The sequence below is a fragment of the Streptacidiphilus cavernicola genome, assembly GCF_042510955.1.
In the GTDB taxonomy this organism is placed as follows: domain Bacteria; phylum Actinomycetota; class Actinomycetes; order Streptomycetales; family Streptomycetaceae; genus Streptacidiphilus; species Streptacidiphilus cavernicola.
In genome coordinates this window covers 1-48,209 of record NZ_JBHFAB010000040.1, presented here as the reverse complement: position 1 = coordinate 48,209, position 48,209 = coordinate 1, and the positions used below count along the sequence as shown (strand labels likewise).

Below are 48,209 nucleotides of genomic sequence, written 5' to 3'. Positions count from 1 at the left end.
GCCTCTCGTTCTGCGGAGGGTCCGCGGCCTACGGGGGTTGCCGGGTGCGGGGTGCGGGGTGCGGGGTGCGGGGGTCTGCGGGAGGGGATCGGGGCCGGTGCGGTGCGGTGCGGTGTGTGGGGGCGGGGCGGGAGCCGGTGCGGCTCGGGGGCGGGTGCTGGCTGGTGGGGGTGCGCCCGGTCGCTGGGACGGGTGCGGGGCTCAGGGGCGGGGGCTCGGGCGTGGGCTTTGCTGTGGGTTCGGTGGCGTGGGCTCGGGTGCGGTGCTTGGGGGTGTGGTTCGGGCGTGGGGCTCAGGGGGTGGGGTTCGGGTGTGGGGTTCGCAGGTCGGGTTCGGGCGTTGGGGTGGGTGGTGGGGTTTAGATGTGGGCGGCGGTGTAGCCGACCTTCATCAGTCCTGCTTTGACTTTGATGGCGCGGATGGAGACGTCGCGTAGTGCGGACAGGTTGGTGACGTGGGTTCCTGCGCAGTTTTGGGTGTCCAGGTCTTCGATGGTGACTTGGCGCAGGCCGTGGTGGGTCTGGGTGGTTACTTTCAGTGCGGCGGCGATGGTGTGGGTGAAGTGGGTGTGCAGTTGTTCGGTCAGTGCTGCGCGGTCCACGGTGTGGTCGCCGATGTTGTAGTCGACGCGGGCCTGGCCGGGGAAGTGGCTGTTGCCGGTGTGTTGGAAGCCGTGCCGGCCCAGGTAGGCGTCCAGGAGGTGGCCGGCGGTGTGCAGGGCGGCGTGCAGTTTGCGTGTCTCCAGGTCGATCCGGGCGATCATCGGTCCCTGGGTCGGGAACCCGGCCCACCGGCCGTTGCCGCTCTGCCGCGCGTCGCCGGTTTCCGGCCGCCCGCCGCTGCCCAGCGGGTCGTTGGTGTCCGACCACCCGGTGGCCAGCGGGTGGTCGGTGTCGTGCTGCCCGTTGGTGTTGCAGCGTGCGCTGGTGTCCGGCTGCCCGTCGGTGTGGGGTTGGTGGTGGGTGTCGTGGGGTTCGAGGAGGACGAGGTCTGCGTGGCGGCGGATGCGGACCGGGTGGCCGTTCAGGGTGCCGGTGTCGTTGGGTTGTCCGCCGCCTTGGGGGTGGAAGATGTTGTCGGTCAGCGCCACCCAGGGGCGGCCGTCTTCTGCCTGGCCTGTGGCGAGGGGGGTGGTGGTGGTCTCGTCGAGGTAGGTGTCGGACAGGTAGAGGTGGTGCTGCACGGCGGGGCCTGCTTTCGGGTGCGTCCCGGGCCCGGGGCCCGGGTCGGGACCGGGGGTTGGGGCCTGAGGTCGGGACCGGGGTCGGGGTGCGGGGCCGGGGTGTGTCCTGGGCCGGGCCCGGGTCGGGACTGGGGGTCGGGGCCGGGTTCGGGGGTGTGGGGGGTTAGGACCAGGCGAAGATGGGTCCGCGGGCGGTGACGGCGATGAAGAAGGACAGGGTGACGCGGCGGCCGCCGCCGTGGACGGGGCGGACCAGGTGGTAGTTGCGGGGGTCGAACAGGACGGCGTCGCCCAGTGCGGCTCGTACCGAGACGCGGGGTTCGTGGGCGACCAGGGCGGGGTCGTAGCCGTAGCCCTGGCGGTGGTCCTCGTCGTGGGGGCTCCAGCGTCTGCGGTAGGCCACGGCCTCGCCGCCGCCGGCGGGGGTGGACAGGTGGCAGTTGAAGGCGAGTTGGGCGATGGGCTGCTGGTCCAGGATGCCGGTGAACTCGCGGACGACTTCGTCGAAGTGCATCCGGGCGCCGTGGTTGATCTCGCGGATCATTCCGGCGAACATCTCCTTGCCGCCGGAGCTGGCGGGTAGGACGGCCTCGCCCCAGGCGTCGCGGATGGTGTCCAGGGCGGCGGTCAGCGGGTCGGCGCCGTGCAGCAGGGTGGAGCGGGTGCGGGCGGACTGGGCGGCGTGGTCCCAGTACTCCTCGCGCAGGCGGCCCTGGCCGTAGAAGTCGTAGGCGGCCGGCCCGAGTTTGGCGATGCGGGGCTGGACCAGCTGCTCGTCGTAGCTGCCCATCGGGCAGGTCTGCAGGGACCGCATGATCTCGGTGCACTGCTCGGCGCTGAAGAAGTTCCGGATCCGCAGCGAGCCCAGGGAGCCCTGGGCCAGGCGGGTCAGCTGGTCGGCCGTCAGCCGGTCGGCGGTCTCGCAGTCGAACAGGACCGGGACCGGTGGGGCGCTGATCGTGGGGGTCGTCACGTCTGTCTCTCCTGTCAGCTCATCGCGGCGATCAGGCTGAGCGGACGCAGGTCGGTCCAGTGCTGCTCGATGTAGGCCAGGCATTCCTGGCGCGCGGCGTGGGCGTGGGCCACGGTCCAGCCGGCGGGCACGTCCAGGAAGGAGGGCCACAGCGAGTGCTGGCCCTCGCCGTTGACCAGGACCTGGTACTGCGCAGAGTCGTCCTCGAAGGGGTTCGTCACGTTCGTCCTCCGGTTGCAGCCGTATGTGGGGTCCCGCGGGGCCGACGACCGGCCTCCGCAGCGTCCACAAGCTAACCGACGATGACAGAACTTGTCTACAGCCATGACACAACCAGGATCAGGCCTGACAGAGCCCTCCGGACCGAAAACTCCGCCCAGTAAGGGCATCTCTGCTGTTTGACATGCTTCCTGATGCCAGGTCATGACAGAGTTGTCATCGAAATTGAGGTTGTGATGACAAAACTATGGACGGTTGTGTGGGTGGGTCGCTACGGTGATGCCACCGCGAACCGTTAGCCGTCCACTCTATGGAGCGACCAGGATGCCCGAGCGTCAGGACCACCCGATGCACCGTTGGAACGACACCGCGGCGCCGATTCCCGACCAGGACCTCGCCCGGGCCTTCCAGGCCCGGGTGGCGCAGTGCCCGCACGCCCCGGCGGTGGTCGGCGACGGTTTCGCTTTGACGTACCGGGAGTTGAACGGGCGGGTGAACCGTCTGGCGCACCGGCTGATCGCGGCGGGTGTGGGACACGAGACTGCGGTGGCGATGCTGCTGGAGCGGTCGGTGGACGTGGTGGTTGCCACGTTGGCGGTGGTCAAGGCCGGCGGTGTGTACGTGCCGCTGCCGGCCGGGTATCCGGTGGAGCGGATGGGCCTGGTGATGCAGGGGACCGGCGCCGCGGTGCTGCTGGTGGACCCCACCCACGCCGACCACCCGGTCACCGCCGCCGCCCGCACCGCGGGAGCAGCCCTGCTGGTGGTCGACGGCGAGGCCGGCCTGGCCGACCAGCCCGCACACGACCCGGACCTGCCGTGGCATCCGGACCAGTTGGCCTACGTCATCTACACCTCCGGCTCGACCGGGGTGCCCAAGGGCGTGGCGATCGGCCACCGCGCGGTGGTCTCGTACGCCGCGGACCGCTGGTTCGCCGGCATGGCGAAGGACCGGTTGCTGCTGCACTCGACCCATGCGTTCGACGCCTCGACCTATGAGGTGTGGGTGCCGTTGCTGAACGGTGCCGCGATCGTGCTGGCGCCGCCGGGGAAGCTGGACACCCGGGACTACGCCAGGATCATCACCGAGCACCAGGTCAGCACCGGGTTCTTCACCACCGCCCTGTTCAACGTCCTGGCCGACGAGATCCCCCAGGTCCTGGCCGGCATGCGGCAGGTGTGGACCGGCGGCGAGGCCTGCTCACCCCGCGCCATGCGCGCCATGCTCACCGCAGCCGCCGCCGCCAGACCCGGCACCACCGCCACCACCGTCCCCGCCGGATCCGGCACCACCCCCGACACCGCTGCCGGTTCGGCCACCGCCGCCGCCACCCCCGCCGCCGCGGCCCTCGCCGCCCCGGTTGCCGGGTCGGGCTTCCAGTTGGTGCACCTGTACGGGCCCACCGAGTGCACCGTCTACGCCACGGCCCGCCGGGTGCGCGAGGTGGCCGCCGATGCTACCGGGGTGCCGATCGGCGCACCGATGGACAACACCCGCCTGTACGTCCTGGACGACCAGCTGCAGCCGGTCCCGGTCGGGGTGCCCGGCGAGCTCTACATCGCCGGGTCGGGCCTTGGCCGCGGCTATATCGGCCGCCCCCAGCTCAGCGCCGAGCGCTTCGTCGCCGACCCGTTCGCCACCGCCGAACAGCCCGGTGCGCGGATGTACCGCACCGGGGATGTGGTGCGGTGGACCGCGGACGGCGAGGTGGACTTCGTGGGCCGGGTGGACGGGCAGGTCAAGATCCGCGGCTTCCGGATCGAGGTCGGCGAGGTCGAGGCGGCCCTGGCCGCCGACCCCGAAGTCGCCCACGCCGTCGTCCTGGTGCGCGAGGACCGCCCCGGAGACAAGCGCCTGGTCGGCTACTACACCATCGAACCCGGCACCACCGGCACCCCCGACGATGTCCGCGCACGCCTGGCCCGGACCCTGCCCGACTACATGGTCCCGCACGCCCTGCTCGCCCTGGACGCCCTGCCGCTGACCCCCAACGGCAAGGTCAACCGCCAGGCCCTGCCCGCACCCCAGTACCGGACCGGGGCCGGGGGCGCGGCGCGGACCCCCGAGGAGCAGATCCTGTGCGACCTGGTCGGCGAGGTGTTGGGCCTGGCCGACGTCGGACCCCAGGACGACTTCTTCGCCCTGGGCGGGCACTCGCTGTCCGCGACCCGGCTGGCCAACCGGATCCGTGCCCGGCTCGGCGCCGACCTTGCGGTACGGGACCTGTTCGGGGCCCCGACCGCCGCGGCCATGGCCGAACTGGTCGCCCGCAGCCAGGGTGTGGCCCGTCCCCGCCTGGCACCGCAGACCCGCCCCCCGGTCCTGCCGCTGTCCCATGCCCAGAGCCGCCTGTGGTTCCTGCACCGGATGCAGGGCCCCCACGCCGCCTACAACGTCCCGCTGGTGCTGCAGGTGGCCGGGACCCTGGAGGAGGACGCCCTGTCGGCCGCGCTCGACGACCTCGCGCTGCGGCACGAGAGCCTGCGCACCCTCTACCGGGACGGCGATACCGGACCCCAGCAGATGGTCCTGCCCAGCGCCCGGATCCCGCTGACGGTCCGTGACGTGGCAGCGGGGGAGGCGGTGGAGGGGCTGGTGGACACCGCTGCCCGGTCCTGCTTCGACCTGGCGGCGGACCTGCCGCTGCGCGCCTGGCTGTTCCGCACCGGTGCGAGCACCAGCACGCTGCTGCTGGTGGTGCACCACATCGCCGCCGACGGCTGGTCGATGGGCCCGCTGGGCCGCGACCTGGGGACCGCGTACGCGGCCCGGCTGGCCGGGCAGGCCCCCCGGTGGGAGCCGCTGCCGGTGCAGTACGCCGACTACGCCCTGTGGCAGCGCACCCTGCTCGGCCAGGCCGAGGACCCGGGCAGCCTTGCCGCCGTGCAGAGCGGCTACTGGCAGCAGGCGCTGGCCGGGCTGCCGCAGGAGCTCGACATCCCGCGCGACCGCCCCCGCCCCGCCGAGGCGAGCTACGCCGGCGCCGTGGTGGAACTGGCCCTGGACCCCGACCTGCACACCCGCCTGCTGGCCCTGGCCCGCGAGCACCAGGTCACCTTGTTCATGGTCCTGCAAGCCGCCCTCGCCGCCCTCTACACCCGCCTGGGCGCCGGCACCGACATCCCACTGGGCTCGGTGGTGGCCGGGCGCACCGACGAAGCACTGGACGACCTGGTCGGGTTCTTCGTCAACACCCTGGTCCTGCGGACCGACACCTCCGGCGACCCCAGCTTCGCCGAGCTCCTGGACCGGGTCCGGGCCACCGACCTGGCCGCCTACGCGAACCAGGACCTCCCCTTCGACCGCATCGTCGAGGCCCTGAACCCCACCCGCAGCCGCGCCCGCCACCCCCTGTTCCAGACCGCGGTCATCCTGCAGAACAACGCCGCCGCCGACTTCACCCTCGGTCCGCGCGCCACGGTCGCCTCCGCCGAGGTGCCCAGCCTGGCGGCCCAGTTCGACCTGTGCTTCAACGTCCTGGAGCGCCGGCTGCCGGACGGCAGCCCCCAGGGCCTGCGGCTGCAACTCGAGTACGCCACCGAACTGTTCGACCGCTCCAGCGCCCAGACCCTGGCCCAGCGGCTGGTCCGGCTGCTGGACCAGTTCGCCGACCGGCCCGACCTGCCCATCGCCGCCGCCGCACTGCTCTGCCCCCAGGAGCGGGCGCAGGTCCTGGACGCCTGGAACGACACCGCCCGGATCCTGCCGGCCACCACCGTGCCCGCCCTGCTGGCCGAACAGGCCGCCCGCACCCCCCACGCCCTGGCCGTGGAATGCGGCCCGGTCCAGCTCACCTACCACGACCTGGACACCAGGGCCGACCGTCTCGCCGCCGTGCTGCGGACCAGGGGAGTGGCCCCCGGCGACATGGTGCTGCTGGCCATGCCCGCCTGCGCGGACCTGGTGGTCGCGGTCACCGCCGTCCTCAAGGCCGGCGCCGGGTTCCTGCCGGTGGACCCGAAACTGCCCCAGGCCCGACTGGCCGCGGTCCTGGCCGACGCCGCCCCGACCGCGGTGCTCACCCAGCAGACCGCCCTGGACGCCCACCCGCCCCTGGCCGCCGCCCTGACCACCACCCAGACCGGCGCCCAGACCGCCCAGACCACCACCCAGACCGACACCCAGACCGGCGGTGCCCTGACTGGCACTCAGGTTGCCGCCCAGACCAACACTCTGACCGCCACTCAGACCACCGCCCAGACCGGTGCCCTGACCACCACTCAGGTCGCCGACACCCAGGCCGCTGCCCTGACCGGCCGGGCCGGTCCCGTGGTGCTGTGCCTGGACCGGCCCTGGGGCCCCGGGGTGCCCGGGCCGCTGCCGGTGCTGAGTGCGCAGAGCCTGGCCTGCGCGTTCTACACCTCCGGGTCCACCGGGCGTCCCAAGGGTGTGATGTTCGCCCACGGGCCGCTGCTGAACTACACGCTCACCATGGTCCAGGCCTTCGGCCTGGGCCCGGCGGACCGGATCCTGCAGGTCGCCTCGGTCGGCTTCGACGTCCTGCTGGAGGAGCTGCTGCCGGCCCTGGCGGCCGGCGCGACCGTGGTCGTGCCGAGTGAACCGGTCCTGAGCAGCGGGGTGGACCTGGCCGACTACGTGGCCGAGCACCGGATCACCGGCCTGGAGCTGACCACCGCCTACTGGCACGAGTGGGCCCACGCCCTGCACACCACCGGCCGGACCCTGCCTGCCGGGTTCCGGTTCGTGGCCACCGGCGGCGAGCGGATCCTGCCCGAGCGGCTGGCGGTGTGGCAGGACCAGCCCACCCGCCTGATCCACGTCTACGGGCTGACCGAGGTCTCCTGCACCTCCACCACCGCGATCCTCGGCGCCGCGGGCGGACGCGCCCAGGCGCTGGCCGCGCCGATCGGCCGCCCGCTGTGGAACACCCGCGCCTACGTCCTGGACGGGCAGCTGGGCCCGGTCCCGCCGGGCGTGCCGGGAGAGCTCTACCTGGGCGGCGGGGGCCTTGCCCGCGGCTACGTCAACCGCCCGGACCTGACCGCCGAGCGCTTCGTCGCCGACCCCTACGCCCTCTACCCCGGGGCGCGGATGTACCGCACCGGCGACGTGGTCCGCTGGACGACCGAAGGCGAACTGGAGTTCGTGGGCCGGGCGGACGAGCAGGTCAAGATCCGCGGCTTCCGGATCGAACTGGGCGAGGTCGAGGGCGCACTGGCCCAGCAGGAGCAGGTCGCCCAGGTCAAGGTCCTGGTCCGCGAGGACCGGCCCGGCGACAAGCGCCTGGTCGGCTACCTGGTCCCGGCCCCCGGCCCGGCACCGGACCCGGCCCGGCTGCGGGCCCGGCTGCTGGCCCTCCTGCCGCCCTACATGGTCCCCGACGCCCTGGTGCTGCTGGACGCCTTCCCGCTCAGCCCCAACGGCAAGGTCGACCGCAGGGCCCTGCCGGTCCCCGACTACCCCGCCGCCAGCGGCTGCGGGCGCGCGCCGCGCACCCTGCGCGAGGAGATCCTGTGCACGCTGTTCGCCGACGTCCTGGGACTGCCCGCGGTCGGCGTCGACGACAACTTCTTCGACCTGGGCGGCCACTCCCTGCTGGCGACCCGGCTGGTCAACCGGATCCGGGCCGCCCTTGGCCTGGAGGTGGCCCTGAGCGCCCTGTTCGAGTCCCCGACCGTTGCCGGGCTGTCCACCCTGCTGGAGGACGGCGCCACCCGCCCGGCCCTGACCGCGGGCACCCGGCCCGCGGTCCTGCCGCTGTCCTCCGCCCAGCAGCGGCTGTGGTTCCTGACCTGCCTGGAGGGCCCCAGTGACACCTACAACATCCCGATGGTCCTCACCCTTCAGGGCCAGGTCGACACCACGGCACTGGCCGCGGCCCTGGGCGACCTGGCTGACCGGCACGAGACCCTGCGCACGGTGTTCCGGCCGGTGCACGGGGAGCCGCTACAGACCGTCCTGCCCGCCGGACACACCCACCCCACGCTGACGGTCCGCGACGTGGCGGCGGGGGAGGAGCTGGAGGGGCTGGTGGACACCGCCGCCCGGTCCTGCTTCGACCTGGCAGTGGACCTGCCGCTGCGCGCCTGGCTGTTCCGCACCGGTGCGCAGCAGAGCACGCTGCTGCTGGTGGTGCACCACATCGCCGCCGACGGCTGGTCGATGGGCCCGCTGGGCCGCGACCTGGCCACCGCCTACACCGCCCGACTCACCGGCCACACCCCCCGGTGGGAGCCGCTGCCGGTGCAGTACGCCGACTACGCCCTGTGGCAGCGCGCCCTGCTCGGCCAGGCCGAGGAGCCGGGCAGCCTGGCCGAACGCCAACTGGCCCACTGGCAGCAGGTGTTGGCCGACCTGCCGCAGGAGCTCGACGTCCCGCGCGACCGGCCCCGGCCCGCGGTGGCCACCCACACCGGCAGCGCGATCCACACCGCCTTCGACCCCGACCTGCACACCCGGCTGCTGGCGTTGGCCCGCGAGCACCAGGTCACCTTGTTCATGGTCCTGCAAGCAGGACTCGCCGCCCTGCTGACCCGGCTGGGCGCCGGCACCGACATCCCGCTGGGCTCGGTGGTGGCCGGGCGCACCGACGAGGCGCTGGAGGACCTGGTCGGGTTCTTCGTCAACACCCTGGTGCTGCGGACCGACACCTCCGGTGACCCCAGCTTCGCCGAGCTGCTGGACCGGGTCCGGGCCACCGACCTGGCCGCCTACGCGAACCAGGACCTCCCCTTCGACCGCATCGTCGAGGCCCTGAACCCCACCCGCAGCCGCGCCCGCCACCCCCTGTTCCAGATCGCGCTGACCTACGAGGACACCGCCGAGGCCAGCATCGAGATCCCGGGCCTGACGGCGCACACCGAACCGACCCGGTTCCGCTCGGCCAAGTTCGACCTGACGTTCTTCGTCAAGGAACGCCCCCCGGTCCAGGGCGCCCCCGACGGCATCGAACTCAAGGTCGAGTACGCCGGCGACCTCTACGACCACGCCACCGTCGAACACCTCGCCCAGCGCCTGATCCGGTTCCTGGACAGCCTGGCCGCCGACCCCGCCGCCCCCCTCAGCAGCGCCCAGGTCCTGGCCGCCCCGGAACGGGCCCTGCTGCTGGACGCCTGGAACGACACCGCCACCCCCTTCCCCGACCAGGACCTCGTCCGGGCCTTCCAGACCCAAGTAGCACAGACCCCGCACGCCCCGGCCGTGGTCGGCGACGGCTTCACCCTGACCTACCAGGAGCTGAACCAGCGGGTGAACCGTCTGGCGCACCGGCTGATCGCGGCGGGTGTGGGACACGAGACCGCGGTGGCGATGCTGTTGGAGCGGTCGGTGGACGTGGTGGTCGCCACGTTGGCGGTGGTCAAGGCCGGTGGTGTGTACGTGCCGTTGCCGGCCGGGTATCCGGTGGAGCGGATGGGCCTGGTGATGCAGGGGACCGGCGCCGCGGTGCTGCTGGTGGACCCCACCCACGCCGAGCACCCGGTCACCGCCGCCGCCCGCACCGCGGGAGCAGCCCTGCTGGTGGTCGACGGCGAGGCCGGCCTGGCCGACCAGCCCTCCTGCGACCCGGACCTGCCCGCGCACCCGGAGCAACTGGCCTACGTCATCTACACCTCCGGCTCCACCGGCACCCCCAAGGGCGTCGCCATCAGCCACCGCGCCGTGGTCTCCTTCGCCGCGGACCACTGGTTCGCCGGCACAGCCGATGACCGGCTGCTGCTGCACTCCACCCACGCCTTCGACGCCTCCACCTACGAGGTGTGGGTGCCGCTGCTGAACGGCGCCGCGATCGTGCTGGCGCCGCCGGGGAAGCTGGACACCCGGGACTACGCCAGGATCATCACCGAGCACCAGGTCAGCACCGGGTTCTTCACCACCGCCCTGTTCAACGTCCTGGCCGACGAGATCCCCCAGGTCCTGGCCGGCATGCGGCAGGTGTGGACCGGCGGCGAGGCCTGCTCACCCCGCGCCATGCGCGCCATGCTCACCGCAGCAGCCGCCGCCACCGGACCCGCCACCACCCCCACACCCACCACACCCACCGGACCCGACACCGGCACCACCCCCGCCTCCGCCTCCGGACCGGGCTGCCAGCTGGTGCACCTGTACGGGCCCACCGAGTGCACCACCTTCGCCACCGTGCGCCGGGTCCGCGAGGTCGCCGCCGACGCCACCGGGGTGCCGATCGGCGCACCGATGGACAACACCCGCCTGTACGTCCTTGACCCCCACCTGCAGCCGGTCCCGGTCGGGGTGCCCGGCGAGCTCTACATCGCCGGATCCGGCCTTGGCCGCGGCTATATCGGCCGCCCCGACCTGACCGCCGGCCGCTTCGTCGCCGACCCCTTCACCGACCGGCCCGGTGCGCGGATGTACCGCACCGGGGATGTGGTGCGGTGGACGGCGGACGGCGAGGTGGACTTCGTGGGCCGGGTGGACGGGCAGGTCAAGATCCGCGGCTTCCGGATCGAGGTCGGCGAGGTCGAGGCGGCGCTGGCCGCCGACCCCGAAGTCGCCCACGCCGTCGTCCTGGTGCGCGAGGACCGCCCCGGGGACAAGCGCCTGGTCGGCTACTACACCGTCGAACCGGGCACCACCGGCACCCCCGACGATGTCCGCGCACGCCTGGCCCGGACCCTGCCCGACTACATGGTCCCGCACGCCCTGCTCGCCCTGGAGGCCCTGCCGCTGACCCCCAACGGCAAGGTCAACCGCCAGGCCCTGCCCGCACCCCAGTACACGGCGGCCACCGAGCGGCGCGCCCCGCGCGATGACCGCGAGAAGACCCTGTGCGCCCTGTTCGCGGACCTGCTGGGGCTGGACCCGGACCAGCAGGTCGGCATCGACGACAACTTCTTCCACCTGGGCGGCCACTCCCTGCTGGCCACCCGCCTGGCCAACCGCATCCGCACCCAGCTCGGCACCGACCTTGCCGTCAGCGCCCTGTTCGAAGCCCCGACCGTGGCCGCACTGGCACAGCGGATCAGCACCGCCCCACCCACCACCGGTGCCCGACCGGTGCCCGCCCGCCCCGCCCTGCGCCCCCGCGTCCGGGCCTGAACCGCCCGACCCCGCCGAGGAGACCCGTTCCGATGACACTGCCCCTCTCGTACGCCCAGCAGCGGCTGTGGTTCCTGCACCAGATGGAGGGCCCCAGCCCCACCTACAACCTGCCGCTGGCGCTGCGCCTGACCGGGCCCTTCGACTGGCACGCGCTGGCCGACGCCCTGGCCGACGTCGCCGCCCGGCACGAGGTGCTGCGCACGGTCTACCGGCAGGACGAGGAGGGCGAGGAGCCGGTCCAGGTGATCCTGCCCGACGTGCGCCCCCGGCTGACCCTGGTCGGCAAGGTGCCCGAGGAGCGGCTGCTGGAGGACCTGACCCAGGCCGCCCGCTACGCCTTCGACCTGTCCACCGAGGCGCCGATCCGCTGCTGGGTCTTCCAGCTCTCCGCGCAGGAGCAGGTGCTGCTGCTGGTGGTGCACCACATCGCCGCCGACGGCTGGTCGCTGGGCCCGCTGGCCCGCGACCTGGCCACCGCCTACGGCGCCCGGCTGGGCGGTACGGCCCCGCAGTGGCAGGACCTGCCGATCCAGTACGCCGACTACGCGCTGTGGCAGCGCGACCTGCTGGGGGACCCCGGGGACCCCGGCAGCGTGGCCGAACGCCAGCTGGACCACTGGCGCACCGCCCTGGCCGGGCTGCCGCAGGAACTGGAGCTGCCCGCCGACAGACCCAGGCCCGCGGTGCCCAGCCACCAGGGCAGAATCGTCCGGCTCGCGGTCGACGCGGACACCCACGCCCGGCTGCTGACCACCGCTCAGGGCCTCGGCGCGACGCTCACCATGGCGGTTCAGGCCGCCGTCGCCACGCTCTACACCCGCCTGGGCGCAGGCACCGACATCCCGCTGGGCTCGGTGGTGGCCGGGCGCACCGACGAGGCGCTGGACGACATGGTCGGGTTCTTCGTCAACACCCTGGTGCTGCGCACCGACACCTCCGGGGACCCCAGCTTCGCCCAGCTGCTGGAGCGGGTCAAGGACACCGCCCTGGCCAGCTACGACCAGCAGGACCTGCCCTTTGACCGGATCGTGGAGGCGCTGAACCCCAGCCGCTCGCTGGCGCGCCACCCGCTGTTCCAGACCATGGTCGCGCTGCAGAACAACGCCGCCGAAGGCTTCGCCCTGGCCGGGCTGGAGGTCGCCGCCCAGGAGATCCGCGCCGGGATCTCCCAGTTCGACCTCGCCATCACCCTGAACGAGGACTACACCGCCGACGGCGCGCCCCAAGGGATCACCGGGTGGATCGAGTACAGCACCGACCTGTTCGACCAGGGCACCGCCCAGGGCTACGCCGACCGCCTGGCCGCGGTGCTGCGCTTCGCCGCCGCCACCCCCCACGCCCCGATCAGCGCCGCCGACCTGCTCGACCCGCAGGAGCAGCACCAGGTGCTGACCCTGTGGCAGGGACCGGACGCGGAACCGCCGCAGACCTCGGTCCCCGAACTGTTCCGGGCCCAGGCGCTGCGGGAGCCCGAGGCGGTCGCGGTCTCCTTCGCGGGCCGCACCCTGAGCTACCGCGACCTGGACGCGGCCTCGGACCGCCTGGCCGGCCGGCTGCGGGCGCTGGGGGTGGGCGCCGAGACCCGGGTCGCGGTGCTGCAGGAACGTTCCCTGGACCTGGTCGTCTCGCTGCTGGCGATCCTCAAGGCCGGCGGCACCTACCTCCCGATCGACCAGCGTGCCCCGGTCGCCCGGATGGCCGCCGTGCTCGCCGACACCGGTGCGGCCCTGCTGCTCACCGACGAGCCGATGGACCGGCACCCGGTCCTGGAGCAACTCCCGCAGCACACCGCCCACCTGACCCTGGATGCGGCCCAGGCGCACGGAGCCCCGGTCGCCCCGCTGCCCGCCACCGCCCCGCACCCGGACCAGCTCGCCTACCTGATGTACACCTCGGGTTCCACCGGGACCCCCAAGGGCATCGGCATCACCCACCGCGACCTGGCCGCGTTCGCCGCCGACCGCTGCTGGCAGCGCCCGCCCGAGCGGATCCTGCTGCACGCCCCGGTCGCCTTCGACGCCTCGGTCTACGAGCTGTGGGTGCCGCTGCTGACCGGCGGCACCGTGGTGGTCGCCCCGCCCGGCACCCTGGACGCCGCCGCGATCGCCGCCCTGATCCGGGCCGAACAGCTGACCAGCGTGCTGCTGACGGCCGGCCTGTTCCGGGTGGTCGCCGAGGAGGCCCCGGAAACCTTCGCGGACCTGCGCGAGGTCCTGACCGGCGGCGACGTCATCCCGCCCGGCGCGGTCCAACGGGTCCTGGACCACTGCCCGCACACTTGGGTGCGCCCCACCTACGGGCCCACCGAGACCACCCTGTTCGCCACCCAGCACCTGCTGCGGGCCCCGCACCGGGTCGGCGCCACCGTCCCGATGGGCCGCCCCATGGACGGCATGCGCGCCTACGTCCTCGATGCCCGGCTGCGCCCGGTCCCGCCCGGGGTCACCGGCGAGCTGTACCTGGCCGGCCTCGGCCTGGCCCGCGGCTACGAGAACCGGCCCGGCCTGACCGCCGCCCGCTTCACCGCCGACCCCTTCGACCCCGCCGCGGGCGGGCGGATGTACCGCACCGGCGACCTGGCCCGCTGGACCGCGGGCGGGCTGCTGGACTTCGTCGCCCGCGCGGACGGGCAGGTCAAGCTGCGCGGCTTCCGGATCGAGCCGGGCGAGATCGAGCTGGTCCTCTCGCGCGTCCCCGGTGTGGCCCAGGCCGCGGTCCTGGCCCGCGAGGACCGGCCCGGCGACAAGCGCCTGGTCGGCTACCTGGTCCCGGCCCCCGGCGCCGTGCTGGACCTGGCCGAGCTGCGGGCCCAGGCCGCCGCCGTGCTGCCCGAGTACATGGTCCCCTCCGCGTTCGTGCTGCTGGACGCCCTGCCGCTGACCGCCAACGGCAAACTGGACCGCCGGGCGCTGCCCGCCCCCGCGGCCACCGCCGCCCCGGCCGGACGGCCGCCGCGCACCGAGCGCGAGCGGGTGCTGACCGCACTGTTCGCCGACGTGCTCGCGGTGCCCGAGGTCTCCATCGACGACGACTTCTTCGACCTGGGCGGGCACTCGCTGCTGGCCACCCGGCTGGCCAGCCGGATCCGCGCCGCGCTCGGCGCCGAACTGAGCATCCGCACCCTGTTCGAGGCCCGCACCGTCGCCGCCCTGACCGGGCGCCTGGGGGTGGACGACAGCCGCCCCGCCCTGGTGGCCGGACCCCGCCCGGAGCACACCCCGCTGTCCTTCGCCCAGCAGCGCCTGTGGTTCATGCACCGCCTGGAGGGCGCCAGCGCCCTGTACAACCTGCCGATGGTGCTCCGGCTGACCGGCCCCCTGGACCAGGGCGCCCTGGCCGCGGCCCTGGGCGACCTGAGCGGGCGCCACGAGGTGCTGCGCACCGTCCTGCGCGAGGGCGACGGGGAGCCGCACCAGGTCGTGCTGCCGCAGGCCGGGATCACGCTGACGCTCCACCCGACCACCGAGCAGCAGCTCGACCAGGACCTGGCCCAGGCCGCCGGGTACGCCTTCGAACTCGCCGACGAACTGCCGGTCAAGGCGCAGCTGTTCGTCCTCGGGCCGCAGGAGCACGTCCTGCTGCTGCTGGTGCACCACATCGCCGCCGACGGCTGGTCGATGGGCCCGCTGGGCCGCGACCTGGCCACCGCGTACGCGGCCCGCCTGGCCGGGCAGGCCCCCCGGTGGGAGCCGCTGCCGGTGCAGTACGCCGACTACGCCCTGTGGCAGCGCGCCCTGCTGGGTGACCCCGAGGACCCCGGCAGCCTTGCCGCCGCGCAGAGCGGCTACTGGCAACAGGCCCTGGCCGGGCTGCCGGACGAGCTGGAACTGCCGGCCGACCGGCCGCGCCCGCCCACCCCCAGCCACGCCGGAGCACTGGCCGCCCTGGAACTCGACCCGCACCTGCACACCCGCCTGCTGGCGTTGGCCCGCGAGCACCAGGTCACCTTGTTCATGGTCCTGCAAGCCGCCCTCGCCGCCCTCTACACCCGGCTGGGCGCAGGCACCGACATCCCACTGGGCTCGGTGGTGGCCGGGCGCACCGACGAAGCACTGGACGACCTGGTCGGGTTCTTCGTCAACACCCTGGTCCTGCGGACCGACACCTCCGGCGACCCCACCTTCACCGAGCTCCTGGACCGGGTCCGCAACACTGACCTGGCCGCCTACGCGAACCAGGACCTCCCCTTCGACCGCATCGTCGAAGCCCTCAACCCCACCCGCAGCCGCGCCCGCCACCCCCTGTTCCAGACCACCCTGGTACTGCAGAACAACGCCGCCGCCGACTTCACCATGGCCGGCCTGACGGTGAGCGACCAGAACCCCGCGGTCGCGGTCTGCCAGTTCGACCTCCAGGTCAACCTCACCGAGACGTTCACCCCCGACGGCGCACCGGCCGGCCTCAGCGGCGCGGTGGTCTACGCGACCGACCTGTTCGACCAGCCCACCGTCCAGGCCCTGGCCGACCGGCTGACCCGGCTGCTGGCCGCGGCCACCACCGACCCCGGGCAGCCGCTCAGCCGCCTGGACCTGCTCACCGCACCGGAGCGCACCGACCTGCTGCGCACCTGGAACGGCCCCCCACGCCCCGTGCCCCGACACAACCTGGCCCACCTGGTCCAGGCCCACGCCGCCACCGCCCCCGACGCCCCCGCGGTCACCTCCGCGACCGAGCACCTGACGTACGCGCAGCTCAACGCGCGGGCCAACCAGCTCGCGCACCGGCTCTCCCGCCTCGGCGTTGGCCCCGACCGGGCCGTCGCCACCCTGCTGGAGCGCTCGGCCGACCTGGTCGCCGCCACCCTGGGCGTCATCAAGGCCGGCGGCGCCTACGTCCCCCTGCCCGCCGGCTACCCGCTCGAACGGATGCGTTTCGTGCTGGAGGGCACCGGGGCCCGGGTCCTGGTCGTGGACGCCACCACCCGCGACCACGACCTGGTGCACCAAGAACGCGCCCGCGGCACCACCGTGCTGGACCTGGCCGACCCCTCCCTGCGCACCGAGCCGACCCACAACCCGGACATCGCGATCAGCCCGGACCACCTGGCCTACGTCATCTACACCTCCGGCTCCACCGGCACCCCCAAGGGCGTGGCGGTCACCCACCGCAACATCGCCGACCTGGGCGCGGACGCCTGCTGGCAGGACGGCGCCCAGCAGCGGGTCCTGATGCACGCCCCGCACGCCTTCGACGCCTCCAGCTACGAACTGTGGGTCCCGCTGCTGAACGGCGGCCAGATCGTGGTCGCCCCGCCCGGATCCCTGGACACCCGCCAGTACGCCCAGGTGATCACCGAGCACCAGGTCACCTCGGCACTGTTCACCCCGGTGCTGTTCACCCTGATGGCCGAGGAGGAGCCGGCCGCGCTGGGCCGGCTGCGCCAGGTGTGGACCGGCGGCGACAACGTCCCGGTCAGCGCCGTCCAACGGGCCATCGACAGCTGCCCCGACACCCAGGTGGTGGCGACCTACGGACCCACCGAGACCTCGGTGGTCTGCTCCTGGCACCCGATGCGGGCCCCGCACCGGCTGGGCCGCTCGGTGCCGATCGGCCAGGCCATGGACAACACCCGCCTGTACGTCCTTGACCCCCGCCTGCAGCCGGTCCCGGCCGGGGTGCCCGGCGAGCTCTACATCGGCGGACCCGGCCTGGCCCGCGGCTACCTGGGCCTGCCCGCGCTGACCGCCGCCCGCTTCACCGCCGACCCGTTCACCGACGAGCCCGGCGCCCGGATGTACCAGAGCGGCGACATCGTGCGCTGGACCGGCAACGGGGTCCTGGAGTTCGTGGGCCGGGCCGACGGGCAGGTCAAGGTCCGCGGCTTCCGGATCGAACTGGGCGAGGTCGACCAGGCCCTTGCCGCCGACCCGGACCTGGTCCAGGTCGCGGCGGTGGTCCGCGAGGACCGCCCCGGCGACCGGCGGCTGACCGCCTACCTGGTCCCCGCACCCGGCCGGAGCCCGGACCTGGCCGCACTGCGCACACGCCTGGCCGCCCGGCTGCCGGACTACATGGTCCCCTCCGCGTTCGTGCTGCTGGACGCCCTGCCGCAGACCCCCAACGGCAAACTGGACCGCACCGCACTGCCCGCCCCCGTAGCCGCCGGCGCCCCGGCCGGACGGGCCCCGCGCACCGCACGCGAGGAACTGCTCTGCGGCCTGTTCGCGGACGTGCTGGGCCTGGCCGAAGTCTCCGTCGACGACGACTTCTTCGCCCTGGGCGGGCACTCGCTGCTGGCCACCCGGCTGGTCAACCGGATCCGCCGGGCCGTGCACGCCGACTTCGCGCTCGCCGACCTGTTCGCGGCGCCCACGGTGGCCGCCCTGGCCGCGGCCATCGGCCAGGACACCCACGGCAGGCCCGGGACAGCAGCCGGGGCAGCGGCAGAGGACCAACTGGACCAGCAGGACGGCACCTTCGAGACCGTGCTGCCGCTGCGGCCCGACGGCGACCAGGCCCCCCTGTTCTGCATCCACCCCGGCGGCGGCATGGGCTGGTGCTACGCCGGCCTGACCCGCCACCTGGACCCGGACACCCCGCTCTACGCCTTCCAGTCCCGCGGACTGGCCCGCACGGTCCAACTCCCGGACAGCGTCGAGGAGATCGCCGCGGACTACCTGCGCGAGATCCGCCGGATCCAGCCGCACGGCCCCTACCGCCTGGCCGGCTGGTCCTTCGGCGGCGCGGTGGCGCACACCATCGCCGTGCTGCTGCGCACCGCGGGCGAACAGGTCGACCTGCTCGCACTGCTGGACTCCTACCCCGGCGGCTCCAACGGCGAGCACCAGGTCATGGACGAACGCTCGGTCCTGCAACTGGCCTTCGACGGCATCGACGTCCTGGAAGGCACCACCGACACCGGGACCGGGACCGGGGTGCCGGTCGACCCGGCCCGGGTGCTGCAGCTGCTGCGGGAACGCGGCAGCATCCTGTCCGGCCTGGACCAGCGCACCGTCCAGGCACTGATGGCGGTCACCGTCAACAACGTCCGGCTGATGCGGGCCTTCACCCCGCAGCCCTTCGACGGCGAGGTGCTGTTCTTCCAGGCCGGCCGCGAGGGCCTGACCACCGATCAGGCGGCCGGGCTGTGGCGGCGCCACGTGGCCGGATTCGACCACCACGTGGTCGACGCCACCCACGCCGACATGACCAGCCCCCAGGCCCTGGACCAGGTCGGCCCCCGGATCGCCGACCGCCTCGCCGCCCCCCGCACCACCACCCCCCACCCCCACCTGACCCTCACCGCCTGAACCCACCCCACCCGCACCCCGCCCCCGCCCGCACCCCGCCCGCACCCCGCCCGCACCCCGTCCCGCCGGCACCCCGCCCGCGCCCGAGGCGCCCCACGCACACCCACCCCGCCTGTCCCTCCTCCGCGCACCCCAGGAAGCCCCGTGTCCGCTCAGACCCCGCTCGCCCCACCACCCCAAGGAGTCCCCGTGTCCGCCCAGACCCTGTACGCCCCCGCCCCGGTCCACGAAGCCGACCTGCCGCCGCTGGTGACCACCGACGAGCTGACCGCCGCCGCGACCCCCGCCCCCGCCGCCCCCGCCCCGGGCGCGGGCACGGACACGGGCCGGGTGCACCGCTACCACCTCAGCCCGGCCGAGGCCGAGCAGGCGCGCCGGCTGGCCGCCCGCTGCCTGGCCGAGTACGGCAGGGTCGACAGCCCCCGCTTCCTGACCGAGGTCCGGGTGCTGGCCGCCGACCTGCCGCGCGGGCTGCGGATGGCGGTCAACACCGCCAGACTCGATGACCGCAAGCACGGCCTGGTCATCTCCGGCAACCCGGTCGACGGCCAGGAGCTGGGCGCCACCCCGGCCGGCTGGCAGTTCGCCGACACCCAGGCCTCGCGCGCCCACGCCTTCCTGATCATGCTCTACGGGGCGCTGCTGGGCGACGTGGTCTCCTGGGCCACCCAGCAGGACGGACGGATCGTCACCGACGTGGTGCCCGCGCCCGGCATGGAGGACAGCCTGGTCAGCTCCAGCAGCAGGACCGAGCTGGGCTGGCACACCGAGGACGCGTTCTCCCCCTGCCGGGCCGACTACGTGGGCCTGTTCTGCCTGCGCAGCCCGGAGCTGACCGCCACCACCATCGGCCACCTGGACCTGCGGGCCCTGCCCGCCGCCGTGGAGCAGGTGCTGCGCCAGCCGCGGTTCCAGATCATGCCCGACACCTCCCACGACGCCGCCCTGAACACCGACCACGACCGGTCGGGGCGCACCGACGCGTTCGAGCGCCTGGAACGCGTGCGCCGCAAGCCACCCCAGATCCCGCTGATCGAGGGCCACCGCCAGGCGCCGGTGCTGCGCATCGACGGCGACTTCGTCTCGGCCGCCGAGGGGGACCAGGAGGCGGCTGCGGCACTGGCCTGGCTCAAGGACCACCTCAGCGCCAGCCTCTACGACTTCCCGCTGGCGCCGGGCGACGTCGGCTTCATCGACAACCGCAACGTGGTCCACGGCCGCCGCCCCTTCCGCCCCCGCTACGACGGCACCGACCGCTGGCTCAAGCGGATCAACATCGTCGCCGACCTGCGCCGCACCCGCCCCGGTCGTTCCAGCACCACCACCCGCGTGATCGGCTGACCCTCAACTCCCTTGGAGATTCCATGACTTCCGACTCCACCCGGCCCGCGGACCTGCACCGGGCAGCCTCCCAGGCGCTGGGTGACATCGAGCCGGCCCTCCTTGAGGACTGGTTCCGCAGCCGCTACTTCGACGCCAGGATCGACATCTCCAGCTCGGGGATGCAGAACTACTCGCTGGGCCAGCTGCGCTCCATGCTGGGGGTGAGCGTGGGGGAGCTGGACGGCCTGCCGTTCCGCGACAGCCCCACCCTGGGCTGCGAACCGCTGCGGGCCGCCATCGCCGCCCGCTACGCCCCGACCAGGTCCGAGCGGGTGATGGTCACCCACGGCTCGACCGAGGGCATCTTCCTGGCCCTGTCCGCGATCGTGCGGCCCGGCGACGAGGTCGTCGTCCTCAGCCCGGTCTACCAGTCGCTGTCCTCGGTGGCCGCGGCGCTGGGCGCGACCCTGCGGATCTGGGAGCTGTCGCCCGCCGAGGGCTTCGCCCCCGACCTTGACCGGCTGGCCGCCCTGATCAACCCCAGGACCAGGGCGGTGGTGGTCAACTTCCCGCACAACCCCACCGGGGCGATGCTGGACCCCCAGGGCTACCACCGGCTGCTGGAACTGGTCGAGAAGGCCGGCTGCTACCTGTTCTGGGACGCGGCGTTCGGCGAGCTGGTCTACGACGCCGCCCCGCTGCCGGACCCGGCCGCGCTCATGGAGCGGTGCGTCTCCTTCGGCACCATGTCCAAGGCGTTCGGGCTGCCCGGACTGCGGATCGGCTGGTGCATCGCCCCGCCCGACGTGCTGGCCACCATGGTCAAGCTGCGCGACTACGTCACCATCAGCACCTCGCCGCTGAACGAGCTGCTGGCCACCCGGGTGATGGAGCGGGTCGAGACGGTGGTGGGCCCGCTGCGCGAACAGGCCAGGTTCAACCGGCTGCTGCTCAGCGCCTGGGCGGCCGAGCACCCGGACCTGGTCTCGCTGCCGATGCCGCACGGCGGGGTCAGCGCCTTCCCGGCGCTGCCGCGCGGGGTGGACACCATCGCCCTGTGCGACAAGCTGCTGGACGAGCACGGGGTGCTGCTGGTCCCGGGCCTGTGCTTCGGCCACCCGGACCGGGTCCGGCTGGGCTTCGGCGGCCCGACCGACGACCTGCAGGCCGGACTCGAGGCGGTGTCCACCGCCGCCGCCGAACTCCTGGCCCCCCTCCCGGCCCGCTGAAACACCCCGCACCAAGGCCGTGCCCGGCCACCCCGGAACCCCCGGCCCCGGGCACGGCCTTCCGCGCCTCGGCCTGCGCGCCCGGCCGCGTCCGCGGGGGCTGTGCGTTCGGGCGGCGCCCGCGCGGGTCAGCGGTGTGCGCCCCCGTGGCTCCGCGCCCGTGCCTCCGCGTCTGTGCCCGGCCGAGTCCGCGGGGGCCGTGCACCTATGCGTTCGCGTGGTGCCCCTGCGGGCCGGCGGCGTGCCTCCGCGCGCCTGCGCCTGCGCCTGCGGGGGTTCAGCGGGTGGTGGGCAGCCAGCCGTCCTGGACCGCGTGGACCCCGGCCTCGAAGCGGCTGCGTGCCTGCAGCCGTTCCATCAGCTCGGCCGCGATCCGCCGTGCGGTCCGCGGCGAGACGCCCATCCGCTTGGCGATGGCCTCGTCGGTGAAGCCCTGCGCGAGCAGCACCAGCACCGCCCGCTCCTGCGGCGGCATCCCGTCCTCGCTGGGGGCTGCTGCGCCCAGCGGGACCGCCACCGCCCAGATGCTCTCGAACAGCGCCACCAGCGCGGCCACCGTGCCGGCGCCGCGCAGGATCACCGCCCCGGCCCGCGCGTCGGCGGTGTCGATGGGCAGGATCGCCTGGCACCGGTCGGCGATGATCATGCGGATCGGCAGCACCGGCACGGTCCGCACCTGCCCGCCGCGCGCGCCCAGCCAGGTGACGTGGTCCAGGGTCGGCTGGTGGTTGCGGACGCTGTCCAGGTAGACCGTGCGCATCCGGACCCCGCGGTCCAGCAGCGCCGCGTTGGGGGCCCGGCTGGCCTCCAGGTCCGCGGCGGTGTGGGCGCCGCCGGGCGCGAAGGTGGCGAACTCCTCGCGGGCGTCCCTGGCCAGTTCGGCCAGCCGCTCGCGGATCGCCTCGGGCCCGATCAGCTGCTCGTAGCCGGCCTGGGCCGGCGGGGGCCGCAGCGCCGAGCACTCGGCGATCAGCTGCGCCGCGGCGGCGCGGGAGGCCTCGACCCGCATCTGCTGGGCCGCCAGGTCGGCCTGCTGGCGGGCGAGCAGCAGCTCCATCGCCATCTCCGGGCTGACCGGGCGGAACCCGGCGCCCTCCTGGAGCGAGGGTCTTATGATCGACAGTTCGCTGAGCCGGTCCAGGCCGCGGGTGCACTGCTCCTCGGAGATCTCCAGACGGGACGCGAGCTGGGCGACACCCTCCTGCGGGTGGCCGAGCATCGCCCGGTAGATCCTCTCCGCCTCCGCGTCGAGCCCTAGCACCTCCAACACGCCTGCTCCCCCTGTCGCATCGTCATATTCGGCGCGCTGATTCTAGGGACTTGACGGGTACCGCGCAGCTGGACGGTTTGTGCTATTGCACAAACCGTCCAGCTTGGGCGGTTGTAGCCGCATATAAACGGCTCGGAGGATGGGTGCATGTACCTCATCCATGTGCGACTGCGCGCTCCTGACGGTGCCTCACTGCCGGCCGACACCGCTGCCCTGGTCTCCGGGACCGCGGGCCCGGTGGACGGGCTCGAACACGTCTCGGTCCACGCCGACGCCGAGGGCGGCCCGGTGCTCGGGCTGTTCATGGCCGCTTCCGGTCTGGCCGAGGCGGAGAAGGCAGCCACCGAGCTGGCCGGCCGGGCCCTTGGGGCCAGCCCCGCCCTGTCCGGCTTCAGCGTCCTTGCCATAGGCGCGGTGCTCACCCCCGGCCCCTGGTGGGACGCGGACTGACGGCCCGCGTGGACGGCTTATGCCAGTGCATGTTCCGTCCAGCCGAAGGCCGTTCCCTCCGCCGCGGGGGTCGGTCAAAGTAGAGCCATCGGCAGGAACGAGAGCCGAAAAAGAACGGAAGTGAAAAAGGCCCGCCAGGGCCCGGGGAAAACCCCGATCCGTCGAATCAAGCAGACCAGGAGAAATCCGATGATGGCCACCCGTGTCGCAAAAATCGCCGCTTCCGTGATTATCGCCCTCAGCGGTGTTACGGCCGCAGTCGTCGTCACGGGTGGTTCGGCGCACGCGGCCCAGGTGGTCCGCGCCGACTCCGCGACTACCCCGACCAGCACCAACGCCGACTCCAGTGCTGCTCCGCAGGACGTGACCTGGGGCGGCTGAGCCCGACCGAACCACCGATCCACCGCAAGAAAAGTTATGTGAAGGAATATCGGCCGAGCAGGCCCCGGGCGCAGGCCCCGAATCGCAGAGAATCCAGATCCTCGTTAAGGAGAAATCCGATGCCGGCTACCCGTGTCGCAAAAATCGCTGCTTCTGTGGTTATCGCTCTCGGCGGTGTTGCGGCCGGAGTCGTCGTCACGGGTGGTTCGGCGCACGCGGCCCCGGTGGTCCGCGCCGACTCCTCGCCCGCCCCCACCGCCACCGCCCCTGCTACCAGCGCCGCCCCGCAGGACGTGACCTGGGGCGGCTGAGCCCCTGGCACCCCGCACGGCACGGACCCGTAACCGACTGACCCGGAAGGCAGAGATGAACCAGAACGTGGAGCCCCTCGACGAGGCCTCACTCCTCACGGATGCGCACGAGCGCGGCCTCGGCCAGGGCCTTCCAGGCCTCGGCGGCCAGGTCCAGGTTGCCGGAGGCCTGGAGCCGCTCGGCGATCGCCCGCAGCGCCGCGACGGCCGTGTCGCCCTGGCCCAGGCTGAGGGCGACCTGCTGGAACAGGATCTCCACGCTCATCCGGTCCTGCAGCGACAGTCCGGTCGGATCGTCCAGGACCTGACCGGCGAGCAGGGCGGCGCGGTCGCGGTCGCCCTGGTGGAAGGCGATGCGGGCGGCCAGGGCCTTGAGCTCTGCCTGGTGGCCGGCGGTGCCGTAGCGGCCCACGACTCCCTCGGCCTCGTGGAACCAGGTCAGGACCTGGCCGGTGACCTCCTGGCCGGACCGCAGGTGCAGCGAGACGGCCGCGGTGCGCAGCCGGCCCCAGGTCAGGATGTCGCGGTGGTCCGCGACGGCGAGCGCCTGGTGCAGCAGGGCCAGGCCCTGGTCGACGGCGCCCTGGCGGACGGCGACGGTCGCGGCGCTCCACAGGACCTGGACCCGCAGCGTCCCAAGCTCCTGTGGCGGGATCTGCTGGGCCAGCTCGGCATGCTGCGCGGCGTCCAGGAGCCGGCCGGCCTCGGCCTCGGCGGCGACCAGGGCGAGCAGCGCGCGGGCGATGTCCGCCCGAGGGACCTCCATGTGCTCCTCGCCGAGCGCGAGCGCCTGTCCTGCCACGGCCACGGACTGGTCGACCTCGCCGACCAGCCGCGCGCAGACTGCTAGTTCGGTCAGCGCCTTCATCCGCAGGGTCGGCGAGCCCAGCTCGTCCCCGACGGCCAGCAGCTGGCCCGCGGCCTGGCGGCGCTCGGGGTGCAGGCCCTGGAGCTCGTAGGCGCGGGCCAGGTTCCACAGCATCAGCCAGCGGGTCTCCGGGGCCAGTTGGTCCTGGGCCTCGTCCCTGGCCTCGGTCAGCGCGGCCACCGCGGCGTCGGGCCGGCCGTCCTCCAGGGCGGTGAGGCCCTCGGCGATCCGCTCGGCCGCCAGCTGCGGCGAGCGGGCCCGGAAGGTGTCCTCGGGCACCCCGAACCTCTCGGCGAAGTACTTGACCGCCTGCGGGGTCGGGGCGCGCAGCCCCGACTCCAGCCGGGAGACGTAGCTGGAGGAGACGCCCTGCCCGGACAACTGGGCCTGGGACAGGCCCCGGTCGCGCCGCAACTGGCCGACCAACTGGCCAAAGGCCGGCTGTTCCACGTACTTCATCGCTCCACCAGCCCCGAGTCAAGACGCAGGAGTAGCCGTGAGAACTTCCGTCCGGTCCGTCAGGGCCGCGGCCAGCACCCTCGACGAGGGTGAGTGGCCCTAGCGCGAGCCCCGTCCGTCCGACGTCCTCCGTGCCAGTTCGCGTCAGTGCAGATGACACGAGCATCGTCCCTCGTGGCACGGCGCGTCAAGCAGGGCGACCCGCAACCCACCATCACATGACAGAAAATGCCAGAGTGCTTGCCAAGATTTGTCATCACTGGTTAGCGTGATGGCACCGCCGGGGCCCCCGGGCCCGGCACCGACCACCGCCGAGGTTGAGCATGCTTACCGACACCAGACCCTCCCCCCTCCCCGCCCAGCGAACAGCCCTGCCCCGCCTGCTCGCGGTGGGCACGGCGAACCCCGCCACCAGCTACACGCAGGAGGACATCCTGCGCAGCTACCGCATCACCGACCCCACCGTGGTCTCGGTCTTCCGCAACAGCCACATCGACAAGCGCCACCTGACCCTGCCGCCGATCGGCCCGCACGGCGTGCCCGCCGCCGAGACCCAGGGCGAGCTGCTGCGCAAGCACCGCGAGACCGGGATCGAGCTGGGCGCCCAGGCGCTGCGCCGGTGCCTGGCGCAGATCGGCGCGGACGTGCAGGACCTGGGCTACCTGGTCTGCGTCACCTCGACCGGACTGCTGACCCCCGGCTTCAGCGCCCTGCTGATCAAGGAGCTGGGCATCCCGGTCACCTGCAGCCGCCTCGACGTGGTCGGCATGGGCTGCAACGCCGGCCTGAACGGCCTGAACCCCACCGCCGCCTGGGCCTCGCGCAACCCCGGCAAGCTGGCGGTGATGGTCTGCGTCGAGTGCTGCTCGGCCGCCTACGTCTTCGACGGGACCATGCGCACCGCCGTGGTCAACGGCCTGTTCGGCGACGGCGCAGCAGCCGTCGCGGTCATGGCCGCAGGCACGGTGGCACCCAAGGCCCCGCAGGTGCTGAAGTTCACCAGCCGGATCATCCCCGAGGCGCTCCAGGCCATGCGCTTCGACTGGGACGAGGACCACGGCAAGTACAGCTTCTTCCTGGACCGCGACGTCCCCTACGTGGTGGGCGCGCACGCCGAGGAGGCGATCGCAACCCTGCTGCGCGACACCGGACTGCGCCGCACCGACATCGCGCACTGGATCGTCCACTCCGGCGGCAAGAAGGTCATCGACGCGGTCAAGGTCAACCTCGGCCTGACCGCCCACGACGTGCGGCACACCACCTCGGTGCTGCGCGACTACGGCAACCTCTCCAGCGGCTCGTTCCTGTTCTCCCTGGACCGGCTGCGCGCCGAGCAGGCGGTGCGACCGGGCGAGTACGTGGTGCTGATGACCATGGGCCCCGGCTCCACCATCGAGAACGCACTGGTCCGCTGGTGAAGCGCACCCCCGCGCCCCCGCGCCCGCCCCGCCCGCCCGACCCCCGCACCCTCCCCGGCACCCCCACAGACAGGACCCCCGCGATGGCCAACCCGATCCAGCTCGCCGCCCCCAAGGCCGACTTCACCCTCACCATCGACGGCGCCCAGGCGCTGACGCTCGACCTGGTCGGCAGAGTCACCGCGACCTGCGGCACGGTCGAGGACGCCGACCACGGCGACACCCTGCTGGTGCGGCTCGGCGCCCACACCGAAGCCGCCGCCCAGCGCCACCAGCCCCCGGCCAACGTCCACCTGGTCAACAAGTGGGAACGCGCACTGCGCCGGCTCGAACGCCTGCCGGTGGCCACCGTCGCGGTGGCCACCGGATCCTGCCACGGCCCCAGCGCGGAGACCCTGCTGGCCACCGACTACCGCATCGCCGGAACCGACCTGCGGCTGCGGCTGCCCGAGACCGGCCAGTCCACCTGGCCCGGCATGGCGATCTACCGCCTGGCCCAGCAGCTCGGCGTCGCCAGGGCCCGCCAGATCGCCCTGTTCGGCCCGGAGCTGTCGGCCTGGCAGGCCCTGGAACTGGGCCTGGTCGACGAGGTCGCCGAAGACCCGCAGACCGCCCTGCGCGCCGCCCTGGACAACCTCGCCGGAGCCCGCGGCCGCGACGTCGCCGTGCGCCGCCGGCTGCTGATGGACGCCGCCAGCACCGACTTCGAGGAAGCCCTCGGCCCGCACCTGGCCGCGTGCGACCGCGCCCTGCGCCGGACCCAGGTCGCGTGAACCATGCCCAGAGACCTCGCCGAGCAGATCCGGGAGAACCTGATGACTGACGCACGCCCCCCCCGACGTCAGCACCGCCCCGCCCCGCTGCAGCCCCCCACCGCCCTGCCCCCCTTCAACGGCGTCTTCCCCGCCGACGCCACCCGCCTGGGCAGCCACCTCGGCCCGCTGCGCCACGCCCTGGACGCCCTGCCCGCCCGCCCCGACCGCACCCCCGACCAGCAGCGCAACGCCGAACAGCTGCTGCTGGCCGCACGCTCGGCCCGGGTCGCCTTCATGCGCACCCACGGCGAACGGCTGCACCGCGAACTGACCGACGGCGGCGCCCAGCCGCTGCGCCTGGACGCCCTGGCCGCAACCGCCGCCGGCCTGATCCCGGGACTTGCGCCGACCCGGGACCAGATCGCCGCCGAACGCCGCTTCGACCAGGTCGACAAGGACGGACACGAACTGGACCAGGGCATCGTGCTGTGGGGGATGCTGCGCTCACCCCAGGCCGGCACCCGGATCCTGGAGGCGATGCTCGCCCCCACCCCCCGCGCCCTTGCCCTGCTCCCGGACTTCTCCCGCACCGGCACCGCCCACCTGGGCACCGTGGCAGTGGTCCGCGACAACGGCATCGCCCACCTGACCCTCAACAACACCCGCTGCCTGAACGCCGAGGACGACCAGCTGGCCGAGGACCTGGAGACAGCGGTCGACCTGGCCCTGCTGGACCCGGGCACCCGGGTCGGGGTGCTGCGCGGCGGGGTGATGGACCACGCCCGCTACGCCGGGCGCCGGGTCTTCTGCTCCGGCATCAACCTCACCCGCCTCTACCACGGCCAGATCTCCCTGGTGGACTTCCTGCTGCGGCGCGAGACCGGCTACCTCCACAAGCTCGTCCGCGGCCTGCGGCTGCCCGGCGCCGACCCGCTGTCCCCCGACGCCCTGCACGAGAAGCCCTGGGTGGCCGCGGTGGACGCGCACGCGATCGGCGGCGGCATGCAGCTCCTGCTCGCCTTCGACCACGTCGTGGCCGAGGACACCGCCCAGTTCAGCCTGCCCGCCGCCGAGGAGGGCATCGTCCCCGGCGCCTCCAACTTCCGCCTCAGCAAGGTGATGGGCCCGCGCCTGGCCCGCCAGGTGATCCTGGGCGGACGCCGGATCCACGCCGACGAACCCCAGGCCCTGCTGTTCTGCGACCAGGTGGTCGCCCCCGAGCAGATGGACAAGGCCGTGGCCCAGGCCGCGGAAGCCCTGGACAACCCCTCGGTGGTCAGCAACCGCAAGATGCTCAACCTGGCCGACGAACCCCTCGACGCCTTCCGCGCCTACATCGCCGAGTTCGCCCTGGAACAGGCCAAACGCCTCTACAGCGCCGACGTGATCGCCAACCTCGAACGCACCTGGATCAACCGCACCCGCAAGGGGGCGTGACCGTGCCCGCCACCGCCACACCCCCCGGCACCGCACCGGCCGCCCTGGACCGCACCACCCTGCACGCCGCACTGGCGGACCCGGTCCTGGCCTCGATGAACTTCCTCAACGAGGTGATGGGCAGGTTCCCCGAGGCGATCTCCTTCGCCCCCGGCGCCCCGCACACCTCCTTCTACGACGAGATCGACGTCGCCCGCCACCTGGCCAGCTTCACCGAGCACCTGCGCCGCACCCGCGGCCTGCGCCCCGACCAGGCCCGCGACCGGCTGTTCCAGTACGGCCCGGCGGCCGGCGAGATCAACGACCTGGTGGCCCGTCAACTGCGCCTGGACGAGGGCATCGCGGTCCCGCCCCGGTCCGTGGTGGTGACCGTCGGCTGCCAGGAGGGGATGTTCCTGGCCCTGCGCGCCCTGCACGCCACCGCCGAGGACGTGCTGGTGGTCGCCGACCCCTGCTACGTCGGCATCGTGGGCGCCGCCCGGCTGCTGGGCATCGAGGTCCGCACCGTCGACCAGGCCGACGGCACCCTGGACCCGCGGGAACTGCGCCGGGTCTGCGCCCAGATCCGGGCCGAGGGCAAGCGCCCGCGGACCTTCTACCTGGTCCCCGACTTCGCCAACCCGACCGGCGCCCGGATCGACCTGGCCACCCGGAAGCAGCTGCTGGACCTCGCCCAGGAGCAGGACCTGCTGGTGCTGGAGGACAACCCCTACGGCTTCACCGCCGCCGCGGGCAGCGAACTGCCGACCATGAAGCTGCTGGACCAGCAGCGCCGGGTGCTCTACCTGGGCACCTACGCCAAGGTCTGCATGCCCGGCGCCCGGGTCGGGTTCGTGGTCGCCGACCAGGAGGTCCGCGGACCCGACGGGAGCACCCGGCTGCTGGCCGAGGAACTGACCGCGATCAAGAGCATGATCACGGTCAACACCTCGCCGATCAGCCAGGCCGTCATCGGCGGCATCATCGTCGAGCAGGGCGGATCGCTGAAGAAGCTGATCCAGCACAAGGCGGCCTTCTACCAGCGGAACCTGCAGGTCCTGCTCGGCGCCCTGGAACGGCACTTCCCGGCCCGCCTGCGCCCCCGGGTCGGCATCGACTGGCTGGCCCCCGACGGCGGGTTCTTCCTGGTGATGAACGTGCCCTTCACCGCGGACCAGGCGGCACTGGAGGTCTCGGCCCGCGACTTCGGGGTGCTGTGGACCCCGATGTCCCAGTTCTACGCCGGCCCCGGCGGCGAGCAGCAGATCCGGCTCTCCTTCAGCTACCTGGACCAGGCCCGGATCGAGGAGGGCATCGACCGCCTGGCCGCCTTCCTGCGCAGCCGCCTGGAACCGCAGGACCGGCTGGCCCTGCCGCCGGCCCCCGCCCCGCTGCTCTCGCGGGCGCTGGAGAGCGCACCGGAGCTGTTCGCGGAGATCTTCGGCGCCGGCCTGCGGACGGCCCGACTGCCCCAGGGGGCCTGACCCCCGCACCCAGACTTCCCGCGGCACCGCCGCGGGAGACCCCGAACGGGGTCACCCACCACCCACCCGCACCACCGACCCAAGGAGCCCGCCATGTCCGACATCCGTACCCGCCGCGAGATCGAGATCGGTATCGACCGTGAGGTCGAGGAGATCGGCATCGACCGGATCGAGGGTGAGATCCCCGGCATCGACATCGAGGACGCCCGCATCCGCCGCACCATCTGACCGACCCCCACCCACCCCGCACACCCCACCCCCTTGAAGGAGCCCCCCATGTCCGACATCCGCAGCCGCCGCGAGATCGAGATCGGCATCGACCGCACGATCGAGGAGACCGGCATCGACCTGATCGAGGGCGAGTACGCCGCCGCCCAGACCTGCCTGGCCCCGGCCACCTGAGCACAGCACCGGAACCAGAAGACATGCCACTTGGCCGGAGAGCTCTCCGGCCCCGGAGGACCCCGGGCGCCGGAGAGCCGCGATGACGGGAAGGAGAGAGATGAACCGGTTGCGCGTATCCCAGCTCTGCGTGTTCCTGTGGCGGGACGGTCGCATGATCTGCGACGACCCGCTGAGACACCGCCAGTTCGCCCTGAACACCGAAGCAGGCTCTCTCCTTCGGCACTTCGCCCACTGGGCCCGGCCCGAGGAGGTCGCCGCCCGCTGCCAGGCGGACCCGAAGCTGATCGAGGACCTGGTCACCGCCAAGGTCCTGGTCGAGGAGGGCTCCACCGAGCACGACCGCGAGCAGCAACTGGGCCCCTGGGCCGGCTGGGGCACCGCGGCCACCTACTACCACCTGGCCTCCCGCACCCACGCCGCCGACCGCTTCGCCACCGCGGACGAGGACAACCGCTGGCTCAAGGACCACCTGGAGACCCGGCCGCAGCCGGACCCCTTCAAGCACTACCCGCCCGGCGCCCGGCTCGCCCTGCCCACCGGCGACGACACCCCGCTGGCCAGCACCGACCTGGAACAGACCCTGCGCAGCCGCCGCACCACCCGAAGCCTGGACCCGCACCAGCCCATGACGGCCTCCCAGCTGGCCACCCTGCTGCGCTGGACCGCGGGCCCGCTGCACCAGGTGCCCGGCCAGGGCCTGCACCCCGCGATGCTCAAGGCCAGCCCCTCGGGCGGCTCCCGGCACGCCGTCGAGGTCTACCCGGTGGTCCTGAACGTCGAGGGCGTGGCCCCGGGCATCTACCACTACCACTGCGGCGAGCACGCCCTGGACCCGGTCCGCCCCGGACCCCCGGACCTGGACGAACTCGTCCACTGGTGCGGCGGCCAGAGCTACGTGCGCAACTCCGGGGTGCTGTTCCTGTACACCGCGGTCCTGGAACGCACCGCCTGGAAGTACCGGATGGGCCGGGTCTACCGCTCGCTCTACACCGAGCTGGGCCACATCAGCCAGACCGCCTACCTGGTCGGCACCGCCCTGGGCCTGGGCGCCTACTTCACCGCCGCCACCCGCGACGAACCGGTCGAGCAGGCGCTGGGCCTGGACTGGAGCCAGGAGGTACTGCTGGGCCTGAACGGCTTCGGCCTGCCCACCGCCGCCGAACGCGCCCGCCAGCAGGCGATGCTCACCGGCGGCCCCGCCGACTTCTCCTTCCTCGGCGACGCCTGGGACGGCCGCCAGCCGGTGACCGTATGAACACCCCCACCGCCACCGCCACCGCGCCCGCGGCGCCGGCCGTGCCGTGCCCGCGGGACCGTGCGGAGAGCCTGACCGCCACCGTCGACCTGGTCCGCGCCCAGCGCAACATCGAGCGCTTCCACGCCGCCGCCCACGCCCGCGGCCTGACCGTCCGCGCCCACGTCAAGGGCCACCGCACACTGGCCCTGGCGGTGCGTCAGATCGAGGCCGGGGCGGTCGGGATCTCGGTCACCCAGGCCGGACAGGCCCGCCGCTACCTGGAAGCCGGCATCACCGACATCGTCATCGCCCACCCCTGGCACGACCCCTGGCGCTTCGCGCTGTTCGCCGACCTGGCCCGCGACTGCACCCTGGCGGTGCACGTCGACCACCCCGGCAGCCTGCCCGCGCTGGCCGCCGCCGCCCGCGCGGCCGGCAGCAGCATCGGCGTGCTGGCCCGCATCGGCGACGGCCACCACGCCACCGCCACCACCCCCGCCGACCTGCTCGCCCTGGCCGAACAGGCCCGGTCCACCCCGGGCCTGCGCTTCGCGGGCCTGACCGCCTACCAGGGCATGACCGCACCGGGCGACGCCCATAACCGCTTCGCCATCGGCGCCCGCACCGCCCGCTACGCCGCGCACTGCGCCGAGCACCTGCGCGCCCACGGCCTGCCCTGCCCGACCGTCTCGGTCGGCGGGACCCCCACCGCGGCCGGAATCCGCTCCGTGCCCGGGATCACCGAGATCGGCGCCGGCGCCTACCCGCTGCTGGACGCGGGCCTGGCCCAAGCTGGGGCCTGCGCACCCGAGGACATCGCGATCACCGTCGCACCGGCCACCGAGCACCACCGCCAGGACGCCGAAGGCATCCTGGCCCAGCACCGCTACCCCTGGCAGCCCCGCGGAGCCGTCCTGCCCGCCGACGGCAGCCCGGTCCCGCCGCCGCACATCTGCCCGCTGCTGACCGAGATCCGCGAACTGCGGGTACGCGGCGCCGGCGGCCGGGTGCAGCACTGGCCGGTGCTGAACACCCCCGACACCGCGCCGACCGCCCCCGGCACCGCGCCGACGCCCGGACCGGCCCGATGACCTCCTACGCCGACAACTTCCGGGTCCTGTCGGTCCCCGCCTTCCGCCGCTTCTTCCTGGGCCAGTGCGCCTCCCTGCTGGGCGACTTCCTGGCCGGCCCGGCGCTGGCCTTCGCCGTCCTCGGCCTGAGCGGATCGGCCTCGCAGCTGGGCCTGGTGCTGGCCGCACGGCTGGTCCCGACCGTGCTGTTCATGCTGCTCGGCGGAGCGATCGCGGACCGGCTGCCGCGGCAGCGGGTGATGCGCTGGGCCGACCTTGCCCGCGCCGCGGGCCAGGGGACCACCGCCGTGCTGATCCTGACCGGCCGGGCCGACCTGGCCGAACTGATGGCCCTGCAACTGGTCCTGGGCACCGGCAGCGCCCTGTTCACCCCGGCGATCACCGGCCTGGTCCAGCAGTGCGTCCCGGCCGAGCGCCGCCAGGCCGCCAACGCGCTGCGCGGCCTGGCGCAGTCCGCGGCCATGGTGCTGGGCCCGCTGTGCTCGGTCGCCCTGGTCCTGACGGTCGGCCCCGGCTGGGCCATCGCAGCGGACGCGGGCACCTACCTGTTCAGCGCCGCGTGCCTGCGCCGCCTGGGCGCCGACCCGGCAGCCGGGGCGGCGGCGCCGGTCCAAGCCCGCCGGCTGCGCCGGGACCTGGCCCAGGGCTGGCACGAGTTCAGCGGCCGGACCTGGGTGTGGACCACCATCGCGGTCGCCTCGCTGGCCAACATGGCGTACGCGACCCTGTCGGTCCTGGGCCCCGAGCTGAGCGTCCGCTCCTACGGGGGAGCGGCGGCCTGGGGCGGCTTCCTGGCCGCTTTCGGCCTGGGCGCGGTGGCCGGCGGGGCGGTGGGGCTGCACCTGCGGCCCCGGCACCCGCTGCGCTTCGCCCTGGTCGCGGTCTCCCTGTTCGCCGCACCCGCCCTGGTGCTGTCCGGCACCACCACACCCCTGCCCGCGCTGGCCGCCTTCTTCCTCGGCGGGGCGGGCATGATGGTCTTCAACCCGCTCTGGGAGACCACCCTGCAGGCACACGTGCCCGCCGACCGGCTCTCGCGCGTCAGCAGCTACGAGTGGGCCGGCTCGTTCGCCGCCCAACCGCTGGGCCTGGCCCTGGCCGGACCCCTGGCCCTGCACCTGGGCCTGCGTCACCTCCTGCTCGCCGCAGGCCTGCTGCAACTGGCCGCCACCCTGTCCCCGCTCCTGCTCCGCGAAATCCGCAACCTACCCCCCGAACCCCCGGCAGCCGCACCCCTCCCGGCCGAACCTTCGGCGCCCGAACGCCCGGCAGCCGAACCCCTGCCAGCCGCACCCCTTCCGCCCGAACCCCCGGCGGCCGAACAACTCCTGACGGCCGAACAACCCCTGACGGCGGTGACCGCATGACCACCACCCTGGCCCCTCCCCACCCCAACCCCGGCTCCAGCCCCAACCCCAACCCCGGCTCCAGCCCCAACCCCAACCCCAGCTCCAGCCCCAACCCCAACCCCAACCCCAACCCCGGGTCCGGCCTCAACCCGCGCCCCAACCCCGGCCTCGGGCCCAACCCCCGCCCCCGCCCCCGCCTGGACGTCCTGTCCGCCGCCGAGGTGGACGCCGCCGCCGGCCGCATCACCGGCCTGGTCCGCCCGGTCTCGCTGGCCGCGCTTGCTCCCGGCCTGGTCCCGACCGCCCCGCCCGACCCGCTGGACGACGGGCCCGGCGGCCCCTGCGAAGTCTGGCTGGCCCTGGAACTGCTGCAGCACACCGGCTCCTTCCAGGTGCGCGGCGCCCTCAACTTCCTACGCGCCCACCGCACCCTGCCCGGTGCAGGGGTCACCGCCACCGGCGACAGTGCGACGACGGCGGCCCTGGCCTGGGCCGCCCACCGCGAAGGCGTCCCGCTGACCCTCTTCCTGCCCGCCACCGCCCCCACCGCCCGCCCGGCCCGCCTGCGCGGCCTGCGCGGCCTGGGCGCACGCGTGCACGTAGGCGGTAGTACCGAGGCCGAGGCCCGTTCCGCCTGCGCCCGCTTCGCCGCCGCGACCGGCGCCCTGGCCTACCGCCCGGACCACCCGCTGGCCGCCGCGGGTGCCGGAACCCTGGTGGGGGAGCTGCGCCGACAGGTCCCCGGCCTGGACACGATCGTCCTGGCGGAGGGCGCGGAGGGCCTGTCCACCGGCATCCGCGCCGCGGCCCGGCCGCACAACATCCGCACCGTCACCGTCGCCCTCACCCCGCCCGACCACCTCACCCCGCCCGACCGGTCCACCGCGGCCGGCCGTCCCGCCTGCGTCCCGGCGAGCACCGTCCTGGTGCCCGAGGACCGGGCCGCCCGCGCCTGCCGGGCCCTGTGGGCCGACCAGTGTGTCGCCGTCGCGCCGGCCACGGCCGCCGCCCTGGCGGCCCTGCTGCACAGCGACCCGCCGTCCCGTCCCGAGCACCGGCGCCCCGCCGCGCGCCCGACCGCCGGCAGCTACCGCCCGGCCGCGGCCGAGAAGGTCGTGGTCCTGCTGGACCGCGCTACCGCGAGGGACTGACCGCCGCCGCCGGGACCGCCGCCGGCCGGGACAGCGCGAGCGCGGGGTCGGCGCAGACCGCGTCGGCCAGCGCCGCCAGCCCCGCCGCCAGGTCCCGCACCGTGGCCCGGTCGAACAGGGCGGTGCTGTACTCCACGAAGCCTCCCAGCCCCTGCCCGGTCCCGTCCGGGGCCAGGGACTCGCGGAAGACCACCGACAGGTCGAACTGGGCGATGTCGGGCCGCAGTTCCTCGGCCCGGACCCGCAGCCCGTCCAGGTCGAACCCGGAGGCGTCCTGGCTCTGCAGCGAGACCATGGTCTGGAACAGCGGGTGCAGGCCCGGGGACCGCGGCGGGTTCAGCGCCCGCACGACCCGGTCGAACGGCACGTCCTGGTGGTCGTAGGCGGCCAGGGAGCTTTCGCGGACCCGGGCGAGCAGCTGGCCGAAGTCCGGGTCGCCCCCGGTGTCGACCCGGATCACCAGGGTGTTGACGAAGAAGCCGACCAGGTCGTCGAGCCCCTCGTCGCAGCGCCCGGAGACCACCGTCCCCAACGGGATGTCCGTTCCCGCCCCGCGCGCGGTCAGCAGGGCTGCGACCAGGGCGTGGAGCACCATGGACAGGCTCGCCCCGGCACCGGCGGCCAGCCGGTGCAGTGCCCGGTGGGTGTCGGCGCCGATGGTCAGGGGCACGGTGTCGCCGGCGCCGTCCGCGCCGTGGGTGCGGGCCCGGTCGTAGGGCAGTGCCAGCTGCCGGGGTGCTCCGTCCAGCCGGTCCCGCCAGTAGGCGAGCTGCTGCCCGGCCACGCTCGCGGGGTCGCGCTCCTCGCCGAGCAGCTCCTGCTGCCACAGCGCGTAGTCCGCGTACTGCAGGCCCGGCTCCTGCGGTGCGGCCGGGGCCCGTCCGGTGCGCCGGGCGCGGTAGCACTGGGCCAGGTCGCGGCCCAGCGGCCCCAACGACCAGCCGTCCGCGGCGATGTGGTGCATCAGCAGCAGCAGGACGTGCTCCGCGGGCCCGGTCCGGCGCAGGTGCACCCGCAGCGGCGGCTCCTTGGCCAGGTCGAACCCGTACCCGGCGGCGTCCCGCAGGAACGCCTCCACCTGCCCGCCGACCTGCTGCCCGTCCTGCTCCTCCTCGGTGTCCTGCCCGAGGGCGGCGAAGATCCGGGGGAGCGCCTGCCCGGCCGGGAGCACCAGCTGCACCGGCCCCTGGGCCGAGCGCCGGTAGACGGTGCGCAGCACCTCGTGCCGCTCCACCACGTCGGCGATGGCCCCCAGCAGTGCGTCCCGGTCCAGCGGACCGGTCAGCCGCAGCAGTAGCGGAAGGTTGTAGGTGGGGCTCGGGCCCTGCAGCCGGTGCAGGAACCACAGCCGCTGCTGGGCGTAGGACAGGGGGAGGGTCATGCGCTGCTCCTCGGTCGGCGATCCGTCCGCATAATTGTCACACCCGGATTTTTTCTTGTCATCACCCTGGCCTGAAGCGGCCTGATTGACCGTCAAAACCCCTGAAAAACCCGCCCAATACCGGCCATTCAAACCACCAACAGTGATGACAACCTCTGGACTGATCTGTCATCACCGGCTAGCGTCGCGGCATCGAGACGAGGAGGACGTCCATGCCCGAGCACCGTCACCCAACCGTTGCCCAGCTGTTCGCGCACCAGGCCCACACCGCGCCGCAGCGCCCGGCTGTCCTCGGCGCGGCGGGGGAGCGGATCTCCTACGGCGAGCTGAACCGGCGCGCCAACCGCCTCGCCCACCGGCTGCGCGCACAGGGGGCGGGGCCCGAGCAGGTCGTCGGCGTGTGCCTGCCGCCCACCGGTGACCTGCTCGTCGCGGTCCTGGCCGTGGTCAAGTCCGGCGCCGCCTACCTGCCGCTGCTCCCCGCCCACCCCGCCGAGCGCCGCCGCACCGCACTGGCCGCGACCGGGGCCCGCCTGGTGGTGACCACCGCAGCCCTGGCCCAGGACGGCTTCGCCGCCGACACCGGCACCGTCCTCACCGACGCCGACGCCGACCAGATCGCGGCCGCACCGGACACCGACCCGGCCGTGGCCGGCCACCTGGACCAACTGGCCTACCTGATCCACACCTCGGGCTCCACCGGTGAGCCCAAGTGCATCGCGGTCACCCACCGCGCCATCGCCGACCGGGTCTTCGACGTCGGCTACACCCGCTTCGGCCCAAGAGACGTCTGCCTGCAGATCGCACCGCTGTCCTTCGACGGCTCGGTCTGGGAGATCTGGACCACCCTGCTCAACGGCGGCGCCCTGGCGCTGCCCGCACCTGGCCTGCCCTTCCCCGACGCGCTGCGCGACGCCCTGGAACGCCACCAGGTCACCACCCTGTCCCTGATCTCCCCTCAGCTCCAGCTGATCCTGACCGAGTTCCCGCACCTGCTGGCGGGCCTGCGCACCCTGGTGGTCGGCGGCGACGTGCTGGCGCCGGAGCAGGCACGCCGCGCCCTGACCGCCCTGGGCGGCTGCGGACGGCTGGTCCACGCGTTCGGCCCCAGCGAGTCCACGGTCTTCGCCACCGTGGAGGTGCTGGACGCGCAGAACACCGCGCGCCCGGTCCTGCCGATCGGATCACCGCTGCCCCGCACCACCGCCTACGTCGTGGACCAGGCCCTGCGCCGGTGCGCCCCGGGGGAGTCGGGCGAGCTGTGGCTCGGCGGCCCGGCACTGGCCCGCGGCTACCACCGCAACCCGGCGGTGACCGCGCAGCGCTTCGTCGCCGACCCCTTCGGCGCCCCCGGGGGACGGCTGTACCGCAGCGGCGACATCGTCCGGCTGCGCCACGACGGCGGGATGGAGTTCGTCGGACGGGCCGACGACCAGGTCAAGATCCGCGGCTACCGGATCGAGACCGGCGAGGTCGAGTCCGCCCTGCTGCGCCACCCCGGCGTCGGCGCGGCGGCCGTGGTGGTCCGCGAGGACCTGCCGGCCGGCCGCGGCCTGGTCGGCTACCTCGTCCCCGCGCCCCACACGACGGTCACCGACGCCGAACTGCGGGCGCTGCTGGCGGACACCCTGCCCTCCTACATGCGCCCGGCCGCACTGGTCCGGCTGGAGCGCCTGCCGCTGAACGACAACGGCAAGCTGGACCGCTGCGCGCTGCCGGCCCCCCGCTTCGGCGGCGCGGGCGGTGCGGACGACGCCCCGCGCACCGCGACCGAGACAGCGGTCCACCAGCTGTGGCAGGAGCTGCTGCAACGGCCCGACCCGGGCCGCGAGGAGGACTTCTTCGACGCCGGCGGCGACTCGCTCCTGCTGGTGCGCCTGTTCGACGCGCTCCAGGACCGTTTCCCCGGCACCACGCTGACGCTGGTGGACCTGTTCGAGTTCACCACCTGGTCCTCGCTGGCGGCCGAACTGGACCTGCGCGGACGCGCCCCGGCAGACGAACTGGCCGGCCTCGACGTCTGACCCCGCCCTCCGCCCCGCCCCGGCACCGCGACCCGACCGGCCCCGGCCCGCTCCCGACGTCCGACCCCGGCATCTGCCCCGACCTCGACGCCCGACCCGCCCCCGGCATTCCGCCCCCTGCGCCCCGCGCCCCCCGCCCCCGACCTGAGGACCTCCCGGAAAGGCACCCCATGCCCCGCAGCAGTACCCCGACGTCCCCGCCCGAGGCCGCGTTCACCCCGGTCGCTGTCATCGGCATGTCGCTGCGGCTGCCGGGGGCCGACACCGAGCAGCAGCTGCACCGCCTGCTGGAGACCGGCCACGACGCGATGGCCGCGATCCCACGCGACCGCCTGGAGCTGGCCGGCCTGGACCCGGACGGCGCCTACCCGCGGCTGGCCGCGCTGAGCTGTATCGAGGAGTTCGACCACGGCCACTTCGGCATCGGCCCGGCCGAGGCGGTGGCGATGGACCCGCACCAGCGGCTGGCGCTGCAGCTGACCCACGCCGCGATCGAGAACGCCGGCCACCGCCCCTCACGGCTGCGCGGCGCGAACTGCGGCGTCTACTTCGCCGCCCCGCGCCCCGGCTACGTCGACCTGGTCGGCGAGGACGACCTGGTCACCATGCTGGGCACCCAGGCCTCGGCGCTGGCGGGCCGGATCGCGCACCAACTGGGCCTGCAGGGACCGGCCGTGGTCCTGGACACCGGCTGCTCCAGCGGCCTGGTCGCGCTGCAGTACGCCTGCCGGGAGCTGGCCGCGGACGCCCTGGACCTGGCCCTGGTCGGCGGGGTGAGCCTGTTCCCCACCCTGTTCGAGCAGGCGGACACGGTCCAGGAGGTGGTCTCCGAGACGGGGGCCTGCCGGGCCTTCGACGCCGCGGCCGACGGCACCTCCCCCGGCGAGGGCGCAGTGGTGCTGCTGCTCAAGCGGCTGGACCGGGCGCTGGCCGACGGCGAGCAGATCCACGCGGTCATCCGCGCCGTCGCGGTCAACCACAACGGCGAGCGCTCCAACGGCTTCTCCGCCCCGGGGCCCGCCGCCCAGGCCGAGGTCATCGAACAGGCCTGGCGGCAGGCGGGCCTGGGCCTGGACCGGCTGACCTACCTGGAGGCGCACGGTTCGGGCACCCGCCTGGGCGACATGATCGAGATCGAGGCCGTGCAGCGGGTGCTCCAAGGCGCCGGGGCGGGGCGGCACGCCTGCGACATCGGCTCGGTCAAGAGCAACATCGGACACCTGGGCAACGCGGCCGGCCTGGCCGGGCTGCTGAAAGCGGTGCTGGCGGTCAAGCACGCCGCCCGCTACCGCTCCGTCAACGTCGAGCACCCCAACCCCCAGTTCACCGCCCACGGCGAGCCGGTCCGGGTGCGCACCGAGCACGCACCGTGGACCGAACCCGCAGGCCGCCCCCGGGTGGCCGGCGTCAGCTCCTTCACCCTGATCGGCACCAACGCCCACGCCGTCGTCGAACAGCCCCCCCATCCCCAGCCCACCGCCCACCCGGCCCCGCCCACAACCACCCCGGCCCCGCCCACAACCCACCCGACCCCGACCACCGTTGCGACCCCGACCCCGACCCTCCTCTCGACCCCGGTCCTCCTCTCGGCCCCGGCCCCGACCACCGCCCCGACCCCGGTCCTGGCCACCGCCCCGGCCAATGCTCCGACCCCGCCCACAACCGGCCCGGCCCCGACCACCGTTGCGACCCCGACCCCGGTCCCGACCCCGACTACCACCCCGGCCCCGGCCCTCCTCTCGGCCCCGACCCCGGCGGCGCTGCGACGCCGGCTGACCGACCTGGCCGACGCCCTGGCCGACGCCAGCGAGGACGACCTCCCCAGCATCGTGTTCACCCTGAACACCGGCCGCGACCCGCACCCCCACCGCATCGCCCTGCCCGCCCCCGACAACCTCCAGGCGTTCCGCGCCGCCCTGACCCAGGCCGCCGACAGCACCCCCGACCCCGTCCCCACCCGCCCCCTGGTCCTGCTGCTCACCGACCCGACCGACCCCACCAAGGACGGTGCCGCCGCCGACCACGCCGCCTGGCAGGCCGCCGCCCCCGCCTACCGGCAGGCCTGGGACCAGGCCCACGGCGTGCCCGCCGAGGTGCGCCACCAGTACGCCGCCGTCCGCGCCCTGTGCGCGGCCGGCCTGGAACCGGCCCGGATCGCGGGCCTGGGCCCCGGCCGCGCGGTGGCCCGCGCCGTCCGCGGCGAACTCCCGCTGGCCCAGGCCTGGGCCGAGCGCACCACCGGCGGCCCCACCGCCGCCGAGGTGGCCGCCGCGCTCGCCCGGCGCGAGCCCACCGCCTTCCGCACCCTGGGCCGCCCCGAGCCCGCCCTGGCCGCCCTGTCCACCGGCGGCCACGACCACGCCGACCTGACCCTCGATCACCCCAGCCGCCTGGGCCCGCTGATGGCAGACCTCTACCTGGCCGGCGTCGACCCGGACCAGGACGCCTGGTACACCGCCCAGAGCGCCCCGCGCCCGCGCCGGACCGCCCTGCCCGGCCACCCCTTCGCCCCCACCCGCTGCTGGCCCACCGTCCACCCCCGCGGCACAACCACCACCACCCCCACCACCGCCCCCGAGCCCCGCCCCGGCGACCGGATCCAGCAACTGATCGGCATCTTCCAGGACGTCCTGCGGATCGAGGAGGTGGGCGCCGACTCCAACTACTTCGACCTCGGCGGCAACTCCATCCTGGCGATCTCGCTGCTGGAGCGGATCCGCGCCGCCTTCGGCGTCCGACTCGCCCTGCCCCGCCTGTACGAGCACAGCACCGTGGCCGCCCTGGCCGAACTGGTCGCCACCCAAGCACCGGACGCCGCGGGCGCCGCGGGCACCGGCCAGGACGCCGCGATCCCGCGCCTGGGCACCGGCGGCCCGTTCCTGCCCAGCCACGGGCAGGAGGCGATCTGGTTCCTGAACCGGCTCACCCCCGACCTGCCCCTGTACACCGTCCCGCACGACATCCAGCTCCAGGGCCCGGTCGACGTCGAGGCACTGCGCTGGGCGCTGGCCCGGCTGGAGGAACGCCACCCGGTGCTGCGCTCGCGCTTCGTCGAACTGGCCGGCGAGCCGAGGGTGATGCTGCGCCCGGTCGACGAGCAGGCGCTGCACCTGGTGGACCTGACCCACCTGGACCCCGCCGACCGGCTGGAGCACGCCCGCGGCCTGATCCGCGAGCAGGCCGCAACCCCGATGGACATGGCAGCCGACCCGCTCTACCGCAAGGTCCTGTACCGGCTCGCCGAGGACGACCACATCCTGCTGCTGGTCGCCCACCACGCGGTCTACGACGGCCACGCCCCCGCACTGATCGACCGCGACCTGTGGGAGTTCTACAACGCCGCACGCGAGCAACGGGCCCCGCAACTGCCGGAACTGCCGGTCGACTACCTCGACTTCGCCGCCTGGCAGCGCGAGCGGCTGTCCGGGGAGCGGCTGCGCGACCTGCTGGCCTACTGGCGCGGCCGGGTCCAGGGGGTGCGCCCCTGCGCGCTGCCGACCACCCGTCCGCGCCCCGCGGTGACCAGCGGCCGGGGCGAGACCCACCGCTTCCTGGTCCCCGCCGACCTGGTCGCCCGGCTGCGGACGCTGAGCCAGGACCAGCACGGCACGCTGTTCATGACGATCCTGACCGCGCTGAAGACCCTGATGCTGCGCTACGGCGGCGACAGCGACATCACCGTCGGCACCACCACGACCGGGCGCCCGCACCCCGACCTGCAGGACATCGTGGGGTACTTCAACAACGCGGTGCCGCTGCGCACCGACCTTGACGGGGACCCCACCTTCCGCGAGGCGTTCGCCCGGGTCCGACGCACCGTCATCGACGGCCTGGCCCACGACGAACTGCCGTTCGCGCTGCTGGTCGCCGACCTCCAGGAGCAGCGCGACCCGGGCCGGCACCCGGTCTTCCAGGTCGGCTACAGCCACCAGGCGATCGGCGAGCTGTCCGCCGAGCCCGCCCCGGGGGTGGGCTACCGCACCGACCGCGAGCAGACCTTCGGCGGCGTGCCGCCGGGCACGGCCAAGTGGGACCTGACCCTGACCATGGTCGAGACCTTCCACCAGGACCACCTGGAAGCGGCCCTGGAGTACAGCACCGACCTGTTCGACGCCGCCACCGTCGCCACCATCGCCGAGGCCTTCCTCACCCTCCTCGACTCGGTCGCCGCCAACCCCGACCTCCCGCTGTCCCACCAGCGCCTGCACCACCCCCGGCCGACACCCGCCACCGCACCCGCCACCGCACCCGCCGCCTGGCCGCCGCTGACCGAACCCGCGTCCCGGGCCCTGTCGGCACTGCGCGGGCGCGGCATCCGTGCGGGCGACGTGGTGGGCGTGGCGCTGCCCGACCCCGACGCCCTGCCGGTACTCCAAGGGGCGCTGGCAGCAGGGGCGGTGTGCGTCCTGTGCGACCCCGCCACGTCCTTCGCCACCCAGGCGGCCGTGCTGGAAAGCGCCGCCCCGTCCCTGGTGGTACTGCCCGCCCCCGGCCCGGCCGCCCCCTGGCCGGGAGCCGCCCTGGGCCTGCCGGAGATCCTCTCCGCTGCCCCCGCACCGGACGCGCCCCCGGCCCGGGGCCGACTGGCCCTGCCCACCGCCCGGGGCCGGACCGTGCTGTTCGACGCCCAGCAGGCCGCCGCACTGACCGCGGGCACCAACGACCCGCTCACCGCCCTGCGCGCCGCGGCGGCGCCCGCCCTGCCCACCGCCCCCGCCTACGACGACCCCGCAGCCGGGGTGTCCTGGGCGCCGCTGCCCGCACCCGCCCCGCACCTGTGCGTCCTGGACGCAACAGGCCGCCCCGCCCCCACCGGGGTGACCGGCGACCTGTTCCTGACCGGCCCGGCCGCCGGCCTGGGCCACCTGGACGCCCCCGACCGCGCCAAGGACCCCGACCAGCTAACCGACCCCGACACCCCGGGCCGCCCGCTGCGCCGCACCGGCCGCCGCGGCCGCCTCACCGCCGCGGGCCTGATCGAGCTCGCCTGCCCGCCCCGGCACACCCCCGCCCCCGCACCGCCCGCCCCCGCACCAGTGGAGCAGGCAGAGCAGGTGGAGCAGGTCCTGCTGACCCTGTGGGCCGACCTGCTGGGCCGCGACGAGATCACCCGCGACCAGGACTTCTTCCGCCTCGGCGGCCACTCACTGCTCGCGATGCGGCTCCTGGGCCAGGTCAACCGGCAGCTGGGCGTGCGCCTGCCGGTGACCGCCCTGTTCGAACACCCCACTCCGGCCGCACTGGCCGCAGTGGTGGCAAAGGCCGGGGGAGCCCCCACCACCGCCCCCACCGCCGCGACCGGCCCGCAACCCCCCGCCGGGACCGGGACCACGGTGCCCGCCGACTGGCCGTGGACCCGGCTGCCGGCCGTACCGGACGCCGCGGGCACGACGGTGACGGTGCGTCCGTTCCGCCTGCCCCCGGACGTCTCCCGGGCCCTTGGCTGGCGCCCCGGCGACCGGACCGCCCCCGCGGGCGGCGCACTGGCCTCGGTGGCGGCGCTGCTGGGCCGGGTGACCGGAGCCCGCGACCTGGCCCTTGGCCTGATCCCGGCAGGCGCCACCACCTGCCTGGCGCTGCGCCTTGACCTGGACGGCGACCAGGACCTCGACACCCTGGCGGTCCAGGCCCAGGCAGCCTGCGACGCCGCGACCGCCCGCGGCCCGCTGACCGCACCGCCCGGAGCGGACCGGCCGCTGGTGTCGGTCGCGGTCGAGCTGGGCGAGGCCCGAGGCAACGCGGGCCTGGACACCGACACAGGACACCTGGACCTGCTGTGGCGGCTACGCGCCACCGAGGAGGGCCTGGCCGGGGCGCTGCTGTGCGACACCTCCCGCTTCGGCCCCCGCACCGCCAAGCAACTGGTGGAACAGTGGCGCCACCTCCTGACCGAACTGACCACCCCCACCACCACCACCCTCAGCCCGCCCACCCCACCAACTCAGCCCGCTCAGCCCGCTCAGCCCACCTCGCCCACCCCACCCACCCCGTCCACGGCACCCGCCCCCGCCCCCGCCCACCCCACCCTGACCGCGATGCTCCGCCGAGCCGCCGCCGAATTCCCCACCCGCCCCGCCGCGGTCCTCGGCGCCCAGACCCTGACCTACCGTCAACTGGACCACGCGTCCCGCGCCCTGGCAGCCCAGCTGCAGGCCCACGGCATCGGCCCCGGCTCGGTGGTCGGCGTCTGCACGGAGCGCTCCCTGCACCTGCCCGTCGCCCTGGCCGCGGTCCTGCACGCGGGCGCCGCCTACCTCCCGCTCGACCCGTCCTACCCGCCCGCACGGCTGGCCTTCATGCTCGCCGACAGCTCAGCCGCCCTGGTCCTGACCGGACCCGGCGCGACCGCCCTGCCCCCGACCACCCTGCCCCCGACCGCGCCCCACTGGCCGGTCGACCTGGACGCCCTCGCCACCGCCCCACCCCCGGCTCCCGCCGCCTCGCCCCCGGCCCCCGCCGGCCCGCACCCGGACGACCTGGCCTACGTCATCTACACCTCGGGCTCCACCGGCGCTCCCAAAGGCGTCGCCGTACCCCACCGCGGCATCGCGAACAGCCTGCGCTGGCTCCAGCGGACCAGCCCGCTGACCGCTGAGGACCGGGTCCTGCACAAGACCCCGATCTGCTTCGACCTGTCCGTGTGGGAGCTGTTCTGGCCGCTGACTGTCGGAGCGACACTGGTGCTGTCCGAGCCCGGGGCCCACCTGGACGCCTTCCAGCTGGCCGACCTGATCGAGGGTCAGCAGGTCACCACCGCCATGTTCGTGCCCTCGGTGCTGCGGACGCTGCTGGCGGCCTGCGGCCCGCAGGTCCTGCGCGGGCTGCGCCGGATCGTGTGCGGCGGCGAGGAACTGGACGAGCCGCTGCGCCGCGCGGTGCGGGCCGCCTCCACCGCCCGGCTGTTCAACTTCTACGGTCCCACCGAGGCGTCCGTGGCAGTCACCGCCTGGGACTGCTCCCGCAACGACCCCTCCGACCCCGCTGACCCCTCCGACCCGGCCGACCGCAGCACCGCCCCCACCCCTGCCCCCGCCCCCGCCAGGGTCCCGATCGGCTACCCCGCCGACCACACCACCCTGCTGGTCCTGGACGACCGGCTGCGGCCCTGCCCGCCCGGCGAGCCCGGCGAGCTCTACATCGGCGGCCCCGGCCTGGCCCGCGGCTACCCCGCCCGCCCGGCCCTGACCGCGCAGCGCTTCGTCGCCTCCCCCCACGGCGCCCCGGGCAGCCGCCTGTACCGGACCGGCGACCGCTGCCTGCTGCGCCCCGACGGCGTGCTCGAATACCTGGGCCGCCTCGACGACCAGGTCAAACTCCGCGGCTTCCGGATCGAACCGGGCGAGGTGGAGGCGGTCCTGAGGGAGCATCCGCACGTCGCCGCCGCGGCGGTGGCGGTGCGCGAGTCCCGCACCGGGGACCGCTCGCTGACGGCGCACCTGGTGCCCGTCCCGGGCCTGCCCGAGGACCGCGCCGCCACGGAGCAAGAACTCCTTGGCCTGCTCTCGCGGCGGCTGCCCGCCCCCATGGTGGCCGCGTTCCAGTGGCGGGCCGGCCTGCCGCTGGCGCCCAGCGGCAAGCTCGCGCGGGCACGGCTGTGACGGCGCCCTCAGCCGGCGGCGGCCGGCAGCGGCCCGGTGACCTCCACCAGCATGGTGCTCCAGGCGGCGACGGGGGAGTTGTTCATCACCAGGACCAGGTCCCCGCTCTGGAACTCCCCGCTGTCCATGCCCGTGCGCAGGTTCAGGCCGATGTCGGTGGCGCCGACGTGCCCGTAGGCGCGCAGGTTGGTCCGGCAGGCCTGGGCCAGGGAGATCTCGAAGGTCTGCTCGTAGAAGTCGAAGGAGCCGCTGGACAGGTTCTGGGTGACCACGTGGTCGACGTCCTCGATGCCCACCCCCGCCCGCGCCAGCAGCTCCCGGTTCATCCGGGCGAGCCGCTTGCGGCTCTCGACGGCCAGCGAGAACGCGTAGCGCCTCGGGTCCCCGCACACCTCGGTCCACTCCTCCACCGGGCGCCCCAGGTAGTCCACCCGGAACAGGTCCCAGTACTCGCCGTTGGTCTCCAACGCGAGGTCCACGATGCGCAGCGGCCCCTGCGCGCCCAGGCTCACCGCCATCGCGCCGTCCCCGTTGAGGGTGACCGGGCTGCGGTAGCGGCGCGGCCCCGGGGGGCGGCTGCCGTGGGCGAGCGCCACCGCGCCCAGCCGGGGGTCCGCGGCCAGCAGTCCGCGGCCCTGCAGCAGCGCCGCGGACACCGACGCGCAGCCCAGGTCGGCCACCCCCACCGCGAAGCCGCCGCGCATCCCGCTGTCGCGCTGGGCCCGGGTCGCCTCGGAGGCCATCAGCAGTTCCGGGTGCCGCCCGCTCATCAGCAGCAGGGCGCCCGGCTCGTCCCGCCCGTCCCGCTCGGCCCGTCCCAGCAGCAGCCGCAGCGCCTCGGCGGCCAGGTCGGTGGAGCTGCGGCCCTCGGCGTCGCGGATCTGCTCGATGCCCAGACGCGACACCAGGTCCCGTTCAGGGTCCGGCAGTTGCTCCTGTTCGGCGACCTCGGTCCAGTCCAGCCGCTTGGGCGGCAGCACCGTGACGATATCGGTGATCGCGGCCATGGCAGGCCTCCCCTCGTCGCGCCGACCGTCCCCCGTCCGCCGCGCCCCCAACGGTGCGCCCCCGCCCGAGAGGTCGGATAAGAAGTGATCACCCTACCGCGCCCCCTGGGGGCCCGAGCAGAGCGCTGGATCGTCGGCGCAAGCGGGCCCGCCCCCGCCTCCGCCCCTACCTCCGCCCGGCTGCGCCTGTTCTGCTTCCCCAACGCCGGCGGCACCGCCGGCACCTATGCCGGCTGGCGCCCCCACCTGCCGCCGGGCCTGTCCCTGCTCCCGGTCGAACTGCCCGGCCACGGCGCCCGCGGCCACGAGGACCTGGCCCAGGACCTGGAAGAGCTGGCAGCGCGGGCCCTTGCCGCGCTGAGCGGCGAACTCGACCACCCCTACGCCCTGTTCGGCCACAGCTTCGGCGGCCTGCTGGCCTTCGAGATCGCCCGCCGGATCGAACGCGAAGGCCTGCCCGCACCCCGCGCCGTGCTGGTCTCCGCGGTGCGCCCCCCGCACCTGCCCAAGGCCAACCCGGCCGCCACCGCGGACGACAACCAGCTACTGGACTGGCTGGTCGCCTCCGGCGGACTGCCGGAGGAACTGCTGCGGCACACCGCCTACCTGGGCAGGCTGCTCCGCTGCCTGCGCACCGACCTGACGATGGCCGAGCGCTACCAGCCCCCCGGCCCCGCCCCGCTCGCCGCCCCCCTGCACGTCCTGGGCGGCCTGGAGGACCCGGTGGCCCCGCTGGAGGACCTGTCCGACTGGATCGACTGGGAGGGCGAGGCCCCGTTCAGCACCAGCCTGTTCCCCGGCGGCCACTCCTACCTCTTCGACCACCCGCAACCCCTCCTGAACCACCTCGCCACCCTCCTCCTCACCCCGCCCACCCCGCCCCCGCCCACCCCGCCCCCGCCCACCCCGCCCCCGCCCACCCCGCCCCCGCCCACCCCGTCCCTGCCCACCCCGAG

General features: G+C 74.2%; 27 protein-coding genes. 20 read left to right on the top strand and 7 right to left on the bottom strand.

Annotated elements, in window-relative coordinates; translation table 11 throughout:
• Positions 1 to 358: 358 nt before the first annotated feature.
• The 3 genes from ACEZDE_RS33015 to ACEZDE_RS33005 form a co-directional block, all read right to left on the bottom strand.
• Positions 359 to 1,183, bottom strand: a complete 825-nt coding sequence (locus ACEZDE_RS33015) for a hypothetical protein (protein ID WP_380544632.1) — start codon at positions 1,181 to 1,183, stop codon at positions 359 to 361.
• Positions 1,184 to 1,346: 163 nt separating this feature from the next.
• Positions 1,347 to 2,156 (bottom strand): 2OG-Fe(II)-dependent halogenase WelO5 family protein, encoded by an 810-nt coding sequence (locus ACEZDE_RS33010; RefSeq protein ID WP_380544629.1) that lies wholly within the window; start codon positions 2,154 to 2,156, stop codon positions 1,347 to 1,349.
• Between the two features lie 14 nt (positions 2,157 to 2,170).
• Positions 2,171 to 2,377, bottom strand: a complete 207-nt coding sequence (locus ACEZDE_RS33005) for an MbtH family protein (protein ID WP_380544626.1) — start codon at positions 2,375 to 2,377, stop codon at positions 2,171 to 2,173.
• Between the two features lie 322 nt (positions 2,378 to 2,699).
• On the opposite strand from ACEZDE_RS33005, the gene dltA reads away from it, so the two are divergent.
• The 4 genes from dltA to vioD all read left to right on the top strand — a co-directional run bounded on the left by dltA (position 2,700) and on the right by vioD (position 21,198).
• A complete protein-coding gene (dltA, locus tag ACEZDE_RS33000) occupies positions 2,700 to 11,393 on the top strand; it encodes a non-ribosomal peptide synthetase (protein ID WP_380544623.1) in 8,694 nt (2,897 codons plus the stop codon).
• 32 nt (positions 11,394 to 11,425) lie between these two features.
• Positions 11,426 to 18,646, top strand: coding sequence for an amino acid adenylation domain-containing protein (locus tag ACEZDE_RS32995; RefSeq protein WP_380544620.1), 7,221 nt, complete (start codon positions 11,426 to 11,428; stop codon positions 18,644 to 18,646).
• A 189-nt stretch (positions 18,647 to 18,835) separates the two neighbouring features.
• Positions 18,836 to 19,987 carry a guanitoxin biosynthesis L-enduracididine beta-hydroxylase GntD gene (gene gntD / locus ACEZDE_RS32990; protein WP_380544617.1) on the top strand — a complete coding sequence of 384 codons (1,152 nt, stop codon included), beginning with the start codon at positions 18,836 to 18,838 and terminating at the stop codon, positions 19,985 to 19,987.
• Positions 19,988 to 20,010: 23 nt separating this feature from the next.
• Positions 20,011 to 21,198 carry a capreomycidine synthase gene (gene vioD / locus ACEZDE_RS32985; protein ID WP_380544614.1) on the top strand — a complete coding sequence of 396 codons (1,188 nt, stop codon included), beginning with the start codon at positions 20,011 to 20,013 and terminating at the stop codon, positions 21,196 to 21,198.
• A 277-nt stretch (positions 21,199 to 21,475) separates the two neighbouring features.
• Here vioD and ACEZDE_RS32980 read toward each other — a convergent pair whose 3' ends face one another.
• Positions 21,476 to 22,468, bottom strand: coding sequence for a LuxR C-terminal-related transcriptional regulator (locus ACEZDE_RS32980; RefSeq protein WP_380544611.1), 993 nt, complete (start codon positions 22,466 to 22,468; stop codon positions 21,476 to 21,478).
• Positions 22,469 to 22,615: 147 nt separating this feature from the next.
• Here ACEZDE_RS32980 and ACEZDE_RS32975 point away from each other — a divergent pair, with 147 nt between their 5' ends.
• The 3 genes from ACEZDE_RS32975 to ACEZDE_RS32965 all read left to right on the top strand — a co-directional run bounded on the left by ACEZDE_RS32975 (position 22,616) and on the right by ACEZDE_RS32965 (position 23,610).
• Entirely contained in the window at positions 22,616 to 22,918 is a 303-nt protein-coding gene (locus ACEZDE_RS32975; RefSeq protein WP_380544608.1) for a hypothetical protein, read from the top strand.
• 225 nt (positions 22,919 to 23,143) lie between these two features.
• On the top strand, positions 23,144 to 23,299 hold the full coding sequence (locus ACEZDE_RS32970) for a hypothetical protein (RefSeq protein WP_380544605.1): 156 nt from the start codon (positions 23,144 to 23,146) through the stop codon (positions 23,297 to 23,299).
• A gap of 155 nt (positions 23,300 to 23,454) precedes the next feature.
• The gene (locus tag ACEZDE_RS32965) at positions 23,455 to 23,610 is read left to right on the top strand and encodes a hypothetical protein (RefSeq protein ID WP_380544602.1); all 156 of its coding nucleotides are present in this window, start codon (positions 23,455 to 23,457) and stop codon (positions 23,608 to 23,610) included.
• An 88-nt stretch (positions 23,611 to 23,698) separates the two neighbouring features.
• On the opposite strand, the gene ACEZDE_RS32960 is transcribed toward ACEZDE_RS32965, so the two are convergent.
• Complete coding sequence (locus tag ACEZDE_RS32960; RefSeq protein ID WP_380544599.1) at positions 23,699 to 24,937, bottom strand: helix-turn-helix domain-containing protein; 1,239 nt, start codon at positions 24,935 to 24,937, stop codon at positions 23,699 to 23,701.
• A gap of 323 nt (positions 24,938 to 25,260) precedes the next feature.
• On the opposite strand from ACEZDE_RS32960, the gene dpgA reads away from it, so the two are divergent.
• The 10 genes from dpgA (at position 25,261) to ACEZDE_RS32910 (ending at position 35,243) form a co-directional block, all read left to right on the top strand.
• The gene (gene dpgA, locus ACEZDE_RS32955; protein ID WP_380544596.1) at positions 25,261 to 26,355 is read left to right on the top strand and encodes a 3,5-dihydroxyphenylacetyl-CoA synthase DpgA; all 1,095 of its coding nucleotides are present in this window, start codon (positions 25,261 to 25,263) and stop codon (positions 26,353 to 26,355) included.
• Between the two features lie 83 nt (positions 26,356 to 26,438).
• Positions 26,439 to 27,128, top strand: a complete 690-nt coding sequence (gene dpgB / locus ACEZDE_RS32950; protein ID WP_380544593.1) for an enoyl-CoA-hydratase DpgB — start codon at positions 26,439 to 26,441, stop codon at positions 27,126 to 27,128.
• 42 nt (positions 27,129 to 27,170) lie between these two features.
• Positions 27,171 to 28,547: a (3,5-dihydroxyphenyl)acetyl-CoA 1,2-dioxygenase DpgC gene (gene dpgC / locus ACEZDE_RS32945; RefSeq protein ID WP_380544589.1), complete on the top strand. Its 1,377-nt coding sequence runs from the start codon at positions 27,171 to 27,173 to the stop codon at positions 28,545 to 28,547.
• A 2-nt stretch (positions 28,548 to 28,549) separates the two neighbouring features.
• Entirely contained in the window at positions 28,550 to 30,010 is a 1,461-nt protein-coding gene (locus tag ACEZDE_RS32940) for an aminotransferase-like domain-containing protein (RefSeq protein WP_380544586.1), read from the top strand.
• 93 nt (positions 30,011 to 30,103) lie between these two features.
• Positions 30,104 to 30,238 (top strand): hypothetical protein, encoded by a 135-nt coding sequence (locus ACEZDE_RS32935; RefSeq protein WP_380544583.1) that lies wholly within the window; start codon positions 30,104 to 30,106, stop codon positions 30,236 to 30,238.
• A 48-nt stretch (positions 30,239 to 30,286) separates the two neighbouring features.
• Positions 30,287 to 30,412, top strand: a complete 126-nt coding sequence (locus tag ACEZDE_RS32930) for a hypothetical protein (protein ID WP_380544580.1) — start codon at positions 30,287 to 30,289, stop codon at positions 30,410 to 30,412.
• Positions 30,413 to 30,512: 100 nt separating this feature from the next.
• Positions 30,513 to 31,670: a SagB/ThcOx family dehydrogenase gene (locus ACEZDE_RS32925; protein WP_380544577.1), complete on the top strand. Its 1,158-nt coding sequence runs from the start codon at positions 30,513 to 30,515 to the stop codon at positions 31,668 to 31,670.
• The gene (locus tag ACEZDE_RS32920) at positions 31,667 to 32,743 is read left to right on the top strand and encodes an alanine racemase (protein WP_380544574.1); all 1,077 of its coding nucleotides are present in this window, start codon (positions 31,667 to 31,669) and stop codon (positions 32,741 to 32,743) included. The genes ACEZDE_RS32925 and ACEZDE_RS32920 overlap by 4 nt, the downstream gene beginning before the upstream one ends.
• On the top strand, positions 32,740 to 34,110 hold the full coding sequence (locus ACEZDE_RS32915; RefSeq protein ID WP_380544571.1) for an MFS transporter: 1,371 nt from the start codon (positions 32,740 to 32,742) through the stop codon (positions 34,108 to 34,110). The genes ACEZDE_RS32920 and ACEZDE_RS32915 overlap by 4 nt, the downstream gene beginning before the upstream one ends.
• Positions 34,107 to 35,243, top strand: a complete 1,137-nt coding sequence (locus ACEZDE_RS32910; RefSeq protein WP_380544568.1) for a pyridoxal-phosphate dependent enzyme — start codon at positions 34,107 to 34,109, stop codon at positions 35,241 to 35,243. The genes ACEZDE_RS32915 and ACEZDE_RS32910 overlap by 4 nt, the downstream gene beginning before the upstream one ends.
• Here the strand turns inward: ACEZDE_RS32910 and ACEZDE_RS32905 are convergent.
• Positions 35,227 to 36,624, bottom strand: coding sequence for a condensation domain-containing protein (locus ACEZDE_RS32905; protein ID WP_380544565.1), 1,398 nt, complete (start codon positions 36,622 to 36,624; stop codon positions 35,227 to 35,229). The genes ACEZDE_RS32910 and ACEZDE_RS32905 overlap by 17 nt on opposite strands.
• A gap of 212 nt (positions 36,625 to 36,836) precedes the next feature.
• Between ACEZDE_RS32905 and ACEZDE_RS32900 the strand changes: the two genes are divergently transcribed.
• On the top strand, positions 36,837 to 38,648 hold the full coding sequence (locus ACEZDE_RS32900) for a non-ribosomal peptide synthetase (RefSeq protein WP_380544562.1): 1,812 nt from the start codon (positions 36,837 to 36,839) through the stop codon (positions 38,646 to 38,648).
• Positions 38,649 to 38,818: 170 nt separating this feature from the next.
• Positions 38,819 to 46,246 (top strand): amino acid adenylation domain-containing protein, encoded by a 7,428-nt coding sequence (locus tag ACEZDE_RS32895; RefSeq protein ID WP_380544559.1) that lies wholly within the window; start codon positions 38,819 to 38,821, stop codon positions 46,244 to 46,246.
• An 8-nt stretch (positions 46,247 to 46,254) separates the two neighbouring features.
• Here ACEZDE_RS32895 and ACEZDE_RS32890 read toward each other — a convergent pair whose 3' ends face one another.
• The gene (locus tag ACEZDE_RS32890) at positions 46,255 to 47,253 is read right to left on the bottom strand and encodes a 3-oxoacyl-[acyl-carrier-protein] synthase III C-terminal domain-containing protein (RefSeq protein WP_380544556.1); all 999 of its coding nucleotides are present in this window, start codon (positions 47,251 to 47,253) and stop codon (positions 46,255 to 46,257) included.
• Between the two features lie 84 nt (positions 47,254 to 47,337).
• On the opposite strand from ACEZDE_RS32890, the gene ACEZDE_RS32885 reads away from it, so the two are divergent.
• The coding region (locus tag ACEZDE_RS32885; RefSeq protein ID WP_380544553.1) for a thioesterase II family protein at positions 47,338 to 48,209 on the top strand (872 nt) is incomplete at its 3' end.

Excerpts from the sequence above, each read along its gene's own strand:
- dltA (WP_380544623.1), top strand. The coding sequence starts at position 2,700 with ATGCCCGAGCGTCAGGACCACCCGATGCACCGTTGGAACGACACCGCG.
- ACEZDE_RS32995 (WP_380544620.1), top strand. The coding sequence starts at position 11,426 with ATGACACTGCCCCTCTCGTACGCCCAGCAGCGGCTGTGGTTCCTGCAC.
- vioD (WP_380544614.1), top strand. The coding sequence starts at position 20,011 with ATGACTTCCGACTCCACCCGGCCCGCGGACCTGCACCGGGCAGCCTCC.
- ACEZDE_RS32975 (WP_380544608.1), top strand. The coding sequence starts at position 22,616 with ATGTACCTCATCCATGTGCGACTGCGCGCTCCTGACGGTGCCTCACTG.
- ACEZDE_RS32960 (WP_380544599.1), bottom strand. The coding sequence starts at position 24,937 with ATGAAGTACGTGGAACAGCCGGCCTTTGGCCAGTTGGTCGGCCAGTTG.
- dpgA (WP_380544596.1), top strand. The coding sequence starts at position 25,261 with ATGCTTACCGACACCAGACCCTCCCCCCTCCCCGCCCAGCGAACAGCC.
- dpgB (WP_380544593.1), top strand. The coding sequence starts at position 26,439 with ATGGCCAACCCGATCCAGCTCGCCGCCCCCAAGGCCGACTTCACCCTC.
- dpgC (WP_380544589.1), top strand. The coding sequence starts at position 27,171 with ATGACTGACGCACGCCCCCCCCGACGTCAGCACCGCCCCGCCCCGCTG.
- ACEZDE_RS32935 (WP_380544583.1), top strand. The coding sequence starts at position 30,104 with ATGTCCGACATCCGTACCCGCCGCGAGATCGAGATCGGTATCGACCGT.
- ACEZDE_RS32930 (WP_380544580.1), top strand. The coding sequence starts at position 30,287 with ATGTCCGACATCCGCAGCCGCCGCGAGATCGAGATCGGCATCGACCGC.
- ACEZDE_RS32925 (WP_380544577.1), top strand. The coding sequence starts at position 30,513 with ATGAACCGGTTGCGCGTATCCCAGCTCTGCGTGTTCCTGTGGCGGGAC.
- ACEZDE_RS32920 (WP_380544574.1), top strand. The coding sequence starts at position 31,667 with ATGAACACCCCCACCGCCACCGCCACCGCGCCCGCGGCGCCGGCCGTG.
- ACEZDE_RS32915 (WP_380544571.1), top strand. The coding sequence starts at position 32,740 with ATGACCTCCTACGCCGACAACTTCCGGGTCCTGTCGGTCCCCGCCTTC.
- ACEZDE_RS32910 (WP_380544568.1), top strand. The coding sequence starts at position 34,107 with ATGACCACCACCCTGGCCCCTCCCCACCCCAACCCCGGCTCCAGCCCC.
- ACEZDE_RS32905 (WP_380544565.1), bottom strand. The coding sequence starts at position 36,624 with ATGACCCTCCCCCTGTCCTACGCCCAGCAGCGGCTGTGGTTCCTGCAC.
- ACEZDE_RS32900 (WP_380544562.1), top strand. The coding sequence starts at position 36,837 with ATGCCCGAGCACCGTCACCCAACCGTTGCCCAGCTGTTCGCGCACCAG.
- ACEZDE_RS32895 (WP_380544559.1), top strand. The coding sequence starts at position 38,819 with ATGCCCCGCAGCAGTACCCCGACGTCCCCGCCCGAGGCCGCGTTCACC.
- ACEZDE_RS32890 (WP_380544556.1), bottom strand. The coding sequence starts at position 47,253 with ATGGCCGCGATCACCGATATCGTCACGGTGCTGCCGCCCAAGCGGCTG.